The 45,257-nt window shown below is 57.4% G+C and carries 41 protein-coding genes and 1 riboswitch (1 of these 42 cut by a window edge); of the genes, 2 read left to right on the forward strand and 39 right to left on the reverse strand.

The annotated features are described in order from the left end of the window. The 26 genes from gatB to BR83_RS0106605 form a co-directional block, all read right to left on the reverse strand. Nucleotides 1-1,156, reverse strand: partial view of an Asp-tRNA(Asn)/Glu-tRNA(Gln) amidotransferase subunit GatB gene (gatB, locus tag BR83_RS0106475; protein ID WP_027356395.1) — the 5' portion only. Its footprint begins 293 nt before the window's first position; only the first 1,156 of its 1,449 coding nucleotides appear in the window; its start codon is at nt 1,154-1,156; its stop codon lies off the left edge, out of view. Between the two features lie 15 nt (nt 1,157-1,171). After that, nucleotides 1,172-2,629: an Asp-tRNA(Asn)/Glu-tRNA(Gln) amidotransferase subunit GatA gene (gatA, locus tag BR83_RS0106480; RefSeq protein WP_027356396.1), complete on the reverse strand. Its 1,458-nt coding sequence runs from the start codon at nt 2,627-2,629 to the stop codon at nt 1,172-1,174. Between the two features lie 13 nt (nt 2,630-2,642). After that, on the reverse strand, nt 2,643-2,924 hold the full coding sequence (gene gatC / locus BR83_RS0106485) for an Asp-tRNA(Asn)/Glu-tRNA(Gln) amidotransferase subunit GatC (protein ID WP_027356397.1): 282 nt from the start codon (nt 2,922-2,924) through the stop codon (nt 2,643-2,645). Nucleotides 2,925-3,033: 109 nt separating this feature from the next. Continuing rightward, a complete protein-coding gene (gene ligA, locus BR83_RS0106490) occupies nt 3,034-5,046 on the reverse strand; it encodes an NAD-dependent DNA ligase LigA (RefSeq protein ID WP_027356398.1) in 2,013 nt (670 codons plus the stop codon). A 27-nt stretch (nt 5,047-5,073) separates the two neighbouring features. After that, nucleotides 5,074-5,934, reverse strand: a complete 861-nt coding sequence (locus BR83_RS0106495; RefSeq protein ID WP_027356399.1) for a lipid II flippase Amj family protein — start codon at nt 5,932-5,934, stop codon at nt 5,074-5,076. A gap of 64 nt (nt 5,935-5,998) precedes the next feature. Further along, nucleotides 5,999-8,176, reverse strand: a complete 2,178-nt coding sequence (gene pcrA / locus BR83_RS0106500) for a DNA helicase PcrA (protein WP_027356400.1) — start codon at nt 8,174-8,176, stop codon at nt 5,999-6,001. 159 nt (nt 8,177-8,335) lie between these two features. After that, nucleotides 8,336-9,130, reverse strand: coding sequence for a phosphoribosyl-AMP cyclohydrolase (gene hisI, locus BR83_RS0106510; protein WP_027356401.1), 795 nt, complete (start codon nt 9,128-9,130; stop codon nt 8,336-8,338). A gap of 40 nt (nt 9,131-9,170) precedes the next feature. Then, nucleotides 9,171-9,932 carry an imidazole glycerol phosphate synthase subunit HisF gene (gene hisF / locus BR83_RS0106515; RefSeq protein WP_027356402.1) on the reverse strand — a complete coding sequence of 254 codons (762 nt, stop codon included), beginning with the start codon at nt 9,930-9,932 and terminating at the stop codon, nt 9,171-9,173. Continuing rightward, nucleotides 9,926-10,672, reverse strand: coding sequence for a 1-(5-phosphoribosyl)-5-[(5-phosphoribosylamino)methylideneamino]imidazole-4-carboxamide isomerase (hisA, locus tag BR83_RS0106520; protein ID WP_027356403.1), 747 nt, complete (start codon nt 10,670-10,672; stop codon nt 9,926-9,928). The genes hisF and hisA overlap by 7 nt, the downstream gene beginning before the upstream one ends. Then, entirely contained in the window at nt 10,666-11,277 is a 612-nt protein-coding gene (hisH, locus tag BR83_RS0106525) for an imidazole glycerol phosphate synthase subunit HisH (RefSeq protein WP_027356404.1), read from the reverse strand. The genes hisA and hisH overlap by 7 nt, the downstream gene beginning before the upstream one ends. A gap of 26 nt (nt 11,278-11,303) precedes the next feature. After that, on the reverse strand, nt 11,304-11,894 hold the full coding sequence (gene hisB / locus BR83_RS0106530; protein ID WP_027356405.1) for an imidazoleglycerol-phosphate dehydratase HisB: 591 nt from the start codon (nt 11,892-11,894) through the stop codon (nt 11,304-11,306). Continuing rightward, a complete protein-coding gene (gene hisC, locus BR83_RS0106535) occupies nt 11,869-12,987 on the reverse strand; it encodes a histidinol-phosphate transaminase (protein WP_027356406.1) in 1,119 nt (372 codons plus the stop codon). Before hisC ends, hisB begins: the two co-directional genes overlap by 26 nt. After that, nucleotides 12,980-14,290 carry a histidinol dehydrogenase gene (gene hisD / locus BR83_RS0106540; protein WP_027356407.1) on the reverse strand — a complete coding sequence of 437 codons (1,311 nt, stop codon included), beginning with the start codon at nt 14,288-14,290 and terminating at the stop codon, nt 12,980-12,982. Before hisD ends, hisC begins: the two co-directional genes overlap by 8 nt. Nucleotides 14,291-14,400: 110 nt before the next feature. After that, nucleotides 14,401-14,715: a YerC/YecD family TrpR-related protein gene (locus tag BR83_RS0106545; RefSeq protein WP_027356408.1), complete on the reverse strand. Its 315-nt coding sequence runs from the start codon at nt 14,713-14,715 to the stop codon at nt 14,401-14,403. 195 nt (nt 14,716-14,910) lie between these two features. Then, complete coding sequence (purD, locus tag BR83_RS0106550) at nt 14,911-16,182, reverse strand: phosphoribosylamine--glycine ligase (protein ID WP_027356409.1); 1,272 nt, start codon at nt 16,180-16,182, stop codon at nt 14,911-14,913. Between the two features lie 23 nt (nt 16,183-16,205). Beyond that, entirely contained in the window at nt 16,206-17,738 is a 1,533-nt protein-coding gene (purH, locus tag BR83_RS0106555; RefSeq protein ID WP_027356410.1) for a bifunctional phosphoribosylaminoimidazolecarboxamide formyltransferase/IMP cyclohydrolase, read from the reverse strand. Nucleotides 17,739-17,750: 12 nt separating this feature from the next. Next, entirely contained in the window at nt 17,751-18,365 is a 615-nt protein-coding gene (gene purN, locus BR83_RS0106560; protein ID WP_027356411.1) for a phosphoribosylglycinamide formyltransferase, read from the reverse strand. Between the two features lie 15 nt (nt 18,366-18,380). Then, nucleotides 18,381-19,427 carry a phosphoribosylformylglycinamidine cyclo-ligase gene (gene purM, locus BR83_RS0106565; protein ID WP_027356412.1) on the reverse strand — a complete coding sequence of 349 codons (1,047 nt, stop codon included), beginning with the start codon at nt 19,425-19,427 and terminating at the stop codon, nt 18,381-18,383. A 13-nt stretch (nt 19,428-19,440) separates the two neighbouring features. After that, nucleotides 19,441-20,847, reverse strand: coding sequence for an amidophosphoribosyltransferase (gene purF, locus BR83_RS0106570; RefSeq protein WP_034634643.1), 1,407 nt, complete (start codon nt 20,845-20,847; stop codon nt 19,441-19,443). Between the two features lie 50 nt (nt 20,848-20,897). Continuing rightward, a complete protein-coding gene (gene purC, locus BR83_RS0106575; RefSeq protein ID WP_027356414.1) occupies nt 20,898-21,602 on the reverse strand; it encodes a phosphoribosylaminoimidazolesuccinocarboxamide synthase in 705 nt (234 codons plus the stop codon). 24 nt (nt 21,603-21,626) lie between these two features. Beyond that, entirely contained in the window at nt 21,627-22,919 is a 1,293-nt protein-coding gene (gene purB, locus BR83_RS0106580) for an adenylosuccinate lyase (RefSeq protein ID WP_027356415.1), read from the reverse strand. Continuing rightward, nucleotides 22,916-23,449: a 5-(carboxyamino)imidazole ribonucleotide mutase gene (purE, locus tag BR83_RS0106585; RefSeq protein ID WP_027356416.1), complete on the reverse strand. Its 534-nt coding sequence runs from the start codon at nt 23,447-23,449 to the stop codon at nt 22,916-22,918. Before purE ends, purB begins: the two co-directional genes overlap by 4 nt. A 24-nt stretch (nt 23,450-23,473) precedes the next feature. After that, nucleotides 23,474-24,850, reverse strand: a complete 1,377-nt coding sequence (locus BR83_RS0106590) for an NCS2 family permease (RefSeq protein WP_027356417.1) — start codon at nt 24,848-24,850, stop codon at nt 23,474-23,476. A gap of 130 nt (nt 24,851-24,980) precedes the next feature. Beyond that, a riboswitch (guanidine-I (ykkC/yxkD leader) is annotated at nt 24,981-25,091 on the reverse strand. Between the two features lie 81 nt (nt 25,092-25,172). Beyond that, on the reverse strand, nt 25,173-26,717 hold the full coding sequence (gene guaA, locus BR83_RS0106595) for a glutamine-hydrolyzing GMP synthase (protein ID WP_027356418.1): 1,545 nt from the start codon (nt 26,715-26,717) through the stop codon (nt 25,173-25,175). 44 nt (nt 26,718-26,761) lie between these two features. Further along, complete coding sequence (hpt, locus tag BR83_RS0106600) at nt 26,762-27,319, reverse strand: hypoxanthine phosphoribosyltransferase (RefSeq protein ID WP_027356419.1); 558 nt, start codon at nt 27,317-27,319, stop codon at nt 26,762-26,764. Nucleotides 27,320-27,424: 105 nt separating this feature from the next. Then, nucleotides 27,425-28,126 carry a hypothetical protein gene (locus BR83_RS0106605; protein ID WP_027356420.1) on the reverse strand — a complete coding sequence of 234 codons (702 nt, stop codon included), beginning with the start codon at nt 28,124-28,126 and terminating at the stop codon, nt 27,425-27,427. A gap of 204 nt (nt 28,127-28,330) precedes the next feature. Between BR83_RS0106605 and BR83_RS0106610 the strand changes: the two genes are divergently transcribed. Both BR83_RS0106610 and BR83_RS0106615 read left to right on the forward strand, forming a co-directional pair. Next, on the forward strand, nt 28,331-28,663 hold the full coding sequence (locus BR83_RS0106610; protein WP_027356421.1) for a nucleotide pyrophosphohydrolase: 333 nt from the start codon (nt 28,331-28,333) through the stop codon (nt 28,661-28,663). A 6-nt stretch (nt 28,664-28,669) separates the two neighbouring features. Next, nucleotides 28,670-30,040, forward strand: a complete 1,371-nt coding sequence (locus BR83_RS0106615; RefSeq protein WP_027356422.1) for a DUF1015 domain-containing protein — start codon at nt 28,670-28,672, stop codon at nt 30,038-30,040. Nucleotides 30,041-30,142: 102 nt separating this feature from the next. Here BR83_RS0106615 and murJ read toward each other — a convergent pair whose 3' ends face one another. From murJ to BR83_RS0106685, 13 genes are all read right to left on the reverse strand, one after another. Further along, on the reverse strand, nt 30,143-31,771 hold the full coding sequence (murJ, locus tag BR83_RS0106620) for a murein biosynthesis integral membrane protein MurJ (RefSeq protein WP_027356423.1): 1,629 nt from the start codon (nt 31,769-31,771) through the stop codon (nt 30,143-30,145). Nucleotides 31,772-32,045: 274 nt separating this feature from the next. After that, entirely contained in the window at nt 32,046-33,935 is a 1,890-nt protein-coding gene (locus BR83_RS0106625; protein ID WP_027356424.1) for a tetratricopeptide repeat protein, read from the reverse strand. Between the two features lie 254 nt (nt 33,936-34,189). Then, complete coding sequence (locus tag BR83_RS0106630) at nt 34,190-35,854, reverse strand: S-layer homology domain-containing protein (protein ID WP_027356425.1); 1,665 nt, start codon at nt 35,852-35,854, stop codon at nt 34,190-34,192. Between the two features lie 10 nt (nt 35,855-35,864). Continuing rightward, nucleotides 35,865-37,067: a PQQ-binding-like beta-propeller repeat protein gene (locus BR83_RS0106635; protein WP_027356426.1), complete on the reverse strand. Its 1,203-nt coding sequence runs from the start codon at nt 37,065-37,067 to the stop codon at nt 35,865-35,867. 156 nt (nt 37,068-37,223) lie between these two features. Next, nucleotides 37,224-37,724: a type II toxin-antitoxin system VapC family toxin gene (locus tag BR83_RS0106640; RefSeq protein ID WP_027356427.1), complete on the reverse strand. Its 501-nt coding sequence runs from the start codon at nt 37,722-37,724 to the stop codon at nt 37,224-37,226. Nucleotides 37,725-37,728: 4 nt separating this feature from the next. Further along, on the reverse strand, nt 37,729-38,052 hold the full coding sequence (locus BR83_RS0106645) for an AbrB/MazE/SpoVT family DNA-binding domain-containing protein (RefSeq protein ID WP_027356428.1): 324 nt from the start codon (nt 38,050-38,052) through the stop codon (nt 37,729-37,731). Between the two features lie 125 nt (nt 38,053-38,177). Next, nucleotides 38,178-38,759 carry a Uma2 family endonuclease gene (locus BR83_RS0106650; RefSeq protein ID WP_027356429.1) on the reverse strand — a complete coding sequence of 194 codons (582 nt, stop codon included), beginning with the start codon at nt 38,757-38,759 and terminating at the stop codon, nt 38,178-38,180. A 106-nt stretch (nt 38,760-38,865) separates the two neighbouring features. Then, a complete protein-coding gene (locus tag BR83_RS0106655) occupies nt 38,866-39,303 on the reverse strand; it encodes a type II toxin-antitoxin system VapC family toxin (protein ID WP_027356430.1) in 438 nt (145 codons plus the stop codon). Next, entirely contained in the window at nt 39,300-39,566 is a 267-nt protein-coding gene (locus BR83_RS0106660) for a type II toxin-antitoxin system Phd/YefM family antitoxin (protein ID WP_027356431.1), read from the reverse strand. Before BR83_RS0106660 ends, BR83_RS0106655 begins: the two co-directional genes overlap by 4 nt. Before the next feature lie 168 nt (nt 39,567-39,734). After that, on the reverse strand, nt 39,735-41,132 hold the full coding sequence (locus tag BR83_RS0106670) for a phosphomannomutase/phosphoglucomutase (protein ID WP_242839639.1): 1,398 nt from the start codon (nt 41,130-41,132) through the stop codon (nt 39,735-39,737). An 80-nt stretch (nt 41,133-41,212) separates the two neighbouring features. Then, nucleotides 41,213-42,649 carry a sugar transferase gene (locus BR83_RS15240; protein WP_051617979.1) on the reverse strand — a complete coding sequence of 479 codons (1,437 nt, stop codon included), beginning with the start codon at nt 42,647-42,649 and terminating at the stop codon, nt 41,213-41,215. Nucleotides 42,650-42,710: 61 nt separating this feature from the next. Next, nucleotides 42,711-43,886, reverse strand: coding sequence for a glycosyltransferase family 4 protein (locus BR83_RS15245; protein WP_051617982.1), 1,176 nt, complete (start codon nt 43,884-43,886; stop codon nt 42,711-42,713). A 75-nt stretch (nt 43,887-43,961) separates the two neighbouring features. Then, the gene (locus BR83_RS0106685) at nt 43,962-44,894 is read right to left on the reverse strand and encodes a DUF1848 domain-containing protein (protein WP_051617984.1); all 933 of its coding nucleotides are present in this window, start codon (nt 44,892-44,894) and stop codon (nt 43,962-43,964) included. Nucleotides 44,895-45,257: the final 363 nt, after the last annotated feature.

Genomic DNA, 45,257 nt, shown 5'->3' on the forward strand with positions numbered 1-45,257 from the left:
TACCCCTGTCCATCAGCTTGAGCATGTCGGTCAGCTGCCGTGGCGAAACCTTACATTGGGTAATATCCATATTGTGGGCATTCAACAGGCGCGAGAGGTCTCCCATCATCCAGTTGCTGACCGCCTTGGCGTTGGGATAAAGGGCCACACACTCCTCAAAATAATCGGCCATTTCCTTGGTGGCGGTAAGTACGGTGGCATCATAAGCCGGCAGATCGTAGCGTTTGATGTAGCGGTTGCGCCGCTCGTCGGGAAGTTCGGGTAGTGTAGCCCTGATTTCCTCCACCCAGCGGCGGTCAATGATCAGGGGTACCAGGTCCGGCTCGGGGAAGTAGCGGTAATCGTGGGCCTCTTCCTTGCTGCGCATGGGCAGGGTTACCCCTTTACTCTCATCCCAGGTACGGGTTTCCTGGATGATGCGGCCGCCTTCCTCAAGGACGGCAATTTGCCGTTCCACTTCGTAAGCCAGGGCCCGCTGCAGGGCTTTAAAGGAATTCATATTTTTAATTTCCGTTTTGGTTCCGAACTCGCGGCTTCCTTTGGGACGTACGGATACGTTGGCATCGCAGCGTAATGATCCTTCCTCCATTTTGCAGTCGGAAACCCCGGTATACTGGATAATGGTCTTCAATTTTTCCAGGTAAGCCCTGGCCTCCTCGGGAGAGCGCATGTCCGGCTCGGAGACTATTTCAATGAGCGGTACCCCGGTGCGATTATAGTCCACCAGGGAATAGGGAGAAGTGGCAATGGTACCCTGGTGGATCAGCTTTCCCGCATCCTCTTCCATGTGGATGCGGGTGATACCTATTCGCTTGGTCTGCCCGTTCACTTCAATGTTCAGGTAGCCGTTTCTGGCCAGGGGCAGGTCATACTGGGATATCTGGTAATTTTTAGGTAAATCCGGGTAATAGTAGTTTTTACGGTCGAACTTGGAGTACTCTGCAATTTCGCAGTTCAGGGCCAGGGCCGCCCTGATAGCGTATTCCAGCACTTTTTTATTTAAAACCGGCAGCACTCCCGGCAATCCCAGGCAAACCGGGCAGACATGGGTATTGGGATCTCCACCAAATTCCGTCGAAGACGGGCAAAAAATCTTGCTTTTGGTTTTTAACTCCACATGTACTTCCAGACCGATAATGGTTTCATATTCAGTCAAGGCTTGCTTCCCTCCCTATAGAGACGGCCGGCGGCGGTTATAATCCGCATGCTGCTCGAAAGTGTAAGCTACCCGCAACAGGGTGCCCTCATCGAAGGGCTTGCCAATTAACTGCATGCCTACGGGTAAGCCGTCCACAAACCCGGCCGGAATAGATATTCCGGGTATGCCGGCCAGGTTTACCGCCAGAGTGCAGATGTCAGACATGTACATCTGAAGGGGATCATCCATTTTTTCTCCCCGTTTAAAAGCTGGAGTCGGGGTAGTAGGAGCCAGGAGCACATCAAACTTTTCAAAGGCCCGATCAAAATCCTGCTTGATCAAGGTGCGAACCTTTAGAGCCTTCAAGTAATAAGCATCATAATAGCCTGCAGAGAGGGCGTATGTACCCAGCATGATGCGCCGCTTGACTTCCGGACCAAAACCCCGGCTGCGGGTCTTCATAAACATGTCCACCACATCCCGGGCGTCTTCCGCCCGGTAGCCGTAACGGACCCCGTCATAGCGAGCCAGGTTGGAACTGGCTTCCGCCGTGGCAATCAGGTAGTAGGCAGGCAGGGCATAACGGCTGTGGGGCAGGGTAGTTTCTTCGATTTCCGCTCCCAGGGAAGCCAGCAATTTTAAAGCCTGTCCCACAACCTCTTTTACAGCCGGGTCAATGCCTTCCCCCATATATTCCCGGGGCACGCCAATTTTCAGACCCTTTACGTCATCCTTCAAGCAGGACGTGAAGTCGGGAACATCACCCGGTGCCGAAGTGGAATCCAGGGGATCGTGCCCGCTAATGGCGTTCAGCATCAGAGCGCAGTCGGTAACATCCCGGGTAAAGGGACCAATTTGATCCAGAGAAGAAGCAAAGGCCACCAGCCCATAACGGGAAACTGCTCCATAGGTGGGTTTCAAGCCGATTACCCCGCAAAACGCGGCCGGCTGGCGGATGGAACCTCCCGTGTCGGAACCAATGGCGGTAATGGCTTCTCCAGCCGCTACCGCTGCGGCAGAACCGCCACTTGACCCTCCCGGCACCCTTTCCAGGTCCCAGGGATTGGCGGTGGCAAAGAAACCCGAATTTTCCGTGGAAGAGCCCATGGCAAACTCGTCCATATTGGTTTTTCCCACCATTACCGTCCCGGCGGCCTCCAGCTTTTCCACCACCGTAGCATTATAGGGGGGTACGAAATTGTAGAGCATCTTAGAAGAACAGGTGGTACGAATACCGCGGGTACATATGTTATCCTTGATGGCTACCGGGATACCGGCCAGGGGTGGGATCTCCTCGCCGGCAGCAATCTTACGATCGATTTCCTGCGCCCGGGTAAAGGCCCTTTCCCTGGTCAGGGTTACATAGGCTTTGACTTTTTCTTCCACGGCATCAATACGGTCAAAAACGGCGCGGCAGATTTCTTCGGCACTGACTTCCTTTTTTAGGAGCAAATCGTGCAGTTCGTGGGCGGTGAGGTAATATAACTCCAACAGGACTCCCTCCTTATACTATCCGCGGCACTTTGAAGAATTGTCCTTCCGTTTCCGGAGCGTTGGCCAGCACTTCATCGGGTGGCAGGTGTTCGCCCACTTCATCTTCCCGCCAGACATTTTTCAAGTGCAGTACGTGTGCGGTGGGTGGTACATCATCGGTGTTAAGCTCGTTAAGCACCTGGGCGTATTCCAGGATAGCGTCCAGCTGTTTGGTATACATTTGCTTTTCTTCTTCGCTCAATTCCAGGCGGGCCAGAAGGGCCACATGCTCCACGTCCTTGATGGTTATCATACCAGCACCTTCCTTAATTTTAAGACTTTAAATGACCATATTATAGCGCCCCGTGGGGGTGGTTGCAACTTTGACTGTTCCATCGCCCTCATGAATTCCTACTCAAATTTTACATGGCCTGCTCCACCAGGCGGCGGAAGTCTTCTTCCCGCAGGATGGGGATGCCCAGGGCCAGGGCCCTCTCATATTTACTACCAGGCTCCTCTCCCACCACCACGTAATCGGTTTTCCTGCTCACACTGGAGCTTACGCGCCCGCCCAGGCGCTCAATCAGTTCCCGGGCTTCCTGCCTGGTAAAGTGCTCCAGCGTGCCGGTAAGGACAAAAACTTTCCCCGCCAGGGGCTTGTACCCGGGTTCGTCAACCACCTCCTCACGGGTATTGACACCGGCAGCCACCAGCTTTTCCAGCACCCGGCGGTTTTGTTCCTGGGCAAAGAAGGTAAGGATGCTATCAGCAATTTTGGGTCCGATTTCCGGAATTGCCAGCAATTCTTCCCGGGTAGCCCGGCAGAGCCGATCCAGGGAACCGAAACGCCGTGCCAGAATGCGGGCGGCCCTTTCCCCCACGTGACGGATGCCAAGGGCGAAAATCAGGCGGTAAAGAGGGTTGGACTTGCTCTTTTCAATGGCCTCCAGGAGGTTTTGTGCCGATTTTTTACCCAGGCGTTCCAGGGGTACCAGATCTTCCAGGCGCAGGGCGTAAAGATCCGCCGGATCCCGTACCAGCCCGGCTGCCAGCAACTGGCCAATCACTGCCGGCCCGAGGCCGGCAATATCCATGGCGTTGCGGGAAACAAAATGCAGCAATCCTTCCCTCAGCCGGGCCGGGCAGGCGATATTGGTACAGCGGGTTGCCACCTCCCCCGGCGGGCGTACGACTTTTGCACCGCACTCGGGACAATGGTGAGGCATGACAAAAGGTTTTTCGTCCCCGGTTCGCTCTTCCGGGATTACCGCAACCACTTCCGGGATTATATCGCCGGCTTTCTGAACGATTACCATGTCTCCAATTCGAATGTCTTTCTCCCTGATTATATCTTCGTTATGCAGTGTAGCGCGGCTGACGGTGGTGCCGGCCAGGCGAACCGGTTTTAGAATGGCAGTAGGAGTCAGTACTCCGGTACGTCCCACCCGCAGGATGATATCCTGCACTCTGGTTCTGGCCTGTTCGGCCGGAAATTTGAAGGCAACGGCCCAGCGGGGACTTTTCATGGTGGCCCCTAACCGGGCCTGCTGCTCCAGGGAATTAACTTTTATAACCAGGCCGTCAATAACATAAGGAAGGTTGAAACGCTCTTCCTGCCACCGGCTGCAGTAATCTATAACTGCTTCAATATCGGGCAGAAGGCGGTAGTGAGGATTAACGGGAAAACCCAGTTCCTTGAGCAGGGAGAGAACTTCAGCGTGGGTATGTACATCAACTCCTTCCACTTCCCCGAGGCCGTAAGCAAAGATGCTCAGCTGGCGGGAAGCCGTTACGGCCGGGTCCAGCTGGCGCAGGCTGCCTGCAGCAGCGTTACGCGGGTTGGCAAAAAGGGGCTCTCCCGCTTCCTCCCGGGCCTCATTCAGGTGCCTGAAGGCATCCTTGGACATGTACACTTCTCCCCGTACTTCCAGCAGGGGTACGGTTTGACGCAGGCGCAGGGGAACAGCACGAATGGTTTTCAAGTTGGCAGTAACATCCTCGCCCGTTTCCCCGTCCCCCCGGGTGGCCCCGGCAACCAGCTGGCCGTTTTCATAGCGCAGGGAAACGGCCAGCCCGTCTATTTTCAGCTCCACCACATATTCCACCCTCTCCCCGGGCAGGGAAGAACGCACCCGGCGGTCAAAGTCCCGCAATTCTCCTTGATCAAAAGCATTGGCCAGGCTGAGCATGGGGATGCGGTGGCGAACGGTGGTAAAGCCTTCCCGGGGCTTCCCCCCCACCCGCTGGCTGGGTGAGTCGGGAGTGACCAGGGAGGGGTACTTGCCTTCCAGCTTAATCAGTTCCCGCATCAGGGCGTCGTAACGTTCATCGGAAATTGCCGGATCATCCAGGACGTAATAACGGTAATTGTGGTATTCAATTTCCCGGCGCAACTCTTCAATCCGCCGGCGGGCTTTTTCCAAGGCGCTGTCCAAAAATACACCCCCCAAGAGAAACCGGATTCAGGTAATCAGCTCGGCAACAAAACGGATCAGCAGAGCCCCGGGAATAAAAAGCACCTGGGCTAAAAGGGTACCTGCCAGTCTGGTTAAGGCCAGGTAAACAGCCATTTGCTTTACATCAGCCTCCGGGCGCACCCCGCGCATGGCCTGGTCGGTAATCATGGCTGCCGTGGGATCCACCACAGTGGCCGCCAGAACAGCGGCCACGCCGTTCACAATCCCCGAAGTAAGGGTGGCCGTAGAGCGGAACTGGGGTATTAATGCCCCTGCATACAGGGCTGATAGCACGCCGGTAGTCCAGATGCCGGTGATTAATATGTTGGCCAGCAGAAAGTAACGCGGTATTTTCAACGGCCCCCGCAGGGCATCCCGGAAATGGCCCGCCCCGGGTAGCTTAACCTTCCTGGCCATGGCTAAAAGCTGCCGCGGGGATACGATCATTTTATAAATCATCCGCGGTACAGAACCCAGATCCTCCAGGAGCATAATCCCCCGGGTGAATACACTGACAAAGGTGGGTATCAAAAGCCCCCCCATAATGGTTCCCCCGGTGGCAGCCAGGATAACCAGGCGGATTTCCATATTCAACCTGGACAGCTGGGCCTGGTAATAGGGGTCGGCCAGGAGATTCCCCCCTCCCGCATGTTTTAAGCCGGCATTAATGGCATGTTCAACAATGGAGGACATCAGGGGGGCCTGAATTAAATTTGCTGTGCTGGCAATCAGAAAGATTACCTGGAAAAGAGAGAGAGCCGTGGCCAGACGCTGGGTGCGGACACCGGCCAGGCGAACGGAATAAATGAGAGTGTTAATCATATGAATAATGGCCGTCAGCAGGGCCACAATCAGCAGCCGGGTCATTTAAAACCTCCATAGAAGTTTCGAGCATATCTATATTATTGCCCTCATGACTGCCGGGCAGACTTTAAAGCCGCTCCAGGGGAGCATAGCGGGCCAGAAGGGTTTTGGTACCCAGGTTGGGAAATTCCACCTGTAATTCTGCATTTTCCCCCTGTCCCCTGACATTGACCACCGTACCCTGGCCCCACTTCCGGTGCCTGACCCGGTCACCCGGGCTAAAGGCACAAACCTGACGGCGGGCCCTTTCTCCGGCCGCCATCCGGGACGGCCCGGCCCCTTTGGAGATGATCTGGACCCGGTCTGCCCCGTAACCGCCATCAAGGGGGTCATCGGCCGTAACCAGGTGTGGCGGTATCTCCTCCAGGAAGCGGGACGGGTCATTATGACGGGTAGCGCCATAAAGGGTGCGCTGCCAGCAGTGGGTTAAATAAAGCCTTTCCCTGGCCCGGGTAATGCCCACATAGCACAGACGCCTCTCCTCTTCCAGCTCCGCCGGCTCCACCAGGGACCGGGAATGAGGAAAAACCCCTTCCTCCATTCCTATAAGAAAGACCACCGGGAATTCCAGACCCTTGGCGCTGTGCAGGGTCATCAGCACCACCTGGTCGGCCTCCCCGTCGTAGCCGTCAATGTCGCTCACCAGGGACAGCTCGGCCAGGAAGGTGCTCAAATCCCGTTCCCCCTCCTGGCTGTCGAAAGCCCGGGTCACCGAGAGGAATTCCTTCAGGTTTTCCTGCCGGGTGCGGGACTCCACCGTATTATCAGCCAGAAGTTCCTGCCAGTACCCCGACCTCTGGAGCACTTCCCAGGCCAGGTCGGTTATATTTAACTTGCCCTGCTGTTCATAAAGCCAGCCGAAAAGACGGGCCAGTTCCAGGCAGGCCGCCCGCACGCTTCTGGTCAGGCCGGGAATTTCCTCCACCCTGGCCAGGGCTTCCAGAACCGGAATTTCCCTGGACGCGCTGAAGTCGAGCAGCCTTTTCAGGGAAGCCTCCCCGATACCCCGCCGGGGCACGTTGATGATGCGCCTCAAGCTTACCGTATCTGATGGATTGACCACCAGCCGCAGGTAGGCCAGCAGGTCCTTAATTTCCTTACGGTCATAGAAGCGCAGGCCGCCCACGATAGTATAGGGGATTCCCCGGTGCAGCAGGACTTCTTCCAGCACCCGGGACATGGCGTGGGTGCGGTAAAGCACCGCCATGTCCCGGTAGGGCACTCCCCGGCGGTGGAGCCGGGTAATGCGGTCGGCCACGTAATTGGCTTCGGCCCGCTCGTCATGGGCCAGGTAGACCACCACCGGGCTTCCCGCACCGGCAGCCGTCCAGAGCCTTTTTTCCCTGCGTCCCCGGTTGCGGCGGATAACGTGATTGGCAGCATCCAGAATGGTCTGGGTGGAACGATAATTTTGCTCCAGTTTAACGATCCTGGCATCGGGGTAATCCTTTTCAAAGTCCAGGATGTTCTGGATGTTCGCCCCCCGCCAGCTGTAAATACCCTGATCCGGATCCCCTACCACGCAGAGGTTACGGTGCTCCCGGGCCAGGAGGTTCACCAGCACGTACTGGGCGTGGTTGGTATCCTGATACTCGTCCACCAGGATGTAACGGAAACGGTTCTGATAGTAGCGCAGAACCGCGGAGTTTTCCTGGAAAAGGCGCACCGTGAGCATGATCAGGTCATCAAAATCCAGGGCATTATTGCGGAACAGCTTGTCCTGGTACAGGACGTAAATGCGGGCCACCTGCCGGGAAAAGAAATCCGAGGCTTCTTCCTGGTAGGCATCGGGATCCAGCAGTTTATTTTTCGCCCCGGAAATGGCTGCGGCTACAGACCGGGGCGGAAACTTTTTCTCGTCCAGGTTTAACTCTTTCAGGCAATCTTTAAGAACGGTCTGCTGATCATGCTCGTCGTAAATCACAAAATCACCGGCATAACCCAGAAAACGGGCTTGTGTACGCAGGATGCGCAGGCAGGCCGAATGGAAGGTGGAAACCCACAGGTCCCGGGCAGCATGGGGAACCATGGCCTCAACCCGCTCCTTCATTTCCCGGGCCGCTTTGTTGGTAAAGGTGATGGCCAGGATATGGTGGGGTTCCACCCCCTGCTGCAGGAGATAGGCGATACGGGTGGTCAACACCCGGGTTTTACCGCTGCCCGCCCCTGCCAGCACCAAAAGGGGGCCTTCCATGTGCTGTACCGCTTCCCTTTGCGCTGCATTTAAATTCTTAAGCAGATCCATTTTGGCGATCACTTCCCATCCAGGGTGCATTATACCACAGCCCCTGCCCTTCCGGTACCATCAAAAGAAAAACCCGGCGCATTTAGTAGCAAGACCGGGAAAAATTTTTTCATCAGGCCATAAGGCCCGTTACCAGCAACAAAACCAAACCTTATCCAATTAATCATCCTTCCGCCGCCCGGCCAGCTCGGCAAAAACCTCCGCCGGCGTTATCCCCTGCTCGGCCAGGACCACCAGCAAGTGGTAGAGAACATCGGCGCTTTCCTCAATAACCTCTTCCCTGTCCCGGTTTTTGGCCTCTATGATCAGCTCGGTGGTTTCTTCTCCCAGTTTTTCGAGCATTTTATCCAGGCCCTTGTTAAATAGTTTGGCGGTATAGGAACCGGGGGGGCGTTTCTCCTGCCGTTCTTTAATTACCCGGTACAATTCTTCCAGAATCCGGGCATCAACTGCTGTTTGATTTTCCTTGCCCTCTTCAGAGTCGTCCTGTGATTCCTTTTCCAGGGCAACAGGAGACGGGCTGCCGCCCTGTCCCGACTCCGAAAGGTCAGCCTCCGGCCGGGTTCCCAGGCCGTATACCTCCTCCGGGTCAAACTGCCGTTCTCCTATCACTTCCACCTGTCCTGTCTGCGGATTCAGGCGGTAGTGGAAGCAGGTGTAATAACCTTCGTGGCAGGCGGCTCCTGTTTGTTTGACCTTGACCAGAAGAGTATCCCGGTCGCAGTCATAGGTTATCTCCTGAACTTTCTGCACGTTCCCCGACGTTTCTCCCTTATGCCATAATTTTTGCCGGCTCCTGCTCCAGAACCAGGTTTCGCCGGTGGCCATGGTTTTTTCCAGCGCTTCCCTGTTCATATAGGCCATCATCAGCACGGTACCGGTACTGCCGTCCTGAATGATGGCCGGAATTAAACCATTGCGATCATACTTCAAGCACCCCGGATCAAAGGTCATTGTTTTTCCTCCTGTCCTCTTTCATCATAGTGTACCCCGATCAAGTCAGTCGCACGGGTACTCCCTTCTCTTTAAGATATTCCTTCACCTGCCGGATGGAATACTGGCCAAAGTGGAAAATGGAAGCCGCCAGGGCAGCATCGGCCTCACCGGCAGTCAGCACCTCGGCAATATGCTCCAGAGTACCCGCTCCACCGGAAGCTATTACCGGAATATTTACTGCCCTGGCCACAGCGCGGGTTAACTCCAGGTCATAACCGTCTTTTGTACCATCCCTATCCATACTGGTAAGCAGGATCTCCCCCGCACCCAATCCTTCTACCTGCCGGGCCCACTCCACGGCATCAATGCCGGTGGGTGTGCGCCCGCCGTGAATGTACACTTCCCATTTACCCGGTGCCACCTGGCGGGCATCAATGGCCACCACAATGCACTGGCTGCCGAATTTCTGGGCCGCATCCGCAACCAGACGGGGGTTTTTTACCGCCGCGGTGTTGATGGACACCTTGTCCGCTCCAGCAGATAAAATGGAACGGATATCCTCCAGGGAGCTTATTCCTCCTCCCACGGTGAATGGGATGAATACCTCCCCCGCCGTACGGTATACCATATCCAGAACCGTTTTACGGCCCTGGGCTGAAGCTGTGATATCCAGAAAGACCAGCTCGTCGGCCCCCTCCCGATCGTAAAAGGCGGCCAGCTCGACGGGATCCCCGGCATCCCGCAGGTTTATAAAGTTGGTTCCTTTCACTACCCGGCCATCGGTTACATCCAGGCAGGGAATAATACGCTTGGTCAACACACCTGCCCCTCCAATTCTTCACTGGTAATTTCCAGGGCATCCCGTAAATTAATGGCACCCTGGTAGAGAGCCTTGCCGATGATTACCGCTTCCACCCCTAGAGGCTCCATAGCTTTTAGTGCCCGCAGATCGGAAAGGCTGGAAACCCCGCCGGAAGCAATAATTTTCAATTGCGTGGACCGGGCTACTTCTTCTACTACGGCCAGGTTCGGGCCTTTAAGCGTCCCGTCCCGCCAGATATCGGTAAATACTACCCGTTTGATTCCCAGGCCTTTCATCTCGCTGGCCAGGTCCAGGGCATTCTTTTCTGCCGTGACTCCCCAACCTTCAATAGCCACCTTGCCGTTGCGGGCATCGATACCTACCACGATGGACTCCCCGTACCGGCTGCAGGCTTCCGCCACCAGGCCGGGATTGATAATTGCCACCGTGCCCAGGATGACGCGGGCAGCCCCCATTTCCAGCAATTGCTCGATTACCTTCATGTCCCGGATGCCTCCCCCCACCTGCACGGGTATGCGCACAGCTGAAAGGATACCCCGGATCATTTCCCAGTTTTTGGGCTCCCCGGTGAAAGCCCCATCCAGGTCCACCACATGCAGCCAGCGGGCCCCCTGATCCTCCCAGAGACGGGCTACAGCAACGGGATCATCGGAGTACACCGTTTCCCTGTCCAGCCGCCCCTCAACCAGTCGTACACATTTGCCTGCCCGCAGGTCAATTGCCGGGATAATCAACATTTGGCCACCAACTCCCCAAAGTTTTGCAAAATTTTTAGCCCCAGGGTGCTGCTCTTTTCCGGGTGAAACTGGATGCCAAAAACGTTACCCCGATTGACCATGGAGGTAAAGGGCTGCCCATAGGTAGTTACCCCCGCCACCAGGTCCTGTTCCCCCGGGTCCACATAATATGAATGTACGAAATAAAATTGCGCCCCATCGGAAATCCCCCGTGTTAAGGGAGTCTCCTTTTGAAAATATACGCTGTTCCACCCCATATGGGGAATTTTAACTCCCCAGCGGAGGCGGCGTACCCAGCCGGGGAAAATACCCAGCCCCGGCGTTGAGCCAAATTCCTCACTTATTTCAAACAGGAGCTGCAGCCCCAGGCATATACCCAGAAAAGGCTTACCCGCAGCAACCGCCTCTTTAACTGCCCGGTCCAGGCCGGCAGCTTTAAGATTTTCCATGGCGTCCCGGAAAGCCCCCACGCCCGGCAGGACTATCCCCCGGGCCTGTCCCACCCGGCCTGGTTCCTGTACCACCTCAGCCCTGTAACCTACTTTTTCAAAAGCTTTCTGCACGCTCCGCAGGTTTCCCATTCCATAATCAATAATAGCAATCAAAACTTTACTCCTCCCCCGCCATTACCCTACAGCAACCCTTTCGTGGAAGGCACTCCTGCCATCCGGGGGTCCAGGGCGACGGCAGCTTTCAATGCCCGGCCCAGGGCCTTAAAAATGGCTTCAATAATATGATGGGTGTTCCGGCCGGCCAGGAGGCGCACATGCAGGGTAAATTCCCCGTTCATGGCCAGGGCCCGCAGGAATTCTTCCACCAGCTCCGTATCAAAATCTCCCACCCTGGGTGAAGGCAGGGAAACTTCACAGGCCAGATAGCCCCGGCCGCTCAAGTCCACTGCCAGGAGCACCAGGGCCTCATCCATGGGTAAAAGGGCGTGCCCGTAACGGCTGATGCCTTCTTTATTACCCAGGGCCTCCTTTAATGCCCGCCCCAGGCAGATGGCCGTATCTTCCACCGTATGATGGGCATCCACTTCCAGATCCCCCCTGGCCTCCAGCTCCAGGTCAAAGCCGGCATGCCGGGTGAACAGGCAGAGCATGTGGTCAAGAAAACCAACCCCCGTTTTTACCCGGTAAATGCCCTGACCATCCAGGTTCAGCCGAACCTGGATTTCCGTCTCTCCGGTGCGGCGCTTAACCCCGGCCACTCTCTGCTGCAAATTTATTTTCTCCCACCTCCTGCAACCCCAAAATCATTTTTAGCTTTTCCAGGAATAGCCGGTTTTCATCCTTTTTTCCAACAGTTACCCGCAGGCATTGTTCCACCCCGGGTCCATGTACATTGCGAATTAATATACCGTTCGCCAGCAGTTCCTGGTATACCTGCTCAGCTGGCCGCAGGGTGCGAAAAAGGATAAAATTGGCTGCGCTGGGATAAACCTCGACCCCGGGCAGGGCAGCCATTTCCCGGTACAATTCCTCCCGGTCCTGCCGAATCTGCCCGACCAGCCGGTTAAATTCTTCCCGGTGCTCCATGACCTTACAGGCAGCCAGCTGGGAAAAAGAGTTCAAATTGAAAGGCTGTTTGGTGCGCAGCAACTGTTTAATTACTGCCGGATCGGCCAGCAAATAACCAACCCGCAGGCCGGCCAACCCGAAGGCTTTGGAAAAGGTGCGCAGAACCACCAGGTTGGGGTATTCCCGCAAAAGGGGTATGCTGCTTTTCCCGCCAAATTCCTGGTAAGCCTCGTCCACCACCACCAGGGCACGGGTGTTCTTCAGTATTTCAGCCACCTCTTCCAGCGGGGTGGCGTTCCCGGTGGGGTTGTTGGGAGAGCACAGGAAGATGACCCTGGTTTCAGGATGCCCGGCCGCGGCGATAATAGCCGGCACGTCCAGGGCAAAATTCTCCCTGCGGGGTACGTCAACCGGCCTGGCCCCTGCTATCCGGGCGTGTACCCCGTACATGGAAAAGGTGGGAGGGGTGATAATCACCCGGCCTCCAGTACCAAAAGTTAAAAGCAACGTAAGGATTAATTCATCGGAGCCGTTACCTGCCAGGATGCCTTCGGCCGGTACACCGGTGTATGCGGAGAGCCGGGCCACCAGTTCGCCGGCCAGGGGATCGGGGTAACGGGTCAGGGTAAGGTTCACCAGTTCCCGCCCGATTTCCTCCCGGACAGTTGGCGGAAAATCATAGGGGTTCTCATTGGCATCCAGTTTAATTACATTATGGTGGATGTGTACTTCATAGGGCACCAGCCCTTCCAGGTCCGGACGTACCAGCAAGGCGGGATTAAAGACGTCATTCATTGTTCTCACTCCCCCGGCAGGCCCCGCCCAACCTCACTTCTATGGCCCTGGCATGGGCATCCAGTCCTTCCACCCGGGCCAGGCGGATAACGCTGGGGGCCATTTTCAGGAATGCGTCCCGGGAGCAGGAAATGACGCTGATCCTTTTTAAAAAGGCGTCCACCCCCAGGGGGGAGTAAAAACGGGCGGTACCTCCTGTGGGCAGAACATGGCTGGGGCCGGCCAGATAATCTCCCAGCGGCTCTGAAGCATAGGTCCCCAGGAAAACCGCTCCCGCAGAAGTAATGCATCCCAGCCAGGAAAAGGGCTCCCTTACCATCAGTTCCAGGTGTTCCGGGGCAATGCTATTGGCCAGGTCAACGGCCTGGGCAATGTCCCGGGTCAAAATAATAGCCCCGTGACTGGCCAGGGAACTGGCGGCAATTTCCCGCCGCGGCAGAACGCCGAGCTGGCGCTCCAGTTCCTCCCTGACGGATTGTGCCAGCCGCTGGTCCGGGGTGAGAAGCATGGCCCGGGCCAGGGTATCGTGTTCGGCCTGGGAAAGCATATCTGCGGCTACATAGCGGGGATCAGCCGTATCGTCAGCAATTACCAGCACTTCACTTGGCCCTGCCAGCATATCTATGTCCACCAGGCCGAAAACCTGCTGCTTGGCCAGGGTAACATAAAGGTTCCCCGGACCGACGATTTTGTCCACGGGCCGGATGGTTTGTGTCCCATAGGCCAGGGCGGCAATGGCCTGTGCCCCGCCCACCCTGTAAATTTCCGTTACTCCTGCCACACTGGCCGCTGCCAGGATATACGGGCTGATTTTCCCCTCGCGGTTGGGGGGTGTAACCATCACAATTTCTTTAACACCGGCCACCCGCGCGGGAAGGGCATTCATTAATACCGAAGAAGGGTAGGCCGCCGTACCTCCAGGCACGTAGATCCCTACCCGGGACAGGGGCCGAACAAGCTGGCCCACCAGAAGCCCTCCCGCATCCGGCTCCATCCAGGAACCGCTTAGCTGGCGCCGGTGGTATGCAGTGATATTTCTCGCAGCTACCGCCAGATCCTCTAAAAAGCTTTCTTCAACCCGGTCTTTGGCCTCCTGAATTTCTTCCGGTTTAACTTTAAGTTCCCCGGGAGTAAGGGTAACCCCATCAAAAAGGGCCGTATAGCGGCAGAGAGCCTGGTCCCCGCTCTCCCGTACCCCGGAAAGGATCTCCCTTACCCTGGCAGCAGCTTCTTCCTGACCGGCCGGATGACGGGTCAGGTGCTGTTCCAGAGCCGGATCGTCAGCAGAAAAAATTTTAATCAACCGCCAGTCCTCCTTTTAACCTGCCCGGAGTCTATCTAACTCCACTGCTTTAACTAGTTAAATTGTTATTATGATATCATAATAAATTTACGGGGCCTTTATGTCAATACTTATTTCTGCCTGTTCTGATCCCCACCGGCCAGCCGGGCCAGAACCAGTTTATAACCGTCGGCTCCGTAATTCAGGCAACGCTTAACCCGGCTGATGGTGGCCGTGCTGGCTCCTGTTTGAGCGGCGATTTCCGTATAGGTACGGTTTTCCTGCAGCATCTTGGCTACGGCCAGGCGCTGGGCCATGGCTTTAAGTTCGGCAACGGTGCAAATATCCTCGAAAAACTGGTAGCATTCATCCACATCCCGTAGTGTAAGGATCGCTTGAAATAACTCGTCCAGTGACGGGTCCTTCAGTTTACCCGTATATGCCATTGGCCACTCCCCCTGGTCTCATTCAGATTATTCCCAAAGGGAACAGGGTTCTTTCCAGTGGACTTCGACAGGCGGGGAAAAAATCCTTTTCTTCTTTACAAAATTAAAGGGGCACCTTCATCCTTCGGTACCCCTGAAAACTCAAATAGAGCCGGTCATTTACCTCAAAGTTGCAGCACTTTAATATTACAGGAGCTACGCCCGTAACCCCAGGGCTTTGTGCCCGATATCCCTGCGGTAGTGCATACCTTCAAAATGTATTTTTTCCACAGCGGCATAGGCCTTCTCAATAGCCTCGGGCAGGGTTTCCCCCGCAGCGGTTACCCCCATAACCCGGCCGCCGGCGGTAACCACCCGTCCATCCTCCAGGGCTGTGCCGGCATGAAAGACCACTACATCCGGAGGCACCTGTTCCAGGCCGAAGATGGGATAACCCTTGCGGTAAGTGCCGGGGTAACCTCCTGAAGCCAGCACCACGCACACAGCCGAGCCCGGCCGCCAGCGAATTTCCTTACCAGCCAGGTTTCCCGACAGCACGGCTTCCATAATTTCTACCAGGTCGGTTTCCAAAAGCATGAGCAGGGGCTGGGCTTCCGGGTCACCAAAACGGGCATTGAATTCCAGGACTTTGGGACCTTCGCCGGTGACCATTAGCCCTGCGTAAAGCACCCCCCGGTAAGGCCGCCCTTCGGCAGCCAGAGCCCTTACCGCAGGGGCGAGGATATCCTCCAGGACAACCCGGTAATTTTCCGGCGTTAAGACGGGAGCAGGAGCATAGGCACCCATACCGCCGGTATTGGGACCCCGGTCGCCGTCGTATACCTGCTTGTGATCCTGGGCAGGCAGCAGGGGAAGGACTGCTTCCCCATCGGTAAAAGCGAGAACGCTTACCTCCTGGCCGGTAAGGTATTCCTCCACCACCACCTGCCTGCCGGCATCACCAAAGGCACCCTCCACCATAATTTCTTTTACCGCTTGCAGGGCTTCTTCCACCGTCTGGCAGACAATTACTCCCTTACCCGCAGCCAGCCCGTCAGCTTTGACCACACAGGGAGCGTTTAGCTGCCTGATATAGCCAGCCGCCTCCCCGGGATCGGTGAAGGTGGCAAAACGTGCCGTGGGAATACCATACCTGGCCATGATTTCCTTGGCCAGCACCTTGCTGCTTTCGATGGCAGCGGCACGGGCGGTAGGGCCGAAAATGGCCAGTCCTGCCCGGTTAAAGGAATCCACAATGCCCCGGGCCAGGGGACCTTCCGGTCCCACCACCGTCAGGTCAATTTTTTCCTCCCTGGCAAAAGCCACCAGGGCGGGGATGTCCTCCGCCCCGATGGGCACGCAGCGGGCCAGGGAAGCAATGCCGGCGTTGCCCGGGGCACAGTAAATCTCCTTCACGCGGGGGCTTTGTCTTAATTTCCACACCAGGGCGTGCTCCCGGCCGCCGCCGCCCACCACCAGCACTTTCATGTATCCAGTCCCCCCATTTGGCACTAGTGTTTGAAGTGACGCATACCGGTGAAAACCATGGCAATACCGTGCTCATTGCAGGCGGCGATGGATTCCTCATCCCTTACGGAACCTCCGGGTTGAACAATGGCTGCAATCCCGGCTTTAGCCGCCTCGTCCACCGTATCCCGGAAGGGGAAAAAGGCGTCGGAGGCCAGTACCGCACCCCTGGCTTTCTCGCCCGCCTGTTCCAGGGCAATCCGGGCCGCTCCCACCCGGTTCATCTGCCCCGCTCCCACACCGATAAGCTGGCGGTTCTTGGTAATTACTATAGCATTGGACTTGACATGTTTAACCACGGCCATAGCGAAGGCCATTTCGGCCAGTTGCTCCGCGGTGGGCTGTTTTTCCGTAACCACCCGGACCTCATCGGGGCGGGTGAGTTCCAGATCGGCCTCCTGAATGAGTAACCCGCCGTTAACCTTGCGGATATCCAGCCGGTCGCTGGAAGGCCCGGTTAGAGGGCCGGTTTTCAAAAGGCGCAGGTTGGCCTTCCGGGCCAGAATATCCAGGGCTTCCGGGGTGAAATCAGGAGCAATTATGGCTTCCAGGAATATGGAGGCCATCTGCCTGGCCGTTTCCTCATCCACCGTACGGTTGCAGGCCACAATGCCACCAAAGGCAGATACGGGGTCGCCTTCATAGGCCAGGCGGTAGGCTGTGGCCAGCTCATCAGCACTGGCCGCCCCGCAAGGGTTGTTGTGCTTGATAATTACCACGGAGGGATCGATGAATTCACGCACCAGTTCCAGCGCGGCATTGAGGTCAAGGATGTTATTAAAGGAAAGTTCCTTACCGGAGAGTTGTACGGCATTGGCCACACAGGGGCCGGTAACAGTGGGATCACGGTAAAAGGCGGCTTTCTGGTGGGGGTTTTCCCCGTAACGCAGGGGCTGAACCAGCTCAACGGACATGTGCCAGGCCGGCGGGAAGGGCTCATCCCCCTGGCTTTGCTTCTGCAGGTAAGCAGCAATGGCGCTATCGTAAGCCGCAGTATGGGCAAAAGCCTCCCGGGCCAGTTCCAGGCGCAGCTCCGGACTGATATTTCCCTCTGCCAGGGCTTTGAGCACCTGGGGGTAACGGGCCGGGTTAACCACCACCAGCACGTAACGGTGGTTCTTTGCTGCTGCCCGGACCATGGCCGGTCCGCCGATATCGATGTTTTCAATGGCTTCCTCCAGGGTTACTCCGGGACGGGCAATGGTTTCCCTGAACGGGTACAGGTTGACGGCTACTATATCAATGGGCGTAATGTGATGAGCCTCCAACTGGTTCAGGTGTTCCGGGGTACGCAGGGCCAGGATACCCCCGTGAACGGCGGGGTGCAGTGTTTTCACCCGGCCGTCCAAAATCTCCGGAAAACCGGTCACTTCAGAGATATAGGTTACAGGCAAACCGGCTTCTTTCAGGGTCCGGGCGGTTCCCCCGGTGGAAACGATTTCCACCCCCAGTTCGACAAGTCCCCGGGCAAAATCCACCACCCCTGTTTTATCCGAGACGCTGATCAGGGCACGCATATTGAACCTCCTTCACGATTCCTTAATATACACCCGCTTGCCCCTCAATTCCAGCCGGCCAGCGGCAAATAAAGCTATGGCTTCGGGATAAATGCGATGCTCCTGCTCCAGAATACGGTCGGCCAGAGTCTCGGGGGTATCGCCGGGTAAAACCGGAACCACGGCCTGCAGGATGATGGGGCCGGTATCCATCCCTTCATCTACAAAGTGCACCGTACAGCCGCTGTACCGGACACCGTATTCCAGGGCGCGCTGCTGGGCGTGCAGCCCGGGAAAAGCCGGTAAAAGGGACGGGTGAATGTTCATAATCCGGTTGGGGAATGACTCCAGCATTACCCTGCCCACCAGGCGCATGTACCCGGCCAGGCAGACAAGTTCAACCTGGTGTTTTTTTAGCGTGTCCACAATGGCTTCCTCATAAGTATGTTTATCAGGAAATTGGGCCGGGTTAATATGAATGGCCGGTATGCCGCGGAGACGGGCCCGTTCCAGGGCCCTGGCCTCCCCGTTGTCACTGATCACCACCACCACCTCGGCCGCCAGCTGCCCGGCGTCAATGGCGTCCAGGATGGCCTGGAGATTGGAACCCCTTCCTGAAGCCAGGACGCCCAAACGCAATTTTTTCATATACCTCCCCCCGACTCAAACATATTTTACTTCCCGCTCGCCCCCGGCTATTTCACCCACAAGGTAGGCTTTTTCACCCCTTTGCGACAGATATCTCAGCAGAGCACCGGCCTGCTCCTCCGGTACAACCATCACCAGACCCAGGCCCATATTGAAGGTACGCAGCATTTCTTCCTCCGCTACCCGTCCGATGGACTGGATGAGGGAGAATACCGGGGGTACGGGCCAGGACCGGCGCTCCACAACCGCCGCTGTACCCCGGGGCAGGATGCGGGGTATGTTTTCGGTAAGACCACCACCGGTTATATGGGCCATCCCCCGGATGTCGAACTGTTCCAGCAGCGGCAGCACCGTGCGAACGTAAATACGGGTGGGTTCCAGCATTTCCTCGCCCACCGTGCGCCCCAGATCCTCGTGGTAGGTTTCCACGCCGTACCCGGCCACCTCCAGCAGCACCCGCCGGGCCAGGGAATAACCGTTGCTGTGCAGCCCGGAAGAAGGAAGGCCGATCAGCCGGTCGCCGGGGCGGATGGAAGAGCCGTCGATAATGCGCTCCCTTTCCACCACTCCCACGGCGAACCCCGCCAGGTCATACTCCCCGGGAGCGTAAAAGCCGGGCATTTCCGCTGTTTCCCCGCCGATCAGAGCACAACCGGCCTGCCGGCAGCCCTCGGCCACCCCGGACACAATAGCCGCCACCTTTTCAGGTACGAGCCTGCCCACGGCCAGGTAATCCAGAAAGAACAGAGGTTCGGCTCCCTGGACCAGGATATCGTTGACGCACATGGCCACGGCATCTATGCCAATGGTGTCATGACGGTCCATGAGCATGGCAATTTTCAGCTTGGTGCCCACCCCATCGGCGCCGGATACCAGAACCGGGTGGCGGTAGCGGGTGGTGTCCAGGGCAAAGAGCCCTCCGAATCCCCCGATTTCCGCAAGCACTTCCGGGCGGAAGGTGCTGCGCACGCTCTCCCTCATCAATTCCACCGCCCGGTTACCGGCGGCGATATCCACTCCCGCTTCGGCGTAGGTAAGCCCCTGCTTCTTTTCCGGGGACACAGCGCCTCGCCTCCTATTCCAGGCTGAATTTTCCCGCTTTTCCGGGCTGCGTTACGGCTACCGGGTAATCTCCGGTAAAACAGGCAGTACAAAAGTTGTCGCGGCGTTCACCAAAAACGGAGAGAAGGCCTTCAATACTCAGGTAATAAAGACCATCGGCATTGATCAGGCGACGAATCTCTTCCAGCGGCATGCGGGCAGCAACCAGTTCCTCTTCGTTGGAGGTGTCAATGCCGTAGTGGCAGGAGTGCACCACGGGAGGAGAAGAAAGGCACAGGTGCACCTCTTTCACCCCGCAGTCCCTCAGCATGGCGATCAGCTTGCTGCTGGTTGTGCCCCTGACCAGGGAATCGTCCACCATGATCACCCTCTTGCCGGCCAGCACTTCCCGGATGGGGTTGAGCTTGAGCCTTACTCCCAGGTCCCGCAGGTCCTGGGTGGGCTGAATGAAGGTCCGTCCGATATAGCGGTTTTTCATCAACCCCTCTTCAAAGGGTATCCCCGAGGCTTCAGCATAACCCCGGGCAGCGGCTATTCCCGAGTCCGGAACGGGGATGACCAGGTCGGCATCTATGGCATATTCCCGGGCCAGCTGTCGTCCCATCTCCCGGCGCACCCGGTTGACGTTGAAGCCGTCCATCAGGCTGTCGGCCCGGGCAAAATAAATATATTCAAATATACAGTGGGCCCGCCGGCGGGGAAGCACTCCCTGCAGGCTGGCCAGCCCGTTTTCATCAATGATCACTATTTCCCCCGGGGCCACATCCCGGACCCAGCGGGCGCCCACGGTATCCAGGGCGCAGGATTCCGAGGCCACCACATGGCCTCCGCCGGGGAGGGTACCCAGGCAAAGGGGGCGAAAACCGTGGGGATCCCGCACTGCCAGGAGTTTATCGCCGGTGAGGATGACCAGGGAATAGGCCCCCTTGAGGTCGATCATGCATTTCATGATGGCATCAACCAGACTGGCCTGGCCGTAACGGGCAAGGAGATTGACAATAACCTCGCTGTCGGTGGAGGTCTGAAAAACAGAACCCGTGGAAGCCAGCCTGGCCCTTAATTCACCGACATTGGTCAGGTTACCGTTGTGGGCCAGGCCCAGCATGCCCCCGGCATAGCTGAAAACCAGGGGCTGGGCATTTATAGGTGAACTGGAACCCGTGGTCGAATAACGCACATGGCCGATGGCTATATGGCCCTTCAATTCATTCAGATCCCTTTGCTGAAACACCTCCGGCACCAGCCCCATGGCCTTGTGCAGCCGCAGCTGCCTGCCGTCACTTACGGCCATGCCGGCGCTTTCCTGCCCGCGGTGTTGCAGGGCATATAATCCATAATAAGTGAGGCGGGCCACATCCTTTCCGGGGGCGTAGATCCCGAAAACACCGCATTCTTCCTTTGGTTTGTCCTTCCACCACATTCCTGCGGTTCGCACCGTTCTCCCTCCCCCCGTTTTTGCGGCCGGCCGGTTTAACCAACCAGCCGACGCCAAACTTCCTGATAGGCCTCCTCAACACCGCCCAGATCCCGGCGGAAACGATCCTTATCCAGCTTTTCCTTTGTCCGGGCATCCCAGAAACGGCAGGTATCCGGAGAAATTTCATCTCCCAGGAGAATTTTTCCTTCATGGCGGCCAAATTCCAGTTTAAAGTCCACCAGTTCCAGGTTGCGCGGAGTCAGGTATGAGCGCAGGATTTCGTTGACCGACAGGGCTACTTTTTTAATGGCGCTCATTTCTTCCCCGGTGGCCAGGTTGAGCACGGCAATGTGATCGTCATTTATCATGGGATCGCCCAGTTCATCACTTTTATAGTAATACTCCACCACCGGGCGGGGAAGGGCTGTACCCTCGTCCAGCCCCAGGCGCCTGGCCAGGCTCCCGGCAGCTATGTTGCGGACCACCACTTCCACCGGGATAATCTCCAGCGCCCGGACCAGCATTTCGCGCTCGCCCACCTGCTCCACAAAATGGGTGGCAATTCCCTTCTCTTCCAGAAGGCGAAAGAAGTGGGCTGAAATTTTGTTATTTAACTCGCCCTTGCCGGAAATGACACCCTTTTTCAAACCGTTGAAGGCGGTGGCATCATCCTTATATTCCACCAGGTAGACACCGGGATCGTCTGTGCGGTACACCTTCTTGGCTTTGCCTTCGTAAAGCAATTCTCCCTTTTGCATGCCAATCCTCCCCATTGAGCAAATTTAAAGGCCGAAACGCCGGTAGATGTCGTCAACGTGACGCAGGTGATAATCATAGTTAAACAGGGACTCTATTTCCCGGGAGGTGAGAACAGAAGCAATATCCGCATCCTCCATTAAAAGCGCCTTAAAGCTGACGCCTTCCCGCCAGGAGCGCATGGCGTTGCGCTGAACCAGCTCGTAGGCCCGCTCCCGGGACAGGCCTTTTTCCACCAGGGCCAGGAGCACCCGCTGGGAGAACAGCAGGCCGTGGGTGCGCTCCAGGTTCCGGCGCATTTTCTCCGGGTATACCAGGAGGTTCTTCATGATGGCCGTCATCTTGTGGAGCATATAATCAAGGGTGATGGTGCTGTCGGGAATGATCACCCGTTCCACCGAAGAATGGGAAATGTCCCGCTCATGCCAGAGGGCCACGTTTTCCAGGGCAGCCAGGGCATTACCCCGCAGGATGCGGGCCAGGCCGCTGATGCGCTCGGCGGTGATGGGATTGCGCTTGTGGGGCATGGCCGATGAACCCTTCTGTCCCCTGGCAAAGTATTCCTCCACCTCCAGGATATCTGTACGCTGCAGGTTGCGAATTTCCGTGGCAAACTTGTCCAGGGAGCTGCCGATGACGGCCAGGGTGGTCATAAACTCGGCGTGACGGTCCCGCTGAAGGATCTGGGTGGAAATCCGGGCCGGGCGCAGGCCCAGGCGGCGGCAGACATGGGCTTCCACCCGGGGGTCAACATTGGCATAAGTACCCACCGCCCCGGAAATTTTGCCCACGCTGACAACATCGATGGCCCGCTTCATGCGTTCTATATTCCGCTCCGTTTCGGCCACCCAGAGGAGCATTTTCAGGCCAAAGGTAATGGGTTCCGCGTGCACGCCATGGGTGCGGCCTATCATCAGGGTATGGCGGTGCTCTTTAGCTTTCTCCAGGAGTACCTCCCGGAGCTCTTCCAGGCGCTTCAAGATCTGCTGGCCGGCTTCCTTCATCAGCACGGCCAGGGCCGTGTCCAGTACATCGGAGGAGGTGAGGCCCAGGTGGATATACCTGGCTGCATCGCCCACATACTCCCCCACACAGGTGAGAAAGGCAATGACGTCGTGGTTGACCACGGCTTCTATTTCTTCAATCCGCTTGACGTTAAATCGAGCCCGCTCCCGGATTTGCCGGAAGGCTTCCTCCGGGATGAGCCCCATTCCGGCCATGGCTTCGCAGGCATAGATTTCCACCTCGAGCCACTTGCGGAACTTGTTTTCCTGAGACCAGATGGCTTTCATTTCCGGCAGGGTGTAACGCTCGATCATCTCTTAGCCCCTCCCATTTGCTCCAGATAACCGGCCACACCCAGTTCCTCAAGCCGCCGGGCTTTTTCCTCCACCGCCCGGGCCAGCTCCTCCTTGTAGCGCTGCACCTTTTCCCGCACCTCCGGATTGCTGGCGCCGATAATCTGGGCTGCCAGGATAGCCGCATTCCGGGCTCCGTTGATGGCTACCGTGGCCACGGGAATACCCGGGGGCATCTGGACTATGGAATAAAGGGCGTCCACCCCGTTTAAGGGGCCGCTTTTAATGGGCACGCCTATGACGGGCAGAGGAGTCTGGGCGGCAATAACCCCGGGAAGGTGGGCGGCCACACCGGCAGCAGCGATGATCACCGCCAGGCCCCGTTTTACTGCCGAGCGGGCGTATTCGGCGGTGAGCTCCGGCGCCCGGTGGGCAGAAGATATTTTCACTTCACAGGGCAGGCCGAATTTCTCCAGCATGTCCACGGCCTCTTTCATCACGGGCAGGTCGGAGTCGCTGCCCACAACGATGCCAACCAAAGGTCTGGTCATGGTTTCACCCCCATATCTACAAAATTAGTGTTCGGCCAGGAACAGATAGCGGGCCAGCACCAGAACGGTGAGGATCCACATCAGCCAGTGCACTTCCCGGGTCCGCCCGCTTACCACCTTGAGCAGGGTGTAAAAGATAATCCCGGCGGCAATACCGTTGGCAATGCTGCCGGTAAAGGGCATCAGGACTATGGTCAAGAAGGCCGGCATTCCCTCGGTGAAGTCTTCAAAGTTAATTCCCTTGATGGCCTGGGCCATGAGCAGGCCGACGATGATCAGCGCCGGGGCGGTGGCCGCTCCCGGTATCAGGCCGGCAATGGGCGCCAGGATCAGGGCCAGCAGGAATAAAATACCCGTGGTTACGGCCGTAAGACCGGTGCGGCCACCTTCGGAAATACCGGCCGCGCTTTCAATGTAGGCGGTAACGGTACTGGTACCCATGAGGGCACCGAAAGCCACCCCGCAGGCATCAACCATCATGGCCCGGCCCAGACGGGGGGACTGGCCGTTTTCATCAAGAAGCCCGGCCCTGCCCGCGGTACCGACCAGGGTACCAAAAGTGTCGAACAGCTCGACAAAAGTGAAGGTGAAAACCACCGTCCAGATGCCCACGTTCAACGCGCCGGCCAGATCTAGCTTGCCCACCGCCAGGCGGGAAAAGTCAGGCAGGGCAAAGGGCTGGAAATTGGCCGGTACCTGGGTAACGCCCAGGGGAATGCCGATGAGGGTGGTGAGGATAATCCCCAGAAGCAGGGCTCCCTTAACCCTTTTGGCCATCAGCAGCGCGGTTATGACCAGCCCGATCAGGGCCAGCAGGGCAGTCGGGTTGGCAAAGTTGCCCAGGAAAATGTTCCACTCAAAGAAATGCAGGGTGGCGATGCCGCCTTCCCGGGAAAGAGCTTCCATGGTGGGCGGGATTACCGGGCCGGCTTTAATAACCATGAATTCGGCCATCTTCAGGCCCAGCATGGTGATGAACAGCCCGATGCCGGCAATTATGGCCTGCTTGATGGAATTGGGAACGGCTACCACCAGCAGCTGGCGGATCCGGGTGGCGGTAAGGAGAATAAAGATGATACCGGAAATGAATACCGCACCCAGGGCCACCTGCCAGGGCATACCCACGTGCTGGGCGGCCACGGTGGCAAAATAGGCGTTCAGGCCCATGCCGGGTGCCAGGGCGATGGGGTAATTAACCAGCAGGCCCATGGCGATGGTAACCAGGCCGGCACTGACGGCAGTGGCGAAAAAGACGGCGTTTTTGTCCATGCCGGTGGCGGCCAGAATGTTGGGGTTGAGGAACAGGATATAGGCCATGGTCATAAAGGTGGTCAGACCGGCAATAACCTCCGTACGCACACTGGTATTGTACTGGCGCAGTTTAAAAAATTTTTCCAGCACTTCCATACCTCCTCCTTTTAAACTGGATTATGGCTTGTCCCGGCAGCCCTGCCTCCCCGCTGCAAACGTCCCGCACCCCGGACCAAACAAAGAACCCAGGCGGGCAGGTTTCCATGAGTGTGAGAAACCTACCGCCTGGGCTTTTCTCCCTGCCGGTGTAACCCGGAAAATAACTCCTCCGGGCCTGTACCGCTCGGACCGAACCACCCTCCCCGGGTGTGGAACCCTAGGTACACTTTCTCGGGCTTTATTTTTCACGGGAAATATATCCACCCTTCAAGGGTATCTTAGCAAGGCAGGAACGCGGTTGTCAATAACCTTTTTACTCCCATTCAATGGTGGCCGGCGGTTTGGAAGTGATGTCGTAAACCACCCGGTTTACCCCTGCCACCTCGTTGACGATGCGGCTGGATATGCGCTCCAGCACCTCATAGGGCAGGCGCACCCAGTCTGCCGTCATGCCGTCCTGGCTGTGGACGGCCCGCACCGCCACGGTATAGGCATAGGTCCGGCCATCCCCCATCACTCCCACGCTGCGCAGGTCGGGCAGCACGGCAAAGTACTGCCAGATCTGCCGGTGCAGGCCGGCCTGGTAAATTTCCTCCCTGACAATGGCGTCGGCGTGGCGCAGGATCTCCAGTTTTTCCGGGGTAACTTCCCCCAGTATACGCACGGCCAGTCCCGGCCCCGGGAAAGGCTGGCGCCACAGCACTTCTTCGGGCAGCCCCAGTTCACTGCCCAACTCCCGCACCTCGTCCTTGAAAAGCCAGCGCAGGGGTTCTATCAGTTCCAGCTGCATGTTCTCGGGCAGGCCGCCCACGTTGTGGTGGGACTTGATAACCGCCGCCGTGGCTGTGCCGCTTTCCACCACGTCGGGATACAGGGTCCCCTGGACCAGGAAGTCCACCTCGCCCAGTTTGGCAGCCTCCTCCTCAAAGACCCGGATGAATTCCTCGCCAATGATCTTGCGTTTTTGTTCCGGGTCGGTTACTCCCTTAAGGCGGCTCAGAAAACGCTGGCTGGCGTCCACATGGATCAGCGGGATGTGAAACTTCCCCCGGATGACCTCAACCACCTGGGCGGCTTCGCCCCGGCGCAGCAGCCCGTGGTCCACAAAAATGCAGGTCAACCTGTCGCCGATGGCCCGGTGAACCAGCACGGCAGCCACCGAGGAATCAACGCCCCCGCTGATGGCGCAGATGGCGCGCCTCTCCCCTACCCGGGCGCGGATTTCCCTGATGGACTCTTCAATAAAAGAGCCCATGGTCCAATTGCCCTGGCAGCCGCAAACGTTATAAAGGAAGTGGCGCAGGATATCCTGGCCCCTGGGTGTATGGATGACCTCCGGGTGGAACTGGACGGCATAAAGCTTGCGCTTCCGATCGACCATGGCGGCCACGGGAGCCTGCTCTGTGCGGGCGATGACCTCAAACCCCGGCGGTGGGGCTTCCACCCGGTCGCCGTGGCTCATCCAGCACTGCTCGACAGGCCCCAGGCCGCAGAACAGATCCTGGCTGTCAATTATCTCCAGGTCGGTTTTGCCGTACTCGTGGTGTTCGGCCCGGGTGACGACCCCTCCCAGCTGCCTGGTCATCAATTGCATACCATAGCAAATGCCCAGGATGGGTATGCCCAGATCATATATGGCCGGATCCACGGCAGGTGCTCCCGGCTGGTAAACGCTGGCCGGCCCCCCGGAAAAAATTATTCCCCGGGGCCGGTGCCCCGTTATTTCTTCAAGAGGCGTGTTATAGGGGAGCATTTCACAGAAAACCCTCAATTCCCGGATGCGGCGGGCAATGAGGTGACTGTACTGCCCCCCGAAGTCCAGGACAATAACCATCTCCTGCCGGTCTTGAATGGACATGGTGTGGATAACCTCCCGGTTCCAGAGCTTAAAAAATCTCCGGTTTAATTCTCGTCCTGCTTTTTACCGCTGTAGACTTCCCGCTTTAAAACCAGAATATCCCGCAGGTGGCGGTAGCGGCCGTCGTAATCCAGGCCGTAGCCGACCACAAACTCATCGGGGATCACGAAACCGTTGTAATCAACCTGCACATCAACCTTGCGCCGGCTGGGCTTGTCCAGGAGAGTGCAGATTTTCAGGCTGGCCGGCCCGCGGGTGAGCAGGTTTTCCCGCAGGTAGTTCAGCGTCAGGCCGGTGTCGACAATATCCTCGACGATCAGAACGTCCAGCCCCTCGATATTCTGCTCCAGGTCCTTTAATATGCGCACCACCCCTGAAGACTCGCTGGAAGCACCGTAACTGGAAACGGCCATAAAGTCCAGGCGTACCGGGATGGTCAAACAGCGCACCAGGTCGGCCATAAAAATGACGGCGCCCTTCAAAATGCCGACCACCAGCAGCTCCTTTCCCGCATAATCCCGGGAAATTTCCTCCCCCAGCTCACGCACCCGCCGGGCAATTTCCTCTTCAGTAATCAGTACTCTTTCCATATCCCCGTGCAAGTAAAATCACTCCTGAAAATAAAAAATGCAGCAGCAGTGCCGCTCATTGAAATCCTTAATTTATAATAAAAGAAAAATGGGGCAGCGTCAATTATTCGTCGAAAATTATACCGGCGGGTTGATCTGCATCTCCCGGTCATAATCCCACAGCTTCAGGCCTACCGAAAGGCCCGCTTTATTATCCGGCCCCCTGGCCTCCAGGACAGCCTGGCGAATGCGGTGGTCCCCGGGATCAATCCATAACTTGCAGTAAAAATTCGTGTATTTCAATTCCAGGTAAGAATTATCCAGAAGGGGCTGGCATTCCAGCACCAGCATCTGCCTGTCCTCCAGCTTTTCCCTGCCCCCGTAGCGGGTTCCGGCCACATCTTTAAATTTTAAAAAACCCAGGGGATTAAATTCGGCCACAAACAGCTCCGATTGGACCAGGCGGTTTCCCTCCAGGGTGAGCCAGTTCCGGGTCCACAGATCCCGCATGTAGGTGGTATCCCCCACCTGAATGAACTCCACGGGGCTGTTGTACATGGTACCCTTGATATGTATGCGATCCGGAGCCTGCCGCTCCCCTTCCACCCGGCTGAGAACCCCGTCCTCGCCCAGCCTGGCTTCCACCCGGTAGCGAAAACTTTTGCTGGAGGCCGTTTTCTCCAGGGCTTCTGCCAGCAGCTGTTCGGGAGCTATTTCCGGCTCGGGAGCCAGTCCCCCCCTCAGTCCCCAGAGGGCCAGTAAAAAAAGAAGCAGGCCCAGAATAAACAGCAGGTACTTGCGGCGCAAGATCAACCAGCGCGGACCCCCTGCTGATTCCATGGCTTTTCCCTCCTTCCTGCTGTGTAAACAATATGTTCCGGCAGGGGAAAATATGACCATCTCTTGAATAATATGGCCCTAACTGTAAAACCCGCGTAAATAACTCTTTTCACCCGGGGTCCGGCGGGTTATAATGGCAAGGGTAAGGGCCGGTTAAAACCACTGCTTCAAACGTCTAAAAAACTACACGTGGGAGAGATTGGTGTGGAAATCAGGGAAATGCAGCAGGAAGTGGACCGCTGGATCAGCCAGTTTGAAGAAGGCTACTGGCACCCGCTGTCCATGCTGGCCCGCCTGACTGAAGAGGTGGGCGAGCTGGCCCGGGAGGTCAACCATCTATACGGCCAGAAACCCAAAAAACCCGGGGAGCCCCCGGGGGACCTGGCCCTGGAGCTGGCCGACGTGCTTTTCATCATCGTTTGCTATGCCAACTCCCTGGGCATTGACCTGGAAGATGCCTTTCTCCGCATGATGCAGAAATACCGGCAGCGGGACAGCAACCGCTGGACGAGAAAAAAACAGCCAGACAAGGAGTGAGAAAAATTGGCCCAAGTTAAACCCTTCAGGGGACTGCGCTACGCTCCCGATGCAGGGTCCATGGCTGATCTGGTGACCCCCCCTTACGATGTCATTGATGCAAAAGCCCAGGACGGCTACTACCGGCGCCACCCATACAACATCATCCGCCTGGAATACGGGAAGGTTTACCCCGATGATAACGAAAGCAACAACCGCTACACCCGGGCGGCGGCTGATTTTAACGCCTGGCTGGAAAAAGGCGTGCTGGTGCCGGACAAATCACCGGCCCTCTACCTGTACGAGCAGGAATTTGACGTGGGGGGAAGGCGCCTGGTGCGCAGCGGGATGTTCTGCACCGTGAAGCTGGAACCCTACGAGAAAGGCGTAATCCTGCCCCATGAAGAAACCCTGCCCAAACACAAGGCCGACCGGCTGGACTTGATGCGGGCCTGCCGGGCCAACTTCAGCCCCATCTTCGGCCTTTACGCCGATGAGGAAATGACCGTGGACGGCCTCCTGCGCCGGGAAAGGGACCGCCAGCCTGAACTGGAGTTCACCGATGAAAACGGCCACGGTCACCGGATGTGGGTAATTTCAAATCCCGCTATTATTGAGCAGGTGCAGCAGGCCATGGCCGGCAAGCGCATCTACATTGCCGACGGCCACCACCGCTACGAAACAGCCCTGGCCTACAGCCGGGAAAGGCGGCTGGAAGAAGGCGACCCGGAGGGCGCAAGGCCTTACGATTACGTGATGATGACCCTGGTCAACCTGTACGACCCCGGCCTGGTGGTGCTGCCCACCCACCGCCTGGTGCGCAATGTGGTCAACCTGGATGTGGAGGAACTCCTGGGCAGGATTCAAGAGCACTTCCAGGTGGAGGCCTTTACCCTGGCTCCTGACCGCAGCAATTTTACGGGCTTCATCAGGGAACTGGCCTCCCGGGGAGGCTTCACCGGGGATGTCCGGCCCGCGGCCGACCCCCGCACCCGCCGCCACTGTTTCGGCCTGTACTGCGGCAGCGGGCGGCTGTACTTCTTAACCCTGCGGGATGAAGGAGCATTAACCCGCCTGATGCCCGCCGGTCATTCCGCCGCCTGGCAGGGGCTGGACGTTTCGGTGCTGCATCACCTGATCCTGGACCGCCTGCTGGGCATCGGCGGCGAACAGAGGGCCAAAGAAAGCCATCTCACCTACACCAGGGAAGAAGTGGAGGCACTGAAAGCCGTGGATGAAGGTGAATACCAGCTGGCCTTCTTTTTAAATCCCACCCTGGTGGAGGAAGTCACGGCTGTAGCCGCCAGCGGCGAAAAAATGCCCCAGAAATCCACCTTCTTCTACCCCAAGCTGATTACCGGCCTGGTCATCAACCCCCTCTTTGCAATCAACAGCTAGAGGGCCAAAATAAAGGGCGGCGACCAACCCCGGCACTGCGGGGTGACCGCCGCTCTCTTGATTTGCGGCCCAATGGTAGCATCAGGGAAGGAACCGCACTTCTTACGCCTTTCCTCTGGCTGCCGGGCGGAAACGGCACAGGATGTTCCGGGCCAGTTCCAGGGCGTAGTGTACCTCGCCCACCCGCAGCAGCCAGCAGCCCAGGAAGTAAAAACACCCCCCGGCAGCGATAAGTACCCCCAGGCGCAGGCCCTGCAGCACAAAATCGCCCGGGCTGCCACCCATGAATTGCCCCGCCAGCCCTTCCAGCAGCGGCCAGCCCGCCAGAGCCAGGCCCCGCCCGTCCAGCCACCACACAAATAGCCCCATCAGCAGGGAGGCCACCAGAACACGCCCCACCTGCCCCACCAGGACCCTGCCGCCGATATACCCCAGCCGCCGGCGGAGCAGCCAGAACAAAAGAAAGCAGCCCACCCCTGCGGCAGCGGAAGTGGCCAGGGCCAGCCCGGCCAGGCCCAGGTACCGGACCAGGATCAGGTTCAGGGCAATGTTCACGGCTACAGCCACCAGGCCGGTGGTCATGGGAGTCCAGGTATCCTGCAGGGCGTAAAAAGCCCGGTTGAGGAACTCCCGCCACATCAAAAAAAGCAGGCCGGGAGTGTAAAAGAAAAGGGCCACGGCCGTCATGGCGGCGTCCCGGCTGTCAAAGGCGCCCCGCTGGAAGATAAACCGCACCAGGTCTTCCCGGAGAACCATCATACCCACCGTCAGGGGAACCAGCACAAAGGCCAGCACCCGCAGGCCCCGGACCAATCCGGCCCGGAACCCGGCGGCATCCTCTAAAGCCCTGCGCTCGGTCAAAGCGGGGTAGAGGACGGTAATCAGGGGGACGGCAAAAAGACCCTGGGGCAGGTTCAAAACCCGCTGGGCGTAATTCAGGGCAGAAATACTGCCCTCGGCCAGGCCGGAAGCCAGCATGCGGTCCACAATTACGTTTAACTGGTTGGCCCCCACCCCGATCAGCACCGGCCCGGCCAGCCAGAGCATTTTTTTCAAGGCCGGGTGGCGACGGTTGAAGACCGGGCGGTAGGTGATGCCCCGCCGGTAGAGGGCCGGCACCTGGATGAAAAACTGGCTGGCCGTGGCCAGCACCGTGGCCCAGGCCACACCGGCAATACCCCCGTAAGCCCCGGCCAGAAGGATGCCTGTGATCATGATGATGTTGTAAGGGATGCCCATGAAGGCCGGGGCGGCAAAGTGCTGGTGGGCGTTGAGCACCCCCTGGGCCCAGCCCACCATACCCATGATCACCACCATGGGCAGCAGCACCCGCACCAGCCGGGTGGTAAGCTCCGCCTGCTCCGGGCCGAACCCCGGGGCCAGGATGCCCACCAGCCAGGGAGCCGCCGGTATTCCCAGCAGGGCGATGACCAGCAGGATGCCGGTGACGGCATGGAAGCAGGTCCAGATCAGTTCCGGCAGCTCGGGCCTTTTCTCCGCCCGGTGCAGGTACTCGCTGAAAAAAGGGATGCCCACCGTGGTAATGGTGGTACCCACCAGGCCGAAGAGAAGAGCCGGGATAATCATGGCCACCAGGTAAGCATCGGTGGCCGCGCTTGCGCCGAAGGCCGCCGCCAGGACCGCTTCCCGGCCAAAGCCCATGATTTTGCTCAAAATGGTAGCGCCCATGACCAGCGCCGTGGCCCGGGCGATCCGTCCTCCGTCGGTCAGTGTGCTAGTTCACCTCGTTTCCAGCAGCGTGCGGGATGTTTAAAATGTTCTCCACGGCTGGCTTTCCCTTCCGGTCACAATTCGGCAGGGGGCCGGCGATTCCTGCCGAAAATAGGAGCAATTCTGTAACGGCTGGCTGTCAGGATAGCCCCGCTGACAACCGGAGGGGGTGAATTGTCTTCAGCAGCAGGTAATGTTATAATTTTCATAAAGGTTCCAGGGGATGTGTACATGTTGTGTGCCGGCTCTAACTTTAATGGTAGATCGCCAGCTGTTAAATGCCCAGGATTTCCCTCAGGGGCTGCCGCAGTTCCAGGGGAATGGTGGCAATTTTAACCCGGCGACCTTCCAGCGTAGCTTTACCCACCATCACCAGGCCCAGGGACCACAGGAAACCCAGCAAAGATTCCGGTTCCCGCTCCTGCCAGAAATAGCCGTCCCCTTCTAAAGAGCCGAATTTGCGGGTAACAGCATTCAACCGGCTCCAGCCGCCCCGCTGCAAAAGGTATTTTAAAAGCTCTCTTTCCTCCTCTTCCAGTTCCCCCACCGCCTTTTCCAGGTTATCGCGTCGGGAAAGAAATTGCCGTAGTTGCTCTTCCCGCTGCCGGCGCTGCCGCGCGGGCTCGAAGCCGTAATATATGCAGGCACCCTCCAGCCAGTGGGCGGGCATGTTTTTCAACCCCCGGGAGAGGGGAGCGTCCACGGGCAGAGGTTTCTCTTCTATTTTCCGGCGCTCATCTTCCTCATACGCCCGCATAATCATTTCCGACATTTCCGACAGGAGAACAGCATTTTCCTTACGCTCTATTTCCCTTTCCAGAGCTTCAAGCTTTTCGGCATGCTCCTTTTCAAATTCCGGATCATCGATTCTGGCCAAATACTGACGGGCTTTCGCCACCTCTCCCTTTTCCAGCATCAGCAAAGAAAGGTTAAATAGAAGGAACGGGTTGTCCGGCTCAAGTTGCTCCAGCATTTCCATTATGTTTAGAGCCTCATCCAGATCGCCCTTCAAGCGCAGAAGGTTGGCGAGGGTCACCATGGCCGGGGGGTAGAACTTTCCTTCCCGGAAGATACCCAGCAGCATTTCCACAGCTTCCTCTATTTTCCCTTCGCCCTGCAGCTTAATTGCCCGGTTCACCATCCCGTCCAGTTCTTCATCCGGTTCCGGCAGGACGGGAGTCGTTTCGATTTTCACCAGCCGCCGCTCACCATCGATAACCATGGGAACGGGCTCGTCTTCCCGCAGGATGCCCCTGGCGGTGAGGGCCTCCGCCGCAGCAATTTTCAGGGCGGGAGAAAACCCGGAATCATTCAGCACCTGCCGGCCCAGCTTTTCGCCCCACTCATCGCCGTAGTAAATCAGGTCATACATCCCCCGGAAAGCTTGCGGGGAGTTACCCTCCAGCAGCCAGGCAAGCAGCATCATGCGGAAAAAGCCGTCCTGCATGTACTGCCGGCGTGCTTCCTCACTGGCCGCGGCTTCTTTTATCATTGCCTGCAATTTTTCCTTGGAATAGAATTTGTAACCCATCTGAAAGGGCGGAATAACCCCCCGTTCCACCAGGAAGGCCACCTGCTGCATGCCGGAAAACAGCCCGGATATCTGCGCCAGGGAAGACCAAAGGTTTGCAGCCCGCCTGTACCGGCCCAGGTTGAAGCAGGCCACTGCAGCCAGGAGTTTGTTTTCCCAGGAAACATGATGGGATTCCCAGCGGCGGTAAAGTTCAAACACCTGCCGGTGCTCTCCCAGTTCGGCGGCCGCCAGCATGATGGCCACCGTATACTCCCGGAATGAATGCGGAACCTGCCCCTGGCTCCGGCGCAGATCTGACAATCCCATCTCGAAGCTCTGTACGGCCTGCTGCAGCCGCCGGCGGGCCTGGTCCTCCTGGCCCAGGGAACAGTGAATCCTGGCAGCCAGGGCGAAAGTATAGGGGTTTGCACCCGTATCTTCCTTTTCCGGGTCCAGGCATGGCTTCAGAATCTCCAGGGCGCGCCGGGGCTCTCCGGCCATAAAGACAGCCAGCGCCAGGTTGTTGCGTGTGGGAACAGCGTTATCCTCTTTCAGGGCTGCGGCAAAGGCCTTTTCCGCGGCCCGGAAGTCGCCCTTCTCCAGAAACTCTCTACCTTTTAAAACAAGTTCCTCAGCTTTATTGACCTTCATTATTCCGTTGGATTGCCTCCTTAAAACTAAATATTTTGTAAGGTGGGAACTGCTGAGGGCATCTCCCCGCCGGAAGTGCTATATCCGGCCGTAGACGCGCTGACGCGCGTCTCCGTTAACTTCTCAGGGGTGAGGTCCCTGCAGGATACCGGTGAATGCGTACCGGGTAATGGGTACACGAGTACCGGGTAGCGGCAGCAATCTCCTTGGTGAGGGCGGGATAGAGAGATACTATTTAACAGGTGCGAAGCATGCTATTCACCTGCAATCCGGATCTCCATAACCACGCCGGCTCCATCCAGCCACAACTCAATCAGGGATTTGATGTACCGGTCCAGGTCGGAAAAGGCAATTCTGTTGCCCGAGGGATCAGTTACCCTCACCGCGGGGTCCACCTCATACTCCTTGTCCTTTTCCAGGACAATGCGGTAAGTCCCTCCAGTTGTTTTGATGGCCTGCAGTTTACCCGTTTGTTTTTTCAGGCCGGGACGGGAGGTTATCTTAATCTGCAGCACCCGTTCGTCCTGGATTTCCCCGGGGATGGGATCGAGGTAGGTAATTTCCACCCGGTCTCCCCGCATAACGCCCCCGGCACGCCGGTCTTCCCTGTCCACTATCCTGGCCCGGTCCCAGTAATCGAAGCGATCCGGGTTGCCCTTCTGGCCGGACCTGCCCAGCAGCCCCAGCGTTTTGCCGGTGAGTGTACCTACGGTACCCGAGATCTTTTTTACCTCGAGCAGGGTAACCCGCTTTACCTGGCCGCCGTCAAGCTCCACTTCCACGAAGTCGCCCGGTTTGAGGGAGCGGAAATCCTGTTTGGCCCTTTTCCCCATCAGCACCGCATCCCAGGCCAGAGAAAAAATGCGATCCTCGCAGTTCAAATCGTTCAATACCAGCAGGTTATCTTCACCCAGGACTACGGACTTCACCGAACCGGTTATTTTCTCTGTATTACCTGCTATCTTCCGTTCCTCCAGCAGGTTGACCCAGCGCACCTGCCGGCGGCCGTCCAGGATAACTTCCACCCGGTGGTTGCCGGCCTGGAGCAGCGTGCATTCCCTGCCGCCGGCGAAGCAATGATAATCTGGACTTACCCGCAACTTCTGCACCCCGACCAGGGAGGTGAGCTCCAGTTCCAGGCCTTTCGGGTCCATACGCACACTGGAAACCCAACCCTCCAGCCGACGGCCCGCCGGCACTTTAACCCAGTTGCGGTCCAGCAGGCTGGAAAGAATGACCGCCATCTCAGCGCGGTTCAATATGTGGGCGGGACGGAAAGTGCCGTCGGAATACCCGGACATGATCCCTGCTGCAGCCACGGCCCGGATGTAGGGTTGGTACAGGGCGGGGGCCCGGTCGATGTCGGGAAAGTCGCCGGTGGAAGGGGCACTGCCGGAAGTGCTTCCCTCTTCCGGTACGGGCAGGTAAAAACTCCGGGCCAGTAAAGCGGCCACTTCGGCCCGGGTTACCGGTTTATCCGGATTAAAGGAAGCCACCCACTCCGGGGGCAAAAATTCCTTTTTTACTGCAAAGGTAAAGGAATCCTGGCCCCAGGGCACCCGGGGGATAGGACTTCCAGCAGACGTAGGCGTGCCGGAATCCTCAACGGTGCGTCTCCGGGTTCCCCGGCGGGCCGCCTCCGCTGCGGCCTTTTCGAAATCGCCCACCCGCATCACAAGGGCCACCAGCTCCAGCCGGGTGAGGGGGCGCTGGGGCCGGTAGGTGGCATCGGGATAACCCCGGACCAGATCCAGGGCGGCCAGGCGCAGGATGTGGCTTCTGGCCCAGTGGTTCCGTATATCCTTAAACCACTCTGTTCCGGCCGACCCCCCCGCTGCCACCCGGGGAGGTAAAATAAACATAATCCCTGTAATAATTCCCGCCATCAGCAGGACAAACTGGAAATGAAATCGCCTCATATCAAAACACCTACTTGAACAGGCGCCAGGAATTGCCGGCATCCAGTATTTTGTACAAACTCCCTTTGTCTGTGACTATGTACAGGTAACCGTCCGGGCCCACAAGCGGCGGCCTGCTGACGGCCCCGTCCAGCTCCAATTCCCAGAGCAACCGCCCTCCGGTATCGACCGCCAGCAGGCGTTTGTCGGAAGTTCCGGCATAAATCCTGTTCCGCCTGCCGTCCACCGCCGGGGCTGAAATCAGATTCAAGAGCGGCTGGTACCATTTTTGCTGCCCGGTTTGCGCATCCAGGGCATAAATGCGTCCCCCGGCAGTGAAATAAAGGGTTTTATCCGGGGAAAGAACAGGGGCGGTCAGGTCGTCGAAGGGTATGGTCTGGCTCCAGGCGGGCCGGCCGCTGTCCTCCGGCCGGAAAGCATATACCTTCCCTTTATTCAACTTGTCGAGTTTCGACGGATTAACCGTTGCATAGAGAACGCCGTCGCCTCCCGGAACCAGGTGGACCTCCTTTATCTCTCCCAGCCAGTAACGCCAGAGGATTTTCCCGGCACCGTCCACAGCCAGCAGGGTCGATCCAGCCTGCCTGCGGCTGCAAACCACGTATACCGCCCGCTCGTCGCCGGCACAACCGTCAATTGCCCGGTCTTTAAGGGGGACGGCCCGGTACAGATCACCGGCATCCCAGTGTAACAACGCCCATTTATACCGGCCAATGGTGTCCACGGCGTACAATGCCGCAGGCAGGGGCAGGTAAAGGTAACCCCGCGGACCTGAAGACAACCAGGCAGGCCCGGATGCCGTGGAACCCTGGAAGGCACTGAAACTCCACCCCGCCGCCCCGTTCATTTTTATTTCCTGCACCACGGTACTCCCCGGTAAAAAAATAGAACCGGCGGGACCGAAAACCGGCCGGCCCATCCTCCCTCCCGCCGGACCGGCCGCCTCCCAGACCACCCGCCCCCGGGTGTCCACCGCCGCCAGCTTGTTGCCTACGGGGAGGTATAAAAGGCCGTTGGGGCCAACCATTATGTCCCCCGAAAGGCGGCCCACACCGGACAACTGCCAGATAAACTGCGCCGGTTTCCCCTTCTGTTCGGCTGGGGAATAGACGGTCAGTTCCCCGGCGGCCCGGGCGGGAGAAGGAGCGATTAGATGAAAGATAAGCAGCCCAAGGACAAGCCGGGCTAATAATTGCTTCGGTACTCCACACATGCCGACCACCCTTTACTGGTTCAGTCATTTCCCCAGCGTTAGCAATCACCACCCGGATACCGCAAGCTCCGCCGCGGCCAGCGGCGTCTCCAGGAGTCCGGCGTTTTTTAAGGGCACGAACACAGAATACGGGGGGGTGAGAGTCCGCTTCTGATCTCAATCTCCGGTCGATTCCAGCGGGTTGCCGATTCTCAACGCGGGGAAATATCTTTGCGGGATCCCTTTATCTGCCGTAAGCAGCAGGTCTGCCCGGTGCAGGGCGTGGGCGGCGACCAGAAAGTCCGGGGGTATATGACGGGGAAACCCTAGCATCTTACCGCAATCGGGGCATATTACGTTTATCTCCCTACCGCAGGTGCAGTGTTGAATCGTTTTGCCGCGGCGGCGGTTTTCGAGGTAACGCGCGAAAGCATCTGCCGCTGCAGACCAGACCTCCGCTGTCTGCTCCCAGTCAATTAAAATCCGGCTATCTTTCAGAAAAGAGTCAAGCTTTTTTGTACCGATCAAGACCTTTAACTCTGCCCAAACTATAGGGGAAATAAGCAACTGGCCCTGCCCATCGTACTTGATCAGTGCCTGTGCAACAAGTTCCGCCTGATCTGCGGGCTTTCCCCGAAGAAGGATGATCAGCAGGTTGGTATCAATGGCAGTGCGCATAGGATCAGGCTTCTCCCGCCTCGGATTCCCGGCCGCGCAACTCCCGGACAAAGGCCGCAGCGTCGTTCACGTCCGCCAGTTCCTCGGCGCAGCAACCTATATACTTCTGAATAGGTGGCGGCGGCTTGTGGGGCAGGAGACGAAAACCGTCTTCCTGCGCAACCAGCTTCAACTCCCGGCATACGCCTTCGACACCGAGCATCCGGCGCACTTCCAATGGAATGGTTGCCTGTCCTTTTGGGTTGAGCTTCAAAACCCACTCCCTCTTTTTTGCTTCCCTGTACGCCCGCTTACCCGGAGACTTTGCGTGGACTTTTGTTATCTTCATCGGTTATCCCTCTTCTCGCGAAGTACAGCTTTATGTACAACTTTGAAGACGTACCTGTTGGTACAATTTTAGCCTTTCCTTGTTTCAAATGTCAACACTTTACAATTACCCTGTAACAGGGAAGGTTAACCTGGCCAACTTTCGAAGATGCTTTCCAAACGAATGGTGAGCCCGGAAAGGACACGGGAGGAGATTTCGCCTGTCTGCTCTGCCTCCTGGTCGAGAACGAACCTGCCCTCCTTGAGCAGAAAAACCTGTATCGATTTTTCTTCCGGGTCCACGATCCAGTATTCTTTGACGCCGCACCGCTCGTAAACCTTGAATTTTTTCCGCAGGTCGTAATAGGCGGTGGTCGGGGAGAGAATTTCCACCACCAGGTCGGGAGCGCCGTTTATCCGCTGCGGTTCGATGATATTCATTCTTTCCCGGGCGATAAAGATGATGTCCGGCTGGTAGGTTTCGGTTTCACCGAGGTAGACGTCTATAGGGGCGTGGAGTACAAGCCCCAGGTTTTGCCGGGTCACAAAGGTCACTATTTGAAATTCAAGTTTCATGGAAATAATCTGGTGGTACGTAGACGGCGCAGGAGTCAGGACAAATTCACCTCCAATGAGCTGGTAGGGTGCCCCCTCGGGGAGCTTACAATAGTCTGTGTAGGTGTGTTTTTTTTCGCCGGCAGCGGCGATCTCTACAAGTGCCGCCTTCATCGATTTCACCTCCCTGGATGCTTGCGGGAAAAGGCCCTGACCGGCTCTTTTGCGGCATTATTGTAACACCACCTCGATCTCATCCCCTCGCTTAATGCAGTGCGGATTATGGCTTGTTTTCAGGCACCACCTCAAGCTCCACAGCGCACAGGGCTTCCCATAACCGAACGTCCCAGCAGGCTGCTATGACCCGGCTTTTAACCTGTGTCTTCAGGGTTACCGCGGCAGCAAGATGTATGGCGTCAAAACCCCTCAGGCGGTGTTTCTCGGCCAGTTCTCCGGCAAGCCAGGCAAGGGAATCCGATACTTCCAGGGCGAGATACCTTGGCCAATCGTGCTGCAGGGCCGCCACAACCAGGCGGTAATCCTTTTCCCCCAGCAGACCCTCACGGAAACCCCGGGCAAAGGCGGCCCGCGCTTCCGGGTAAGCCACCTTGCTGGTAGCTACCACCGCAGCCGCGTCCACCAGTTTACGCACAGTCTCCGAGCCCTGTTCGTGCACATAGAGCTTCACCAGTGCGCTGGTGTCCAGGTAACAGATCACCGGCGATCCTCCACGACCAGCGCTGCGATCGAGGCAGTGCCGGGAACCGCCGGCGGCACTGCTGCACCGCGTGGCTTACCCCCCTGCCAGGAAGCCACTTTCTCCTCCACCAGGGTTAAAACGGGAAGCTGCCCTTTTTCCTGAACCGGCACCAGCCTGGCAACGGGGACGTTACGCTCGGTGATGACAATTATTTCGCCCTGCTTAACCCGCCTCAGGTATTCGCTGAAGCGGTTCTTGACTTCCCTGATACCCGCCTTCATGGAATCACCTCCGGTAGCCACATTATAGCACGCAGGAGGCTACATGGCAAATAGTTTCGACCTGAAGCTAAAGCCTTACCACCCGAATACTGTGGAAAATTTTCCCATAATCAAAACGGGAACCTCTATCTTTTTACAAAATCCCGCCTGCTTGCCGGCATCTCCCGGCTAATATTCCCACTCAAAATCCCCCACCCGGGGGTGGGCGGTAATGGCTTTTTTCATCAAGTCGCAAATTCTTTGCAACCCTTCCGGTGTCCTCGCCTCGCAGCGGGCTACCAGCACGGGCTGCGTGTTGGAAGCGCGCACAAGTCCCCACCCGTCCTCAAACAATACCCGGGCACCGTCCACGTCAATAACTTCGAACTGGCGCTGAAACTCCTTGACAAGTTGCTCTACAACAGCAAATTTAACCTCGTCCGGACAGGGTACGCGCGTCTCCGCCGTGGAATAGTATTGCGGTACGTCGGCCAAAAGCAGAGAAAGAGGTTTTTCCGTATTTGATAAAATACGCAAAAGCCTCCCGGTGGCATATAGCGCATCGTCGTAGCCGTAATATTCGTCGGCGAAAAACATGTGGCCGGACATTTCCCCTGTAAAGGGGGCGTTTAGCTCTCTCATTCTGGCCTTGATCAGGGAATGCCCGGTGCGGGAAAAAATGGGCTTCCCCCCAAGGCGGGCAGCCTCCTCCACCAGGCTCTGGGAGCACTTGACCTCCACCAGCACCGGGGCGCCGGGGAAGCGGGGGAGAATTTCGCGCCAGAAGAGGATCATCAGCCTGTCTCCCCAAACTATGTTACCCTGTTCGTCTACCACCCCCAGGCGGTCGGCGTCACCGTCGTAGGCCACGCCCAGATCCGCCCCCTCCTCAAGAACTTTCTTTTGCAAATCGCGGAGGTTGGCCGTTTTTACCGGGTCGGGGTGGTGGTGGGGAAAGGCCGGGTCGGGAGTACAATAAAGCTCTATCACGTTACAACCCCAGCGGCGCAGGAGCTGCGGCGCGAAGTAACCCGCCGTACCGCTGCCGCAGTCCACGACCACTTTTAATGGGCGGGGACCAAGCTTAATTTTATCAACCAGCATATCCAGGTAGGCGGGAACAACGTCAGCAGTTTTAATTTTCCCCCGGCCGGCGGCAAAGGAACCGAGCGAACAAATCTCCCTGAGCTTCTGGATTTCTTTCCCGTAGATCGTTTCCGCGCCGCCCGCAGCGAGCTTAAATCCGTTTTCCTCCGGCGGGTTGTGGCTGCCGGTGACCATCACAGCACCCTTTACGCCCAGGTAATGGCGGGCGAAGTAAACCACGGGGGTAACCACCAGGCCCAGATCAAGAACATCACATCCCGCCGATAACAGCCCGGCGCATATGCCATCCCGCAGTTCTCCGGAACTGGCCCGGTTATCCCGGCCCACCAGCACCTCTTTCAATCCCTGTTCCCGCAGATAGGTGCCGAAAGCTATTCCCAGAATACGGGCGGTTTCATAATTCAGGTCTTTTCCCGCCACGCCCCGGATGTCGTATTCCCGGAAGATGGAGGGGTTCAAGAAAGGAACTGTTTCCGGCAAGAAAAAATCGCCTCCTGGGAACTTATAAAAATCTCTTAATAATTCTACACTGCTTATAAGACCGATTTCCTATAGATCACTCAGTCTTTACTACCCGCTGTAACCTTGAATTCCTCCACCGACGCAACTTCCTGCCGGCCGTTGACCAGGGCGTGAATGGCTGCGTGTTTTGCCGGGTCCTCTTCACTCTGACCCCTGGCCGACTCACCCCCCAGAAGAACGGGGATGGTCTGCAGCAGGATCTTCAGATCCAGGAGCAGAGAATAATTTCTTATGTAATAGAGGTCGTAACGCAGCTTGTCCGCCGCGGAAGTGGTGTACTTGCCGTAAACCTGAGCCAGCCCGGTGAGTCCGGGTTTTACCAGATGGCGGTAGTGATAGTCTGGTATTTCACTGGCAAACTGCTTGACGAAATAAGGACGTTCGGGCCGGGGTCCCACCAGGCTCATGTCCCCTTTGAGCACGTTGAAAAGCTGCGGCAGTTCATCCAAGCGGGTGGCCCTCAAGATACGGCCCACCGGCGTAATCCGGGGGTCTTTTTCCCCCGCCAGGACCGGGCCGGTATATTTTTCCGCATCCTGGATCATAGTGCGAAATTTGTACACGCGGAAGGTCTTACCGCAATAACCTGTCCGCTCCTGGGTATAGAAGACGGGGCCGGGAGAAGTAATGGCTATGGCCAGGGCACAAAAGATCATTACCGGAGCCGCCAGAAGCAAACCCAGGCCTGCCACCACTACATCCATAGCCCGCTTGGCGACCCGCTGGGGCCAGGTAAGGCGTAATTCCCGCACCTCCACCACCGGCAGGTCATCCAGCTGGGTCATGTCGGCCCGGATCAGTAAAATATCGTACAAATCGGGCACCACGAAGACCTCCCGGCGGGTCTTCAGACAGGCCCCCACCACTCCGGCTTTATCCTCCCGGGAAAGGGAAGAGACCACCAGTACCGCATCCACTGCAGGCAGCCATTTTTTTAAATCTCCCAGTTCCTCCGGCGCCAGCACCCGGCGTACCCTGAACCATCCCCGGGGGAGTTCCAGCACCTTGCCCAGAATTGCTGCCACCTCCTCCGGCGGCCCCACCACCAGCAAGTCCCGCCGGCCGTGAACCCGGCGTTCGAGATGCCAGAAAAAGCACCGCCACAGGCAGATCAGTACCGCCTGGATGGGTGGAGCCAGCAGCAAAACGCTGCGGGGAAAGGCGAAACCCCGCAGCCAGAAGGTAAGAGCCATAGTAGCTACAGCCACGCCGGCTATGCCGGTCAGGGCCGCCCGCAGCACGGGCATGAAACCATTGTAACTCTTCTGGTAAAGGCCCAGGGCGCCGAAGATCCCCCACGTAACTGCCCCGATGCCCGGAAGCGCCTTCAGAAAGGCCTGCCAGTTTTCAGGTGGCAGCACGCCGGCAAAGCGCAGGATAAAGGCCAGATAATAGCCACCCAGAACCCCCAGCGCATCCCCGAGCGCCAGCAGCCACGGGAATAACGGTTTTAAAATACGCAGGAACTTTTCCATAGGCGAAACATCAATTAAAAAGTTTGTTTTCTCAATCCTTTATCACTTCATTACTTTTGACTTACTTCGACGGCTGGAGCGTTTTTCCTCCAACGGGGTTCCGTAGTATTTCTTCGTACAGCAGTGTATAATCTTTTACCATCCGTTCTACCGCGAACCTTTCGCAGGCCAGCCGGCGGGCCTTTTCCCCCATCCGCCGGCGGAGTTGGGCGTCCTCCAGGAGTTTCTCCAGAGCCGTCACCGCCCCCACCGTGTCCCCGGGCGGGACCAGATAGCCCGTCTCCCCGGGAACGACCAGTTCGCCCACCCCGCCTACCGCCGCGGCTACCACCGGCTTTGCTGCGAACATGGCCTCGATTATCGTAAGGGGCAGGCCTTCCCAGAGCGAAAAGAGGGTGAAAACATCAATGTCGCCCAGAAGGGAAGGAGCATCTTCGCGGCCACCCGCGAGGAACACTTTTCCGGCCAGGCCGTGGCGAGCTATAAACTCCCGGCAAACAGCCATTAAAGGCCCGTCGCCAATGAGCACAAAATAAAGGTGGTTCGACCATTTCCCCGTGGAAAGCAACGCCCGGGCCGTTTCCAGGAAAAACAGAGGATCCTTTGGCGCGCGCAGCCGGCACACCATACCCACCAGCAGGGCGTCCTCGCCCAGGCCCAGCTCCCGGCGCAGGGCGCCCGGCCTGAGGGGAGGCTCCGGCAGGCCGTTATGAATAACCGCCAGCCGGGAAGGTGGAGCCAAACCCTGCTCAAGGCCCTTTTGGAGGTCGGCCTGCGAAACGCAGACCACCCGGCTGCTCAACCGCCCGGCCAGCTTTTCCGCCAGAGTAAATAACATCCGGACCGCCCCGGACTGGTAATCGTTTATTCCCCAGCCGTGAACGGTAAAGACGATGCCCGGCACTCCGGCCAGTCGGGCCGCCAGACGACCCAGGATACCTGCCTTGGAGCTGTGACAGTGAACGATGTGGAAGCGCTCCCGGCTCATGAAACGGCGCAAGCAACATAGGGCGGCCAGGTCTTTTAAAGGCGACACCTCCCGGCACAGATACGGCACTTCCACGATCCTCACACCGCCGCATCCGGTAAGCCAGCGCACCAGCTCCCCGCCTGGCGCACAGGCCACCGTAATCTCAAAGCGCTCCCGGTTCAATCCGGTCACCAGGTGGTATAGCACTTTCTGGGCGCCGCCCAGTTCGGAAAGGGTGATTAGCTGGAGGACCCTGACCTTTCCCATGATACCTTATCCCGCCCGTTTCAAGCACCGTTAGTACTAGAAATTGCTTGTCTCTTAGTTTTCGATTTTGAAATCTTACCTGGCCTGGGAATGAATATTCTCCCGTTCAATTAACACCGGTGAGCCGGGATCATGATGCAGATAATTTTTGCTGGCTCCGGCACCCGTACTGGCATAGCAGTAAATACAACCGTGGGGGCAGGTATTGTACACGCCGATGTCCACGCTTTCCCAGCACCCGCACTGGTTGCGGGTGGGCCTGAACCTGTAGAACCCTGCTTCCAGATTAAATAAAGAGGCCAGCAGTTCCACGTCCACACAATGAGCCTTTTTTACCAGTCCGCCGACTAAATGGTCGTTGCAGCAGCTGTAAAGCTCGATGCCGTGTTCGGCGGCGATTTCGGCCAGCTGCCGGGCCAGGGCAGCCTGTTCCGTTTCTGAAACCGCCAAAACCTTTATCCCCTGCTTCTCCAGCGCCTGCAGCCGCCGCCTGACCTTCGGGTAGAGACAGACAAAACTTATATAGCACCTGGTTGTATATCCGCTCAAAAGCCGGCACAATTCCCGGAACCGCCGGAGGTGGTATTTTTCATCCGTCACGCTGGTCAGGAAGATGGGATCGTAACGCCACTGCACATGCCCGGGGGAAAACATCCTGGAAATTGCCTGCAAGGCAGCAACAGTCACCCCGGTATCCGGCACCCGGCTTTCAAATATTCGGGGCAAACCAGTGATGGTGAAAAGAAATACCATCCTGTAGCCCAGCGTTTTCAGTTCGGCCAGGTAAGGCAGAAAGGGGGCAAAGTTCTTCGACCAGAAAACAAACGCAGCCACATCTTCCGGCCGCAGCGAAACCCGGATTGCCCGGCGGCTGAAGGGATTCTGGCTCACCGCCCATCCCTGGCGGACCCGCTGCCTGAACCATTCCCCGTAAAAGGCGGGAATGTCGGTGCGCCGGCTCACTGAAACGATCCGGGGAATGCTGAACAGCGCCATCTTTTCTTCCATCGGGCTAGTCCGACCCCCTATGTCCGACAGACACCAGAAAGCATTTTTATTAACAGGTGCCAGCAAAGAATCTATCCCTATAGCCCGGCTTGCAATTATAAGGCAAGTAACATTTTCTTTTTGTATTTGATGTAATATTGGTATAGATGTATAAGTGCACTTAAGAAGCTAATATCTGAATTCTACTACTCCAGGTAGCGGCCTAAGATAACGTTCACCTACGACAGAACTTTCTCCGAAGAGTAATCCTCTCTCAATAAGGTTGAAAAATCTTCGTTAATCTCACAATTTCAGCCATTTTCATTTTTCAGCAGGGCTATGACTGATAATGATGCCCAGTTATGCCTTTGTCTGGAAGGTGGT

This window comes from Desulfofundulus thermocisternus DSM 10259 (assembly GCF_000686645.1).
GTDB classification, from domain to species: Bacteria; Bacillota; Desulfotomaculia; order Desulfotomaculales; family Desulfovirgulaceae; genus Desulfofundulus; species Desulfofundulus australicus.

Bases quoted from the DNA above. Each gene is read 5' to 3' on its own strand.
- gatC (WP_027356397.1), bottom strand. From the start codon at position 2,924: ATGATAACCATCAAGGACGTGGAGCATGTGGCCCTTCTGGCCCGCCTG.
- BR83_RS0106495 (WP_027356399.1), bottom strand. From the start codon at position 5,934: ATGACCCGGCTGCTGATTGTGGCCCTGCTGACGGCCATTATTCATATG.
- pcrA (WP_027356400.1), bottom strand. From the start codon at position 8,176: ATGGATCTGCTTAAGAATTTAAATGCAGCGCAAAGGGAAGCGGTACAG.
- hisI (WP_027356401.1), bottom strand. From the start codon at position 9,130: ATGACCTTTGATCCGGGGTGCTTGAAGTATGATCGCAATGGTTTAATT.
- hisA (WP_027356403.1), bottom strand. From the start codon at position 10,672: ATGTTGATTATCCCGGCAATTGACCTGCGGGCAGGCAAATGTGTACGA.
- hisC (WP_027356406.1), bottom strand. From the start codon at position 12,987: ATGAATGACGTCTTTAATCCCGCCTTGCTGGTACGTCCGGACCTGGAA.
- BR83_RS0106545 (WP_027356408.1), bottom strand. From the start codon at position 14,715: ATGGCATATACGGGTAAACTGAAGGACCCGTCACTGGACGAGTTATTT.
- purD (WP_027356409.1), bottom strand. From the start codon at position 16,182: ATGAAAGTGCTGGTGGTGGGCGGCGGCGGCCGGGAGCACGCCCTGGTG.
- purH (WP_027356410.1), bottom strand. From the start codon at position 17,738: ATGCGTGCCCTGATCAGCGTCTCGGATAAAACAGGGGTGGTGGATTTT.
- purN (WP_027356411.1), bottom strand. From the start codon at position 18,365: ATGAAAAAATTGCGTTTGGGCGTCCTGGCTTCAGGAAGGGGTTCCAAT.
- purF (WP_034634643.1), bottom strand. From the start codon at position 20,847: ATGTGGTGGAAGGACAAACCAAAGGAAGAATGCGGTGTTTTCGGGATC.
- purC (WP_027356414.1), bottom strand. From the start codon at position 21,602: ATGCAAAAGGGAGAATTGCTTTACGAAGGCAAAGCCAAGAAGGTGTAC.
- purB (WP_027356415.1), bottom strand. From the start codon at position 22,919: ATGATCGAGCGTTACACCCTGCCGGAAATGAAAGCCATCTGGTCTCAG.
- purE (WP_027356416.1), bottom strand. From the start codon at position 23,449: ATGACCAGACCTTTGGTTGGCATCGTTGTGGGCAGCGACTCCGACCTG.
- guaA (WP_027356418.1), bottom strand. From the start codon at position 26,717: ATGTCCATTCAAGACCGGCAGGAGATGGTTATTGTCCTGGACTTCGGG.
- BR83_RS0106605 (WP_027356420.1), bottom strand. From the start codon at position 28,126: ATGGAATCAGCAGGGGGTCCGCGCTGGTTGATCTTGCGCCGCAAGTAC.
- BR83_RS0106625 (WP_027356424.1), bottom strand. From the start codon at position 33,935: ATGAAGGTCAATAAAGCTGAGGAACTTGTTTTAAAAGGTAGAGAGTTT.
- BR83_RS0106630 (WP_027356425.1), bottom strand. From the start codon at position 35,854: ATGAGGCGATTTCATTTCCAGTTTGTCCTGCTGATGGCGGGAATTATT.
- BR83_RS0106635 (WP_027356426.1), bottom strand. From the start codon at position 37,067: ATGTGTGGAGTACCGAAGCAATTATTAGCCCGGCTTGTCCTTGGGCTG.
- BR83_RS0106640 (WP_027356427.1), bottom strand. From the start codon at position 37,724: ATGCGCACTGCCATTGATACCAACCTGCTGATCATCCTTCTTCGGGGA.
- BR83_RS0106645 (WP_027356428.1), bottom strand. From the start codon at position 38,052: ATGAAGATAACAAAAGTCCACGCAAAGTCTCCGGGTAAGCGGGCGTAC.
- BR83_RS0106650 (WP_027356429.1), bottom strand. From the start codon at position 38,759: ATGAAGGCGGCACTTGTAGAGATCGCCGCTGCCGGCGAAAAAAAACAC.
- BR83_RS0106660 (WP_027356431.1), bottom strand. From the start codon at position 39,566: ATGAAGGCGGGTATCAGGGAAGTCAAGAACCGCTTCAGCGAATACCTG.
- BR83_RS15240 (WP_051617979.1), bottom strand. From the start codon at position 42,649: ATGGAAAAGTTCCTGCGTATTTTAAAACCGTTATTCCCGTGGCTGCTG.
- BR83_RS15245 (WP_051617982.1), bottom strand. From the start codon at position 43,886: ATGGGAAAGGTCAGGGTCCTCCAGCTAATCACCCTTTCCGAACTGGGC.
- BR83_RS0106685 (WP_051617984.1), bottom strand. From the start codon at position 44,894: ATGGAAGAAAAGATGGCGCTGTTCAGCATTCCCCGGATCGTTTCAGTG.